The 56992-nt window shown below is 43.2% G+C and carries 59 protein-coding genes and 2 pseudogenes (1 of these 61 cut by a window edge); 44 read left to right on the plus strand and 17 right to left on the minus strand.

Annotation, left to right across the window (positions count from 1 at the left end; genetic code table 11):
• From PN462_RS20875 to PN462_RS20895, 5 genes are all read left to right on the plus strand, one after another.
• Window positions 1-231: hypothetical protein (locus tag PN462_RS20875; protein WP_272130774.1), on the plus strand; the 231-nt coding region annotated here is incomplete at its 5' end.
• 53 nt (window positions 232-284) lie between these two features.
• Window positions 285-932 carry a Uma2 family endonuclease gene (locus tag PN462_RS20880; RefSeq protein ID WP_272130775.1) on the plus strand — a complete coding sequence of 216 codons (648 nt, stop codon included), beginning with the start codon at window positions 285-287 and terminating at the stop codon, window positions 930-932.
• Between the two features lie 62 nt (window positions 933-994).
• Window positions 995-1210, plus strand: a complete 216-nt coding sequence (locus PN462_RS20885; RefSeq protein ID WP_272130776.1) for a hypothetical protein — start codon at window positions 995-997, stop codon at window positions 1208-1210.
• Window positions 1207-1380, plus strand: coding sequence for a hypothetical protein (locus PN462_RS20890; protein WP_272130777.1), 174 nt, complete (start codon window positions 1207-1209; stop codon window positions 1378-1380). Before PN462_RS20885 ends, PN462_RS20890 begins: the two co-directional genes overlap by 4 nt.
• Before the next feature lie 158 nt (window positions 1381-1538).
• Window positions 1539-2900, plus strand: coding sequence for an ABC transporter ATP-binding protein (locus tag PN462_RS20895; protein ID WP_272130778.1), 1362 nt, complete (start codon window positions 1539-1541; stop codon window positions 2898-2900).
• A 92-nt stretch (window positions 2901-2992) separates the two neighbouring features.
• Here the strand turns inward: PN462_RS20895 and PN462_RS20900 are convergent, their stop codons facing one another.
• Together PN462_RS20900 and PN462_RS20905 are read right to left on the minus strand one after the other, a co-directional pair.
• Window positions 2993-4267 carry a sulfotransferase family protein gene (locus PN462_RS20900; RefSeq protein ID WP_272130779.1) on the minus strand — a complete coding sequence of 425 codons (1275 nt, stop codon included), beginning with the start codon at window positions 4265-4267 and terminating at the stop codon, window positions 2993-2995.
• 25 nt (window positions 4268-4292) lie between these two features.
• The gene (locus tag PN462_RS20905; protein ID WP_272130780.1) at window positions 4293-4439 is read right to left on the minus strand and encodes a hypothetical protein; all 147 of its coding nucleotides are present in this window, start codon (window positions 4437-4439) and stop codon (window positions 4293-4295) included.
• A gap of 494 nt (window positions 4440-4933) precedes the next feature.
• On the opposite strand from PN462_RS20905, the gene PN462_RS20910 reads away from it, so the two are divergent.
• The 8 genes and pseudogenes from PN462_RS20910 to PN462_RS20935 all read left to right on the plus strand — a co-directional run bounded on the left by PN462_RS20910 (window position 4934) and on the right by PN462_RS20935 (window position 11367).
• On the plus strand, window positions 4934-7810 hold the full coding sequence (locus PN462_RS20910) for an AMP-binding protein (RefSeq protein WP_272130781.1): 2877 nt from the start codon (window positions 4934-4936) through the stop codon (window positions 7808-7810).
• A 55-nt stretch (window positions 7811-7865) separates the two neighbouring features.
• Window positions 7866-7949 (plus strand): element excision factor XisH family protein, encoded by an 84-nt coding sequence (locus PN462_RS23710; protein WP_443029246.1) that lies wholly within the window; start codon window positions 7866-7868, stop codon window positions 7947-7949.
• 86 nt (window positions 7950-8035) lie between these two features.
• The gene (locus PN462_RS20915) at window positions 8036-9259 is read left to right on the plus strand and encodes an RNA-guided endonuclease InsQ/TnpB family protein (protein WP_272130782.1); all 1224 of its coding nucleotides are present in this window, start codon (window positions 8036-8038) and stop codon (window positions 9257-9259) included.
• Between the two features lie 27 nt (window positions 9260-9286).
• The gene (locus PN462_RS23715; protein WP_443029247.1) at window positions 9287-9619 is read left to right on the plus strand and encodes an element excision factor XisH family protein; all 333 of its coding nucleotides are present in this window, start codon (window positions 9287-9289) and stop codon (window positions 9617-9619) included.
• On the plus strand, window positions 9607-9936 hold the full coding sequence (locus PN462_RS20920) for a XisI protein (protein WP_272130783.1): 330 nt from the start codon (window positions 9607-9609) through the stop codon (window positions 9934-9936). The genes PN462_RS23715 and PN462_RS20920 overlap by 13 nt, the downstream gene beginning before the upstream one ends.
• A gap of 201 nt (window positions 9937-10137) precedes the next feature.
• Window positions 10138-10583, plus strand: a pseudogene (locus PN462_RS20925) (putative toxin-antitoxin system toxin component, PIN family).
• A gap of 4 nt (window positions 10584-10587) precedes the next feature.
• A complete protein-coding gene (locus tag PN462_RS20930; RefSeq protein ID WP_272130785.1) occupies window positions 10588-10806 on the plus strand; it encodes a toxin-antitoxin system HicB family antitoxin in 219 nt (72 codons plus the stop codon).
• 315 nt (window positions 10807-11121) lie between these two features.
• Complete coding sequence (locus PN462_RS20935) at window positions 11122-11367, plus strand: type II toxin-antitoxin system Phd/YefM family antitoxin (protein ID WP_272130786.1); 246 nt, start codon at window positions 11122-11124, stop codon at window positions 11365-11367.
• 86 nt (window positions 11368-11453) lie between these two features.
• Here the strand turns inward: PN462_RS20935 and PN462_RS20940 are convergent, their stop codons facing one another.
• Window positions 11454-12713: a sulfotransferase family protein gene (locus PN462_RS20940; RefSeq protein WP_272130787.1), complete on the minus strand. Its 1260-nt coding sequence runs from the start codon at window positions 12711-12713 to the stop codon at window positions 11454-11456.
• Window positions 12714-12816: 103 nt separating this feature from the next.
• Between PN462_RS20940 and PN462_RS20945 the strand changes: the two genes are divergently transcribed.
• Entirely contained in the window at window positions 12817-13092 is a 276-nt protein-coding gene (locus PN462_RS20945; protein WP_272130788.1) for a hypothetical protein, read from the plus strand.
• Window positions 13079-13525, plus strand: coding sequence for a type II toxin-antitoxin system VapC family toxin (locus PN462_RS20950; protein ID WP_272130789.1), 447 nt, complete (start codon window positions 13079-13081; stop codon window positions 13523-13525). The genes PN462_RS20945 and PN462_RS20950 overlap by 14 nt, the downstream gene beginning before the upstream one ends.
• Before the next feature lie 232 nt (window positions 13526-13757).
• Here the strand turns inward: PN462_RS20950 and PN462_RS20955 are convergent, their stop codons facing one another.
• From PN462_RS20955 to PN462_RS20965, 3 genes are read right to left on the minus strand one after another with little or no spacing between them, the layout of a single operon-like run.
• The gene (locus tag PN462_RS20955; RefSeq protein ID WP_272130790.1) at window positions 13758-13886 is read right to left on the minus strand and encodes a hypothetical protein; all 129 of its coding nucleotides are present in this window, start codon (window positions 13884-13886) and stop codon (window positions 13758-13760) included.
• 43 nt (window positions 13887-13929) lie between these two features.
• Window positions 13930-15231 (minus strand): hypothetical protein, encoded by a 1302-nt coding sequence (locus PN462_RS20960; RefSeq protein WP_272130791.1) that lies wholly within the window; start codon window positions 15229-15231, stop codon window positions 13930-13932.
• Window positions 15232-15257: 26 nt separating this feature from the next.
• A complete protein-coding gene (locus tag PN462_RS20965) occupies window positions 15258-15386 on the minus strand; it encodes a hypothetical protein (RefSeq protein ID WP_272130792.1) in 129 nt (42 codons plus the stop codon).
• A 407-nt stretch (window positions 15387-15793) separates the two neighbouring features.
• On the opposite strand from PN462_RS20965, the gene PN462_RS20970 reads away from it, so the two are divergent.
• The gene (locus PN462_RS20970; RefSeq protein ID WP_272130840.1) at window positions 15794-20116 is read left to right on the plus strand and encodes a phytanoyl-CoA dioxygenase family protein; all 4323 of its coding nucleotides are present in this window, start codon (window positions 15794-15796) and stop codon (window positions 20114-20116) included.
• A gap of 277 nt (window positions 20117-20393) precedes the next feature.
• Window positions 20394-20678, plus strand: a pseudogene (locus PN462_RS23720) (Uma2 family endonuclease); the annotation flags it as partial.
• Here the strand turns inward: PN462_RS23720 and PN462_RS20975 are convergent.
• On the minus strand, window positions 20678-21622 hold the full coding sequence (locus tag PN462_RS20975; RefSeq protein WP_272130793.1) for a glycosyltransferase family 2 protein: 945 nt from the start codon (window positions 21620-21622) through the stop codon (window positions 20678-20680). The pseudogene PN462_RS23720 and the gene PN462_RS20975 overlap by 1 nt on opposite strands.
• A 57-nt stretch (window positions 21623-21679) precedes the next feature.
• On the opposite strand from PN462_RS20975, the gene PN462_RS20980 reads away from it, so the two are divergent.
• From PN462_RS20980 to PN462_RS20995, 4 genes are all read left to right on the plus strand, one after another.
• The gene (locus PN462_RS20980; protein ID WP_272130794.1) at window positions 21680-25891 is read left to right on the plus strand and encodes a glycosyltransferase; all 4212 of its coding nucleotides are present in this window, start codon (window positions 21680-21682) and stop codon (window positions 25889-25891) included.
• A 1-nt stretch (window position 25892) separates the two neighbouring features.
• Window positions 25893-27305, plus strand: a complete 1413-nt coding sequence (locus tag PN462_RS20985) for a tetratricopeptide repeat-containing sulfotransferase family protein (RefSeq protein WP_272130795.1) — start codon at window positions 25893-25895, stop codon at window positions 27303-27305.
• A 161-nt stretch (window positions 27306-27466) separates the two neighbouring features.
• Window positions 27467-27700: a hypothetical protein gene (locus tag PN462_RS20990; protein ID WP_272130796.1), complete on the plus strand. Its 234-nt coding sequence runs from the start codon at window positions 27467-27469 to the stop codon at window positions 27698-27700.
• A gap of 1 nt (window position 27701) precedes the next feature.
• The gene (locus tag PN462_RS20995; protein WP_272130797.1) at window positions 27702-28088 is read left to right on the plus strand and encodes a type II toxin-antitoxin system VapC family toxin; all 387 of its coding nucleotides are present in this window, start codon (window positions 27702-27704) and stop codon (window positions 28086-28088) included.
• A gap of 28 nt (window positions 28089-28116) precedes the next feature.
• Here PN462_RS20995 and PN462_RS21000 read toward each other — a convergent pair whose 3' ends face one another.
• Complete coding sequence (locus tag PN462_RS21000) at window positions 28117-30408, minus strand: glycosyltransferase family 4 protein (RefSeq protein ID WP_272130798.1); 2292 nt, start codon at window positions 30406-30408, stop codon at window positions 28117-28119.
• A gap of 352 nt (window positions 30409-30760) precedes the next feature.
• Between PN462_RS21000 and PN462_RS21005 the strand changes: the two genes are divergently transcribed.
• Both PN462_RS21005 and PN462_RS21010 read left to right on the plus strand, forming a co-directional pair.
• Window positions 30761-31414 (plus strand): nucleotide-binding protein, encoded by a 654-nt coding sequence (locus PN462_RS21005; protein WP_272130799.1) that lies wholly within the window; start codon window positions 30761-30763, stop codon window positions 31412-31414.
• Between the two features lie 91 nt (window positions 31415-31505).
• Window positions 31506-31751 (plus strand): hypothetical protein, encoded by a 246-nt coding sequence (locus PN462_RS21010; RefSeq protein ID WP_272130800.1) that lies wholly within the window; start codon window positions 31506-31508, stop codon window positions 31749-31751.
• Between the two features lie 13 nt (window positions 31752-31764).
• Here the strand turns inward: PN462_RS21010 and PN462_RS21015 are convergent, their stop codons facing one another.
• From PN462_RS21015 to PN462_RS21035, 5 genes are all read right to left on the minus strand, one after another.
• Window positions 31765-31962, minus strand: a complete 198-nt coding sequence (locus PN462_RS21015) for a hypothetical protein (protein WP_272130801.1) — start codon at window positions 31960-31962, stop codon at window positions 31765-31767.
• 103 nt (window positions 31963-32065) lie between these two features.
• A complete protein-coding gene (locus PN462_RS21020) occupies window positions 32066-32287 on the minus strand; it encodes a helix-turn-helix domain-containing protein (RefSeq protein WP_272130802.1) in 222 nt (73 codons plus the stop codon).
• Between the two features lie 74 nt (window positions 32288-32361).
• Window positions 32362-33258, minus strand: a complete 897-nt coding sequence (locus PN462_RS21025; protein ID WP_272130803.1) for a hypothetical protein — start codon at window positions 33256-33258, stop codon at window positions 32362-32364.
• A gap of 401 nt (window positions 33259-33659) precedes the next feature.
• Window positions 33660-34025 (minus strand): DUF4326 domain-containing protein, encoded by a 366-nt coding sequence (locus PN462_RS21030; RefSeq protein ID WP_272130804.1) that lies wholly within the window; start codon window positions 34023-34025, stop codon window positions 33660-33662.
• A gap of 89 nt (window positions 34026-34114) precedes the next feature.
• On the minus strand, window positions 34115-34480 hold the full coding sequence (locus tag PN462_RS21035) for a hypothetical protein (RefSeq protein WP_272130805.1): 366 nt from the start codon (window positions 34478-34480) through the stop codon (window positions 34115-34117).
• A 133-nt stretch (window positions 34481-34613) separates the two neighbouring features.
• Between PN462_RS21035 and PN462_RS21040 the strand changes: the two genes are divergently transcribed.
• Together PN462_RS21040 and PN462_RS21045 are read left to right on the plus strand one after the other, a co-directional pair.
• On the plus strand, window positions 34614-35003 hold the full coding sequence (locus tag PN462_RS21040; RefSeq protein WP_272130806.1) for a DUF6876 family protein: 390 nt from the start codon (window positions 34614-34616) through the stop codon (window positions 35001-35003).
• Window positions 35004-36016: 1013 nt separating this feature from the next.
• Window positions 36017-39091, plus strand: a complete 3075-nt coding sequence (locus PN462_RS21045; protein ID WP_272130807.1) for a plasmid replication protein, CyRepA1 family — start codon at window positions 36017-36019, stop codon at window positions 39089-39091.
• A gap of 156 nt (window positions 39092-39247) precedes the next feature.
• Here the strand turns inward: PN462_RS21045 and PN462_RS21050 are convergent, their stop codons facing one another.
• Window positions 39248-39745, minus strand: a complete 498-nt coding sequence (locus tag PN462_RS21050; RefSeq protein ID WP_272130808.1) for a thermonuclease family protein — start codon at window positions 39743-39745, stop codon at window positions 39248-39250.
• A 137-nt stretch (window positions 39746-39882) separates the two neighbouring features.
• Window positions 39883-41295 carry a hypothetical protein gene (locus PN462_RS21055; protein ID WP_272130809.1) on the minus strand — a complete coding sequence of 471 codons (1413 nt, stop codon included), beginning with the start codon at window positions 41293-41295 and terminating at the stop codon, window positions 39883-39885.
• A 264-nt stretch (window positions 41296-41559) separates the two neighbouring features.
• Between PN462_RS21055 and PN462_RS21060 the strand changes: the two genes are divergently transcribed.
• The 13 genes from PN462_RS21060 to PN462_RS21120 all read left to right on the plus strand — a co-directional run bounded on the left by PN462_RS21060 (window position 41560) and on the right by PN462_RS21120 (window position 48339).
• Window positions 41560-41778 carry a hypothetical protein gene (locus PN462_RS21060; RefSeq protein WP_272130810.1) on the plus strand — a complete coding sequence of 73 codons (219 nt, stop codon included), beginning with the start codon at window positions 41560-41562 and terminating at the stop codon, window positions 41776-41778.
• Window positions 41779-41883: 105 nt separating this feature from the next.
• Window positions 41884-42222: a hypothetical protein gene (locus PN462_RS21065; protein ID WP_272130811.1), complete on the plus strand. Its 339-nt coding sequence runs from the start codon at window positions 41884-41886 to the stop codon at window positions 42220-42222.
• Between the two features lie 106 nt (window positions 42223-42328).
• Complete coding sequence (locus tag PN462_RS21070) at window positions 42329-42793, plus strand: hypothetical protein (RefSeq protein ID WP_272130812.1); 465 nt, start codon at window positions 42329-42331, stop codon at window positions 42791-42793.
• A gap of 258 nt (window positions 42794-43051) precedes the next feature.
• A complete protein-coding gene (locus PN462_RS21075) occupies window positions 43052-43405 on the plus strand; it encodes a hypothetical protein (protein WP_272130813.1) in 354 nt (117 codons plus the stop codon).
• Between the two features lie 187 nt (window positions 43406-43592).
• Complete coding sequence (locus PN462_RS21080) at window positions 43593-43850, plus strand: hypothetical protein (protein ID WP_272130814.1); 258 nt, start codon at window positions 43593-43595, stop codon at window positions 43848-43850.
• Between the two features lie 221 nt (window positions 43851-44071).
• Entirely contained in the window at window positions 44072-44572 is a 501-nt protein-coding gene (locus tag PN462_RS21085; protein WP_272130815.1) for a hypothetical protein, read from the plus strand.
• Window positions 44557-44913: a hypothetical protein gene (locus tag PN462_RS21090; protein WP_272130816.1), complete on the plus strand. Its 357-nt coding sequence runs from the start codon at window positions 44557-44559 to the stop codon at window positions 44911-44913. Before PN462_RS21085 ends, PN462_RS21090 begins: the two co-directional genes overlap by 16 nt.
• An 81-nt stretch (window positions 44914-44994) precedes the next feature.
• Window positions 44995-45372, plus strand: coding sequence for a hypothetical protein (locus PN462_RS21095; RefSeq protein ID WP_272130817.1), 378 nt, complete (start codon window positions 44995-44997; stop codon window positions 45370-45372).
• A gap of 16 nt (window positions 45373-45388) precedes the next feature.
• On the plus strand, window positions 45389-45586 hold the full coding sequence (locus PN462_RS21100) for a hypothetical protein (RefSeq protein WP_272130818.1): 198 nt from the start codon (window positions 45389-45391) through the stop codon (window positions 45584-45586).
• A gap of 57 nt (window positions 45587-45643) precedes the next feature.
• Window positions 45644-46111 carry a hypothetical protein gene (locus tag PN462_RS21105; protein ID WP_272130819.1) on the plus strand — a complete coding sequence of 156 codons (468 nt, stop codon included), beginning with the start codon at window positions 45644-45646 and terminating at the stop codon, window positions 46109-46111.
• A gap of 127 nt (window positions 46112-46238) precedes the next feature.
• A complete protein-coding gene (locus PN462_RS21110) occupies window positions 46239-46691 on the plus strand; it encodes a hypothetical protein (RefSeq protein WP_272130820.1) in 453 nt (150 codons plus the stop codon).
• Between the two features lie 96 nt (window positions 46692-46787).
• Window positions 46788-47180, plus strand: a complete 393-nt coding sequence (locus PN462_RS21115; RefSeq protein WP_272130821.1) for a hypothetical protein — start codon at window positions 46788-46790, stop codon at window positions 47178-47180.
• A gap of 214 nt (window positions 47181-47394) precedes the next feature.
• A complete protein-coding gene (locus PN462_RS21120) occupies window positions 47395-48339 on the plus strand; it encodes a DUF5895 domain-containing protein (protein ID WP_272130822.1) in 945 nt (314 codons plus the stop codon).
• 194 nt (window positions 48340-48533) lie between these two features.
• Here the strand turns inward: PN462_RS21120 and PN462_RS21125 are convergent, their stop codons facing one another.
• Window positions 48534-48839 carry a hypothetical protein gene (locus PN462_RS21125; RefSeq protein ID WP_272130823.1) on the minus strand — a complete coding sequence of 102 codons (306 nt, stop codon included), beginning with the start codon at window positions 48837-48839 and terminating at the stop codon, window positions 48534-48536.
• Between the two features lie 388 nt (window positions 48840-49227).
• Between PN462_RS21125 and PN462_RS21130 the strand changes: the two genes are divergently transcribed.
• The 6 genes from PN462_RS21130 to PN462_RS21155 all read left to right on the plus strand — a co-directional run bounded on the left by PN462_RS21130 (window position 49228) and on the right by PN462_RS21155 (window position 56732).
• Window positions 49228-50142: a DUF5131 family protein gene (locus tag PN462_RS21130; RefSeq protein WP_272130824.1), complete on the plus strand. Its 915-nt coding sequence runs from the start codon at window positions 49228-49230 to the stop codon at window positions 50140-50142.
• A 461-nt stretch (window positions 50143-50603) separates the two neighbouring features.
• Entirely contained in the window at window positions 50604-51209 is a 606-nt protein-coding gene (locus tag PN462_RS21135) for a response regulator (RefSeq protein ID WP_272130825.1), read from the plus strand.
• Window positions 51210-51241: 32 nt separating this feature from the next.
• Entirely contained in the window at window positions 51242-53851 is a 2610-nt protein-coding gene (locus PN462_RS21140; RefSeq protein WP_272130826.1) for a hypothetical protein, read from the plus strand.
• A 392-nt stretch (window positions 53852-54243) separates the two neighbouring features.
• Window positions 54244-54903: an HU family DNA-binding protein gene (locus tag PN462_RS21145; protein WP_272130827.1), complete on the plus strand. Its 660-nt coding sequence runs from the start codon at window positions 54244-54246 to the stop codon at window positions 54901-54903.
• A 93-nt stretch (window positions 54904-54996) separates the two neighbouring features.
• Window positions 54997-55797 (plus strand): Calx-beta domain-containing protein, encoded by an 801-nt coding sequence (locus PN462_RS21150; RefSeq protein WP_272130828.1) that lies wholly within the window; start codon window positions 54997-54999, stop codon window positions 55795-55797.
• 44 nt (window positions 55798-55841) lie between these two features.
• A complete protein-coding gene (locus tag PN462_RS21155; protein WP_272130829.1) occupies window positions 55842-56732 on the plus strand; it encodes a hypothetical protein in 891 nt (296 codons plus the stop codon).
• Between the two features lie 46 nt (window positions 56733-56778).
• Here the strand turns inward: PN462_RS21155 and PN462_RS21160 are convergent, their stop codons facing one another.
• A protein-coding gene (locus tag PN462_RS21160; protein WP_272130830.1) for a hypothetical protein crosses the window boundary here: on the minus strand, window positions 56779-56992 show its 3' portion. The gene runs 128 nt beyond the window's last position; the window shows 214 of its 342 coding nt (coding positions 129-342); its start codon lies beyond the right edge, outside the window — the gene reads right to left on this strand; the stop codon is at window positions 56779-56781.

The following is a 56992-nucleotide window of genomic DNA, read 5'->3' on the forward strand; positions in this document are numbered from 1 at the left end:
AAGATGTTCTCTGATAGCATGAAAAAATTAAGTATTAGGGAGCGTGAAAAAAATAAACTTTGGGGCAGGCGATCGGCTAAAATTGAACGTAAGCATTCAGCTATAAGCCGTCAGCCATCAGCTACACTTCGACGGAAGCTCTCAGTGACCACTTACTTTATGTGTTTAGACGTGACTGAGATTAAACAAATGCTTACCGCTTTTATTCAAAAGCTGAACGCTGAACGCTGACGGCTGAATGCTTATAATTGAACTAGCCAATCTCTAGGATAGGAGCGATCTCAATGATACAAACACCAGCTAAACCGGAAACCGAAACCCTATTACTCGAGTTACCAAGAACCCTTCATCTCTATGTCACCCAAGAACAGTTTGCCGTCCTAGCCGCTAGTAATCGAGAATTACAACTGGAAAGAACCGCACGAGGAGAGTTAATTGTGAATCCACCTACAGGTTGGCAAACTGGAAAACGTAACTTTAGCATCATCGGACAATTACATCGCTGGTATGAAGAAAATGGCGCAATTGGTGAAGCATTTGAGTGTTCGACGGGATTCACTTTACCCAATGGTGCGATTCGTTCTCCCGATGCGGGGTGGATTAGTCAAGAACGTTGGGATGCTCTCAGTGAAGAACAACAGGGAAAGTTTGCCAATATTTGCCCAGATTTTGTGGTAGAATTGCGTTCTGCTTCCGATACTCTGAAATCACTGCAAGAGAAAATGCAAGAGTATATAGACAATGGTGCGAGATTGGGTTGGTTAATCGATCCCCAAAATCGAACTGTGGAAATTTATCGAGTCGGTTTAGAGGTAGAAAGATTGTCAAATCCAACTGAGTTATCTGGAGAAGAAGTCTTGCCAGGCTTTGTCTTGAATTTGCGTCGGGTATGGGGGCACGAATCCATAACTGGAGTTACCAAAAAATCTTAAAATGCGATCGCATATCATAGTATATAATGAAGCTAATGAGATTCTTAATTAAAAAGGAAAAAATGACGACACAACAAAACTTTGCAGAAATTGTGGACTCTGCCGATCGCTTGTCTATTGAAGAGCAAGAAAACTTAATTCAAATATTACAAAATCGTCTTCGAGATCGTCGCAGAGCCGAACGAGTGAGAGATATTCAAGAAGCTCAAAACGAGTTTGCAGAAGGTAAATGTTACCCCGCTACCCCTCAACAACTTATGGAAGAAATTCTTTTATGACATTTACTTTATTGCGTTCCAGTGCTTTTATTAGAGAAGCTCGAAAAAATGTCAAAAAGTATCCCCAAGTTGCAGAAAAGATTGAAAAAACTTTAGAATTATTGCGCGTAGACCCATTTCATCCGCAATTACGAACCCATAAATTGAAAGGGGATATGAAAGAATCATAGGCTTGTCGAGTTGAATACGATCTGCGAATTATTTTCCAGTTTGTTGAATATGAAAATGCCGAAGCAATTCTTTTAGAATCTATCGGAACTCATGATGAGGTTTATTAAGCTCTCTATGAAATAGAAAAAATAAAGAACTTTTGATTGGTTTTAATAAAATGAACGATTGCGTCTTACAAGTTGAAAATCTGGGAAAATGTTTTAAAATCTACCAAAATCCTTGGGATCGAGCTAGGGAGTGGTTAAACTTTAATAAAACTTGCTACCATCAACCGTTTTGGTCATTTCGGAATATTTTCTTTAAAGTAAAGCGCGGTCATTTTTTTGGCATTATCGGTCAAAATGGGGCGGGAAAAAGTACCTTATTAAAAATAATTACGGGAATTCTAACCCCCACTGAAGGGACGTATCAACTCAATGGTAAGGTTTTATCCTTACTAGAATTAGGGACTGATTTTAATTTCGCTTTGACGGGACGAGAAAATGCCATTGCTCGCTCCAAACTTTTAGGGTTTCCCCCAGACTATATTCAAACTCGTTTACCTGAAATTATTGATTTTTCTGAATTGGGTGATTTTTTTGACCGTCCGGTAAAACTTTATTCATCGGGAATGAAAGCCAGATTAGCTTTTTCGTTATTTACTTTTTTAGATTGTGATGTTCTTATTCTCGATGAGGTTTTAGCAGTCGGAGATATTTTCTTTCATCAAAAATGTTATGCGCGTTTGGAAGAATTAATTAAAAAGAAAGTTACTATTATTTTAGTGACTCATAACTTAGCCACAGTTAGGCAGTTTTGTGATGAGATACTGTTATTACATCGCGGTCAGCAAATTTTTCTCGGCGACCCCAAACAAGGTTTAGTCAAGTATCATCAGTTAAGAACCAGTCCTCTCTCTTTGACTTCTCCTTTCCCCACTCAAAGGAAACCTGTTGAACCAAAGGGTGCAAATTCTACTCAAGATTTTTTCTGGCCGACTGATGACAACTTAATAGCTTTTGAATGTTCTACATTTAATTCTGCTCAGTTATTACGCTATGGAATGTGTGATGAAGCGGGTCAACTTTCCACGACTTTTGAGCAAGGAGAAAAGATTTGGTTTTGTTGTGAGTTTTTGGTGAAGGAAACTCTTGCTGTACCGTTAGTTTCAATGAGCATTACCAATAAGTTTAATGTGTTGGTTCATTCTAAATCTTCTTATCAACATCAGGCTAAAGTACCTACTTGTGTGGAAGGGGGAAGTTTGCTGCGTTTTTGTCGTCAAGTGAAGTTAAGTATTGGTGCAGGGGATTATGTTTTAGGGGTGTTTTTGGGGGTGATAGATGAGGATATTTATAAAGCCATTGATGAACTTCCTTCAGTGGAAATCAATCGTCATATTTCCATCCGAGATGCTTATTCTCGTGTGGGTGTTTTTTCGGTGAGGATACCTTATGGCATTACGGAGGAATCTCATTGGGGGATTTGTAATTTAGCGGGGGATTGTCAGGTTCAAGTGGTCAATGTTTCTGAGGATTAAGATTTGATGAATATTAGGACTCTGGTTGTTGATTTCGCAACATAAATAAGTTTAGCTGAGTTCAGAATTTTGTAGGGTAGGCAATGGCCACCCTACTCCCAATTAAACGCTCTGCCTAAATAGTCTTCTAATGCTTGATTATACGGTCGGAAAAAGTCAGCCAGTTGTTGGTATAAACTGGGAGAAATGGGGGGATAAGGGTTACGGTTGGCGTTACGATACTCGGTCAGGGGATGGTCAGGAAGACCAAGGAAATGATAGGCTTGTTTCATGGTTTTTTCCGGGTCAGTAAATAAATCTTCGCTTTTGAGGATTAAGAGTTGCTCTTTTGGGAAAACTTTAAACCATTCGGGGAGATAGTCGATATAGAGACTAGAGGCAATATGAAAGGCGATTTCATGGTTAATATTTGAGTTTTGTTTGCTTTGTTCTGCTAAAAGACTAAGCCACGGCTGATGGAACGATAGTTTCCGTATTTCTTTGATTTCAGTAATTCTCTCTTGTACTAGGTTGAGGTCTAAGTGATGAATGCTGTTAAGGGATTTATTCAAGTATCGATAACTAAATTGATTCCCCCAGTAAAAGCCAGAAATTGCCCGTTTGATAGGTTTTCTGAGTAAGAGGATAAGTTTAATGTTGGGAAACCAATCTTTTATCTGTTGGGCGACGTTGGGAAATGTAAAATAATTTGGGGTGGCTTCCCCGGTGAGATAGTTATTCTTAGATATTGCTGGAAAATGGGAAAGATAATACTCTAAGTCGTTGATAAAATCGCTGGAAAAGTAACGAATTTCTTTGGTGACGGCGGGTAAAATTTGTGGATGTTGGATAAGATAGCTATAAAAAGAGGTTGTGCCACACTTGAATAAGCCAATTACCAGAAAGTCGGGCTGGCGTTGGGTTGAGGAATTCCAATGTTGGATGAGGTGAGGATAGGAACGGTTAATTTGTTTAAAACTAGCTTTTTGATAGCAGTCTTTGGCTTTTTCAATCTCTCCTTGTTGGGCGTAGAGTCGGCCTAACACCACATGAGCAAAGGGAAAATTGGGTTGGTGGATGATATTCTGTTTAAGGAGATGAATACCTTGGGTGAGAATCTGATTTTTGTTCTGTTCGCTCGACCACGATATGAATTGTAGTAGGAAATTCAGGGGATAATAGACTGAAAATAGGTCGGGTTTGAGTTCAATGGCTTTCAGGTAATAAATGGTGGCTGGTTCAAATTCGCGTAAACTTCGGTAAAGATTGCCTATATCTTGATAAACTTTTGCCGAGTTGGGTTTGATGAGAGTGGCTTTTTGATAATGGTTGATGAGGGTTTGGGTCTGTTGTTCGATATTTGTTGGGGTTGGAGTGGAAAGATTCATGGTGGGTTGGGACAAAAATGGGAAATTAGGGTGCGATCGCTTCTAGTTCAGGCATGGGATAGCCCCTTGTGCCTAAAATATCCCAAGCGTAGGCTTTGCGTAACATCAGGCGATCGGCTTGGAGGCGCAAATCCTGTAACTCTAAACGTTCTTGAGGTGCGATCGTCCTCATCCAGTAGGGTGGGCATTGCTATAATATATGATGCGGTGGGCATTGCCCACCCTACAAGTTGATCTGGCGGCAGATAATGGTCATCCTGGGCCCAAGTCACAGGTATTCATTGCGAAATCATTGTGGAACACTTTTAAGAATTCGATTGTTGACATACTCTCTTCGCGCCTAGGCGAGAGATTCTTCGGACCTAACCAAAGTTAGCTGTAAGCATTTTATCCTGACTGCTGCCCACAGCCAGCTTGTATCTTTAAAAATACGTTCTTGGTTCTGGAATACTTTTACGCTGCCACAGATTTCTGGCAACAACCCATGTATTCGTTTTTCAAGGTACAGATATCTGGTGAGCCTTTTAGTCTTCTTCCAGATATAGCTATTCTACAGCGTTAAGTTAAATCTGTTAAGCTCGATTCATCCCTTCACCGGAGATGAGGGTCTTCTCTCGCAAAGAGATAACAATACCTGGGGTAGAAGTGGGAATTGATGGAGTTGATTTGAAACGAGTTCAGTTAGAGGACAACAGCGCCAGCGTTGATCGCGTAGCGTCTCCGGCGGAGAATCGCCATACTTCTCTGGTAGAAATGGTACGCGATCGCGTAGCGTCTCAGAACGAAAATCGCGCCTGTCAATCTCCAGACACCCTCGCCTACACCTTTCTCAAAGACGGTCAGTATCCGGGGGAAAATCTCACCTTGGGGGAACTCGATACTAGGGCAAGAGCGATCGCCGCTTTTCTCCAAGCCCATTGTACGGTGGGCGATCGCGTTTTACTCGTCTATCCCCAAAGTATTGAAGCCATTGTCGCCCTGTTGGGGTGTCTCTATGCGGGTGTGGTCGCGGTTCCAGCCCCCGCACCGGAAACCACGCGGTTGAAACGGGTGTTACCGAGGTTGGAAGCCATTGCTGCTGATGCTGGAGCCAAATTAGTTTTGACCGCGACGCGGGTATTGCAACCCAAGGACGGATGGCAATTTGTCGCCCAAAGCCAAGTGCGTAAGCTCAATGGCAGTCCTTGTTTGTTTTTACATTATCTTCTCACAGCAGGAAGTTTAACCGAGTCAAGTTCTCATCTTGCTGCCCTACCTTGGATTGCGACTGGTGACATCCCCAACAATTTGGCACATCGGTGGCAAACTCCAATATTACGCGGCGATACCCTCGCTTATTTGCAATATACATCCGGGTCAACCTCCACCCCCAAAGGCGTGATGCTCGACCATGACAACCTGATGGGGCATTTAGCAGCATTGCAAAAAGCAGGGGGCTACGACTCCCACAGCATCACCGTTACCTGGATGCCCTATTTCCACGATTACGGCTTAGTGGAGGGGATGCTGTTACCCCTGTATAACGGTACACCCTGTTATTTGATGTCGCCGACGGCATTTATTAAGCGACCGTTACGCTGGCTGGCAGCGATTTCCCGCTATAGAGCCACCCACAGCCAAGCACCGAATTTTGCCTACGCCTATTGTGTGCGGCGCATTGCCCCAGAGGACTGCACTAACCTCGACCTCAGTGGTTGGCAAGCGGCGGGAAATGCAGCAGAACCGATTAATCCGAATGTCATCGATGAGTTTTGTGCGGCGTTTGCAGGCTGTGGCTTTCAACGAGCGGCGTTTGCACCTGCCTATGGGTTGGCAGAGGCGACGTTGTTGGTGACGACCAGCCGCAAGGGAGAGCATCCGGTGTGCGATGAATTGCCGGAGTTGTCTGCGGGACGGCGTTGGGTCAGTTGTGGGCAGGTGTTACCGGGGACGCGAGTGGAAATTGTTAACCCGGAGACGGGGCGACGCTGTGGGGTGAATGAGGTGGGGGAAATTTGGGTGGCCAGTGCAGGGGTGGCGCGGGGCTATTGGCAGCGTCAGGAGGAGACGGCAGCGACGTTTGAGGCGGTGTTAGCGGATAAGGGAGAAGGAGGGTTTTTACGGACGGGGGATTTGGGGGTTTTACGGGCGGGCGAGTTGTTCGTGACCGGGCGGCTAAAGGATTTGATTATCGTTCGGGGTGAGAATTGTTACCCCCAGGATATTGAGTGGGCGGTGGAGCAGTGTCATCCAAGGTTGCGTCCTGATGCGGGGGCGGCGTTTGCGGTGGAAACCGACGGTGAGGAGCGCGTGGTGGTGGTGTGGGAGTGCGAGGCGAAAGCGGTTCGGAATCTGGATACCAAGGCGATTTTGGCGGCGGTGCGATCGACCGTGGCGGAACAGTTCGAGTTACCTGTTCAAGCGGTGGTGTTGTTGAAGCGGGGCAGTATTTTTAAGACTTCGAGCGGTAAGATTCAGCGTCGGGCTTGTCGTCAGGGGTTTTTAGAGGGGCGTTTGGCGGAGTTGGCGCGGTGGGAAATGGGACAAGATGAGTCGGTGGCGGTGGATATAGGGGCGGTTGAGGGGAATCCGTGGCTGGTGCAGGTGATGGAGCTTTGGCGGCAGGTGTTGGGGGTGGCCAGGGTTCGGGAGACGGATAACTTTTTTGAGTTGGGTGGCGATTCCCTCAAGGCGATGACAGTTATTGCTGAGTTAGAACAGTTAGGCATTGCCCTAGAACCGAGTGCTTTTACTGAAGCACCAACCCTAGAAGCCTTCACCCAGTTGATTCATCAAACGCGCTGGGATTTTTCTTCTCCTCGTTCCCTAGTTCCCATTCATCCCCAGGGGACAAAAACGCCGTTGTTTCTGGTGCATCACATTGGCGGTGATGTCTTCTGTCCGTTGTTCACGCAACATCGCGATCGCGATCGCCCCTTGTATGGGCTAAGGGCGATGGGTTTTGACGGTCAACAAGCACCGTTCACTCGCATCGAAGATATGGCCGCACACTACATCCGCGAGATCCAAACGGTGCAGCCTCATGGTTCGTATTTGTTGGCAGGGATGTGTATTGGGGGCAATGTTGCCCTGGAAATAGCACAGCAGCTACAGCGCCAAGGAGAGTCAGTGTCGCTGGTGGTGATGTTCGATAGTCCAAATCCTTGTTTGACCCAGCAGCAGCGAGAACGTCACTGGCAGCGCTGGCTAACGGTGGGCAAACAGAAAAAACGGGAGATATTTTCGGGGTATGGGTTAAGTCCACAGAAGGTGGAGACAATTTTAAAGGTGATGGAAGCAAATCATCAGGTTTGGATTCATCAAGTGCCGCAAATGTACTCCGGGCGCGTTGTTTTCTTTTCTAAGATGGATAATGATTTGGACGGGCGCGAGCATAATTTCGACCCCTTGCGACCAAAAGGCTGGAACGATTGGGTTGAAGGCGGCGTTGAGATGGTCAAGGTTCCCGGACGACATGGCACATACCACAATCTGCCCCATGTTGAAGTGTATGCTCAGAAGCTGAATGCTTGTCTGGAGGTAATTGAATCCCAGCCATTTTAACTAGAGCGCGATCGCCTTATGGTATGAGTAATGGTAAAATAGACTAGATTCGAGTATGCCCGCTAAAGATATATTTCACCATACCGTTAAAACAGCCCTCGAAAAAGATAAATGGACAATTACTGACCAAGGAAATTAGGGTACAAGCCTCGCCCTTTTAGGGCGACTTTGCCTGCTATGGTTTGTGAATCGGTTATAATTTTATACCAACATGGGTAGTGTCAAATGTTTATCTTAGAGTACAAAGTTAAGCCTAAGCCACAACAAATCTTAGCCATCGAAGAAGCCATCAGGACAACTCAGTTTGTCCGAAATAAAGTGCTTCGGTTTTGGATGGACAATCGTGGTGTAGGTAAAACCGAACTCTTTAGACACAATACACAATTAAGAAAAGAGTTTGAATTTGTCAAGGATTTAAACTCCCATGCTTGCCAGACTGCGGTTGAACGGACTTTAAGGGCTATCAATCGTTTTTACGATAATTGCCAAAAGCAGGTTAAAGGAAAGAAAGGATATCCCAGATTTAAGAAGAATACTCGCTCAGTTGAATATAAGGTTAGTGGTTGGAAACTAGACCAACAAACGAAGAAGCATATCACCTTTACCGATAAGAAAAGAATAGGTCGTTTAAAGTTGATTGGCTCCAGGGATATTCAGTATTACCAGCCTGAACAAATCAAACGAGTGAGAATTCTAAGAAGGGCTGATGGCTACTATGTCCAGTTCTCTATTCAATTAGACCCTAGAGATACGGTGAAGCCTTTAACTCCCACTCAAAAAGCCGTGGGAATTGATGTAGGCTTGAAGTATTTTTTGGCTGATAGCCAAGGTAATATAGAGCCTATTCCTCAGTTTTATCGTCAATCCGAAAAACAACTAAACAGGCTTAATCGCAAAAAGTCTAAAAAGTTTAGAAGAGGACAACCTCAATCTCATAATTATCACAAGGCTAGACAGCGATATGCTCGTAAGCATTTGAGAGTAAGTAGGCAACGAGAAGAGTTTGCTAAGAGAGTAGCACTCCGTTTAATCAAGTCTAACGACTTAGTAGCCTATGAAGACTTAAATGTGAAAGGCATGGTTAGAAATCGTCACCTAGCCAAGTCGATAACTGATGCAGGATGGTCTACCTTCCGTCGCTGGTTAGAATATTTCGGGGATAAATATGGGAAGATAACGATTGCTGTTCCTCCCCATAATACCTCCCAGAATTGCTCTAACTGTGGCAAAAAAGTACAGAAAACCCTATCAACTAGAACTCATGTATGCCCTGATTGTCGGTTTGTTGAAGATAGGGATATCAACGCAGCGTTAAACATTCTGAAAATTGCCTTAAGTAGGGTGGGGCGCACCCTAACTCACGCTTCAGGAGAGACTTCCTCTTGGTTGGTTGGAGCAATCCTGCTGGCTAACGAAGACTCGTTGAATGAAGAATCCTCCTGCCTTTAGGCGGAGGAGCGTCAAGAAAATCTATTTATTCAAGTTGAGGATATTGATTTTTACATAGACCTAACAGCAGAGAAAATCTTAGCGGCTGAAAAAACAGGTCGAAAAATAGCTGTAGAGATCAAGTCTTTTTTAGGCCCCTCAGATGTCACTGAATTTCACTTGGCTCTGGGTCAATGTCTCAACTACCGTTCAGCCTTGAGATTGACTGAACCGGATCGAGTTTTATATTTAGCGATTCCAGTAGATGTTTACAATGAGTTTTTTAGTCGCCAGTTTATTCAAAGAATGATTAGCGAATATCAACTCAAGTTATTGATTTTTAATCCAGCGCAAGAGGAGGTGGTTACATGGAGAGACTAAATTATCCAGAAATTGTCCAAAACATTCTAGAACGTCACGCTAAAAATTGCTCTAATCGCCAAACCGAAGTTAAATTGTTATTCGATACGGAGCGCGATCGCTATCAGGTGATGAATATGGGTTGGCAAGAGTTAACGCGAGTGTTTGGTTGTTTGATTTATGTGGAAATTAAAGAGGGTAAAATTTGGATTGAACGGGATGGGACGGAAATCGGAGTGGCCAATGAATTAGTCGAAGCTGGCGTTCCTAAACAGGATATCGTTTTGGCTTTTAAAGCTCCATATAAACGGAAGTTTACTGATTTTGCTGCAAGTTGAGCTTATTGCTTTGAATCCAAGCTATTTTAACCAGAATGCGATCGCGGAGCGTCTCAGGGGGAGAATCGCTATCAGACTTTGGAGGCTGACGAGGGGGAAAAAGGTCATGGGTGGGACAAATGTGAAGAAGAATCAAGAAATTGAGGGAGTGCGATCGCCATGTCCCCTCTCTAATGATGGTGTATCTGCTATCATTGGCTCATGTCTAGCAAACTTGTGATTGACACTAATGTTTTTGTCAGTGCCTTGATTAGTCCCGATGGAGTCAGTCGCGCCGTGCTTCGTGCCTGCTTACAAGGCAAGTATCAACCCCTGATGGGAACGGCTTTGTTTTTGGAGTATGAGTCCATTCTGGCGAGGTCAGAAGTCATGGCACGTTGTCCGCTACCAAGAGTAGATGTTGAAGCATTGCTGGCAGCGTTGATGTCCGTGAGTCAATGGGTTCAGATTTATTACTTATGGCGGCCAAACTTGCGGGATGAAGCGGATAATCATTTGATTGAGTTGGCGATTGCTTCGCACAGCCGGAGGCTATCGCAGGCAATGCAGAGGCAATTGTCACCCAGAATGTAAAAGATTTCCAGAGGGCTGAACTTATCTTTCCCCAGCTTTCTATTCTTTCCCCTGAAGCATTAATTATGGAGTAAGTACATGGCAACTTTAACAATTCGTTTACCCGATGAAAAACATTCTCGTCTGAAAGCACTAGCTCAATCTCGTGGTATTAGTGTTAATAAACTGATGGAAGAACTCTCGACGCTGGCACTGGCTGAGTTTGATACTCAGACACGCTTTCAAACCTTGGTAATGCAGGGTGATGTGGCGCAGGGTTTAGATATTTTGGATCGGTTGGATGCTTTGAATCAGTAGCAATTCCAGTTTTTGAAGAGATTGTTCTCATGGCAATGATATCCAACACCTATCAAATCCCTTTAACGTTTGACCAGATATTAATTTTATTTCAACAACTTCCTAAAGAGAAAAAAATCAAGCTAAAACAGGAAATTCATAAACTAATAAATATTTAGAAAAAAGATATGTAAACCGCTTTTAACTGCCTTAGCAAAAATGCTCAATAAAGAGGATTAACTGAAGAAATTCTACAGGAATTACTCGCGGATGAATCCTGAACTGATTGTTTTGTTATAGAAGAAACTATCGACGCTAATTAAACCTAAACAAGCCATGATTAACCTAACCATAGATGACATTCAACAAAATTTATCAGGATTTATCAAATTAATTCAAGAGGGTAATCGCTTAATCATCACTCAGGCCGATCGCCCGATCGCCGAAATTAACCCAATCTCAACCTGCCTACCCCAAAAAGAACCCCGTCCTATTGGGTTATGTGAGGGAGAATTTGTTGTCCCTGATGATTTTAATGATCCTCTTCCCGAAGAAATGATTAACTTGTTTGAAAATTCATGAAAATTCTCTTAGATACTCATATCTTTCTCTGGTTAATTACAAACGATCGCCGACTCGATGAAAGATAAAGCAGCGCCTAACGCACCCTACCAATTGAATTTACGTCCGAGATAATCTTCAAGTTGTTCATTATAGGGGCGGAAATATTCCGTAAGCTGTTGATGTAACTCTGGGCTAATGGCGTTATAGTTTCGCGGATTAAGATTACGATATTCCGGTAAAGGGTGATGTTCCAGACCTAAAAAGGTGTAAATCTGTTGCAGGGTGGCGGGGGGATTCTGAAATAGGTCTTCGCTGGGAAGGACGAGGATTTGTTCTCTGGGGAAATGCTCGAACCACTGGGGAAGATAGCGGATATACTGGCTAAAGGCAAGGTTACGAGCTAAGTTTAAATTGATGTCAGTTTGAATAATTGTCTGTTGTTTGAGTAAGCATTGCAGCCAGCTAGTCCCTGTTTTTAGGTCGGTATAAAGTTGGTCAGCAATGGCATCGACTTTGGCTAAGTCAATGTGGGTTACGCCGTCAAGGGTTTGGGCAAACGTGGGGTCGCTGGTGCTTTGGCGCATATAAAAATCTGAGATGGTGCGTTTGACGGGGTTTCGCAGCAGGATAATGATTTTTAGGTCTGGAAACCAGTGGCGCAGAGATTTGGCGAGGTGGGGTTGAATGATGTAGCCGGGGGTGGCTTCTCCGGTTTGATAAGTGGGATGTTCGATGGGTGGGAAATAATCGAGATAATCGGTGGGAATTTCCCCTTGTTGCCAATGGGTTTCACCTGTGAAATAGTGCAGTTCTTTGGCAACGGCTGGCAGGATTTGGGGATGTTGACTCAGGTAGTGATACAGGGAAGTTGTGCCGCATTTCCAAACGCCAATGATGAGAAAGTTGGGCGGGCGTTTTCGTTGCGCTGTCCAAGCCTGGGCAATCAATTCGGGATAATTTGGCTCTAGGATGGCACGGTAAGCCTGATGGAGGAGATTTCGGGCAATATCGCCCTTTTCTAAGTAACGATAGGCGGTGGAGAGCAGTAAGGCGGTAAACCCCCAATTGGGATGGTGATGGGGGTTTGGCTCGACAATCTCGATGATGCGATCGCAAAATTCGAGGAGTCTAGGGGATTCGAGACCCGCAAGGCGTTGAAGACCGAAGTACAAACGCCAATGATAACCTTGTGCCTGGGGATTGAGCGCGTGAGCTTGGAGGTAATGTTCCATCGCCTGGGGGATATCCCAGAGCATCCAGTGGAGTCCCGCGATCCGTTCTTGGATTTTCGCGGGTTGGGGACTAAAAGCTAAGGCTTTTTGGTAGTGGTTGAGGACGACTTGGGCGTGAGACTGGGTGGGCATTGGCAATTTGGCTGTCTGGTGGCGATCGCGCTATGGTATTAGCATAGAAGTAAAATCAACGTAGTGTGGGTATGCTGACTTTACTGATATCAAGGAAAGAATCATGATCCCTATCGAACAAATTCAGAAAGACATCAATGAATTGCCCGAAGAAGCACAATCTTTACTCTTGGATTTTATTGATTTATTGAAAAATCGCTATTCAGCACCAGAAGAGCGAACAATTCACTCAAATCACACTCCCAATAATCAACCGAGTACCCTAGATATTCTCAAAGAATCTGAATTAATCGGCTGTATCAGCGCCGAGCCAAATCTTTCTACGAATTACAAATCTGTTCTTCAAGAAGAATTAGATTCTAAATATGATAATTGTTGATACTGGGTTTTGGGTTGCTTTATTAAATGATAAAGACCGCTACCACCAAGGCGCACAAGAGACTCTAACTAAATATTATAATTATGAACCTTTAATCACAACCGGGTGTGTTCTCACAGAAACGTCTCACTTACTTTTAAAGCGTTCCGTAAATACTGATCGAGGGGTTCAAAAACAACTTAGGTTAATCGGTATTTTTCAAAATCATCCTCAAAGGTTTCAATTCTTTGACTTGCGAGAGATTCATCTCAAACGAATTAATTTCTTGATGGAGAAGTATCAAGATTTACCGATGGATTTAGCAGATGCTTCCCTGGTGATTTTGGCCGAAGAATTAGGAGATGGTCGAATTCTGTCAGTGGACGATCGCGATTTTAATACCTATCGATGGAAAAATACAAAGCCTTTTCAAAATTTATTTGATAGGTTTTAAAGAGTCAACACTCCGGACAGTTTTTGATTATCAACGAGAGAATGCGGGTTTCATGCTGATTGTAAGCTTTCTAAGAGGCCGTTTAAAAAGAAATGTAAAAGCCGTTGTACCCCTTTTATTACAAGGGTTCCAGCAATTAGTGTTGCTTTCTTCTTGATTTTTAGAACAACAATCTAAAGCTGATACTATCACTCGACTAGAGAGAAGGTTTACAAAAGTTTTTAAACGGCCTCTAAGAAATATCCCAGAGCATCCAGGGTCGTCCTGCGATCCGTTCTTGGATTTTCGCGGGTTGGGGGCTAAAGGCTAAGGCTTTTAGGTAGTGGTTGAGGACGGCTTGGGCGTGGGACTGGGTGGGCATTAGCCTAGCTGTAACTATGCTTTTCAGGCAATAGGCAATAGTTTTATATTCCGAAGACGTTTTTAATCCGCTTCCAATCTTTTTCATGTACCGTAAGTGCGTCTAAATACATATCTGACACTTTATCTTGCAGATCATAGGGAGTAGGAGACATCGTGAGAACTCCATTTAACCTATTTAATGGCGTTTTCATAGTTGAGTTTATATCGGAGGTATTTGAATTTAATATTTGGCATCCCAGCTTTATATACTCACATATATTTTCACGCCATACTCTTACAAATTCAGCCTGGGGTTGTATTACTTTATCTTCTACAAGGGCACGCGGATTCTGGCGGTATCGCTCTCTGCTTTCTCGACTAAGGATACGGTGGCTCATCTCTGCCGTTTTTAAGTAACCCGCCGCAGGTGGTACCCACGATTCTGAGCGACCCAAGTGCATTGATGTTGGAGGGAACCCTGAAGCTATCATGTATGTTGCACAGGCAAAGCATGAGGCTACTTTTGTCGTTTTAGTACCTGCAATCACTTCAACGGGTACAAACCTCTTAGTTTCACCTAATTTATTGTTGCGTACTTGTGCATGACCAATTGCAATTACCATTCCGTGAAGATATCCGATTCTGTACTTGTCAGACCTCCAATTATATGACTCTGGTACTGGTCCAAATTTGTCTTTCGGATCATCAGGCAGATTCTGATTATTACCATCCTCAAGCTGGAAACCCATAGTCCCCCACCCTGGGCAATCTCCGGTTGGTTTCCATGGTTCTTTGCCGACGTACACTCGATGAGTAGGTTCAACTATTTGGGAATCAACTTCTGATCGATCTGTGGACATTAACATCCCAGTATAAGCACCGCGCTGGTTAATACCTTCGCCGAAGTACTTCTCAGAGGATGTAGCAACCAATTCGCACAATGAAACACCGACTCCAGGTATATTGTATGACCTAGCTCCAGTCTCACGCTGTACGACATAGGTTCGAGCCTGGTTTCTCTCCAATTCAGATAGCCATGATGGCAAGCCGATAATGATGCCGTGAGCTTCAGAATCAGGTGTCCTACCGACACTGACATAGCCTAGCTCACCAAGGATTGTATTTAACCTTGCTATTGCTTGGAAGTATTCTTGCTTTTCTTTATCAATTTGCTTTTCTTTATCAAACCGATTTTTTTCAGTCACTTCCCAGTCTATCTGAACTCTTTCCCCTCGCTTGAGCTGATCCGCGACAAATCCTAAAATTGCGGTGGTTATGATTAAGTCAGCTTCATCTTTGATTTCGCCAACCTCACACTGTAAGGCTTCGTAGCGTGGAAACCGATGAGATATAATACTTTGCATCTATGCTGTGTGTTTTTTTATGAGCTTTACAGCAGAGATAATCGCATAATGTGAAAGAGTACGTCAAGTTGTAGAGAAAAGCCTTGGTTGAAGTTTAAGGCTAACTCCACTTCCTTCATTCCAGTATAAGCAAGTATCTCTTCTTCTGTGTTCACGCATTCTATGTTTACGCAGGGTAAACGCATCTATTTTGTATTTGTCTATACAGAAAAATTATCTGGAGTCCGAAATCAATACTCCAAAGCAACAAATTGTGAGGTAATTCCGTCTCTCTCGCATCACTTGACTAGACAAAGAGCTTGCTTCTTATACTTTCTGCGCCTGCTGGGACGAGCAGAATAGAAGCTCCATATTGACTCAGAGCGCCCTTTCTATGGCCTGGGAACTTTGGGGCGGGATGAGATGGAGTAATATTGTCGATTCATTTAAAATACATGAAGTCCCTAGAAATCACTTATCAATGACCAAAGAACCCAATATTAAAACTTTAGCTTCAAGATTAAGCGATCGCCTAAATCATGCAGAGTCTCGACAACTTGATTCACTTGAGGCAGAAAGAGTAATGCTTAAAGAACAAGGATATAGCGTTATCGATTTCTTGAGCAAAAAAGAAGTTCAAAATCTCTTGGAACTATACGGAAATAATGCACTCCCCGATGATATTAGGTCATCTGCTATATCTGCGACTGTTTCTAGCTCAGAACTATCATATCGTCAAAATATATCACAGCAAATCAGGGAAAACCTAGAAAGAAAACTAACTGAGGTATTTCCAAACCATAAAATAGCACTTTGCACGTTTATTAACAAATATCCTAATGAATCAAACGATGTCGATCTACATCAAGATAGATCGTTTACTGATGAAGAAAAATATCAAGCGGTTAATCTTTGGATTCCACTGACCGATGTTGATGAACAAAAGGGTTGTTTCTATGTCATCGAAAAAAGCCATGCACTGAATTTTCAGCCTAGAGCATTTAATTGCTTTGTCTATGGTGAGGCTGTTCGCTCTTTGATGAAGCAACACTATCTCACCAGTGTTCCCATGAAAGCGGGACAAGTCTTGCTATACAGCAGCAATCTTTTTCATGGCTCTTTTGCCAATAGAAGTAACGGTGAGAGATTGTCGATCGCTTGCATCCTAGTCCCGAAAGACAGTCCTGTTCTCCTCTATCATCAAAGTTATCAGAACCCTAACCAAGTAAGAGTCTTTGAAGTAGAGGATACATTCTATGATACTTATATCAGAGGTTCTGAAAATGCAGAAACTCTAACGAATTCAGAGAAGATGCGCGATCGCGGCATTATAGATTGTTCCCCCAAGCTAATTACACCAGAGCAACTGGTGAAGTTTATGAGTAATGAAAATCCTGCAACTCAGAAAAACAGTGAATCGCTTTTCAACCTACTTCGCGGTCAAGACTGGTGGTTCTACAAAATCCCTCCATTACTCGCCATTGCCTATGCTGAAATTCTAACCCAAGGTATTGCCCCTCACCCGTCATTCACCACCCTCCTCGCGCTAACCGTCTCCATGTTCTTTGTTGCCGCTTACGGTCATGTGGTCAATGACATTTTTGATATTGATGTCGATAAAAAAGCAGGGAAACCGAATCGAATGGCATCCCTTTCCAGGGGACAACAGACGGTATTAACGCTGGGTTTAGCGGCTCTCGGTTTAGTGCCTTGGTGGTGGATTGGGTTTAAGGCAAATTCCGGCATTTTGCTGGCGGCTATTTATCTCTTATTAACCGTTTATCCTGCCCCACCTCTGCGACTCAAAGAACGATTTGTTTTCGGTGCAGTTGCTGATGCTGCTACGGTTCACGCTGTGCCAACGTTGCTGGTAGCGACGGTTTTTGCTAACTTAGCGGTTCCGTCCTCACCCAGTAATAACTTATTGGCAATTATCGCCACATCTTGGGCATTTGCAGTAGGCATTCGCGGGATTTTACTGCATCAAATGTGGGATCGAGATAACGATTTGAAATCGGGTATTCAAACCCTCGCCACCAAGTTTGGAGCGGGAACGCTGCGATTTTGGATTAATTCCATTGTCTTTCCACTAGAGGCAATTTTATCAACCGCACTGGTTCTAGTTATCGCTCAATCTGCGCTTTTATTTCTAGTCCCTTGTGCTACTTACTGTTTGATGCTGCTTTTCATTATGCAGGATGAGTTTAATCCATCTCCTTCTCAGGAATCTTATCAAGGTAAAAATATCATTCTGCATGATTTTTATGAGGTGTGGTTGCCTCTGAGTTTATTAATTCTGCTATCACTACATCAACCCATTTTTCTAATTCTACTTGGGGTGCATATCGCCTTATTTTACCCTGCCATTCAGCAGAGGGTACTGGTCTCTATCCGCCAAATAAAACTGAATTTAGCCAAAATGAATGGTTCTCAATCTCCCAAGACTGTTGATATCACTGAAAATCCATCTCAACCCAAAACCTTCTTATCACAGCCTGCCAAGGATTTAGAACGGAGTCTAGTTCAGGCGATTGAATTTTTGAGAAACAACCAACTAGAAGATGGGGAGTTTCCCACCTATGGTAATGATTCTCTATCTCAGCCAGATAGTTCTCCTTTTGTTACCGCTTTAGTCCTCTATTCTTTAAGTTTTTTAGCTGCGGATGATACCCACAGTAAAGTAAAACCAGTCGTTGAGAAAGGATTAAAGTTCTTAGTTCAAGCAATGGAACCAGGGGGACTATGGCGATACTGGTCTTCTAAAAATGACAGACATACAGAAATCCCGCCAGACTTAGATGATATTTGTTGTATTTCTCATGTACTCAAGCTGAATAACTTGCCTGTCCCAAAAAATCATCCAATCATACTGGGAAATCAAAATAAAGAAGGATTATTCTACACTTGGATTTTACCTCGTTCCATCCCAAGCATAACCCTCAACTACATAACTCTTGGAAAAGCTCTTTCTCATTCAGAGCAGCTTTGGCAGCTAACAGACAAAGATGATATTTGTTGTGTAGTTAACACTAATGTTTTGTTATATCTGGGAGAAAGTACACAAACTGAACAATCCTTAAAATATGTGATTGATACTGTCTTGTCAGGGAAGGAGGAAGAACGCAGTGCATTTTACAATCACAAACTAAGTTTTTACTATATGCTTTCTAGGGCATACTGTAACGGAGTAACCGCACTAGGCACAGTCAAAACTCCTGTTATCGCCAAAGTCTCCAGTTTACAAAAAGCTGATGGTTCTTTTGGAAATGAACTGTTAACCGCTTTAGCCATCTGCACGTTCCTCAATTTTAACCATATCGTTCCTAGTCTAGATAAAGCGATTCAGTTCTTGCTTAACACTCAAAAAGCTGATGGTTCTTGGCCAAGAATTTCCATGTATGGCGGTCAGCTTGACAAGGATTTTTTCGGTTCAGAAGCTCTCACAACCGGATTTTGTGTAGAAGCCTTAGCGCGTTATCGCTTACTCAATCTTCCTGCTACTCAACCAGAAACTTTGACGACCCTCACCCCACAAATGCAAAAAGAACTGGAAGAAAATGGCTATGTCGTTATAGATCTCTTCTTGAGTGAAACCGAACTGCAAGACTTACGGGAGTTCGACTCCACCCACCCCCGACCAGAAGACATTGCCAACGGCACAACCATCAACACCTCTGACCTCTCCTACCGCCAGCAAGTCAATCAAAAACTCACTTCCATCGTCAACCCCAAACTTGCCCCCCTCCTCCCCGGTTATCGAACCGCCTTCTGCACCTGGTATCGCAAATCTCCCAACTCCGCCACCAACGCCACCCCACTCCACCAAGACCCCTCCTTAACCGACGAAACCGAAACCCTATCCTATGGAATTTGGTGTCCTTTAATCGACGTAACCCCGGAAAACGGCTGTCTCTCCGTCGTCAAAGGCAGCCACCCCCTCAACTCAAAACCCCGCCCCTTTTACCCCTTTTCACCTTTTCCGTATGACTCAACCCTTGCCTCCCTCATCCAAGAACACTATCTCACCCCCATCCCCCTCAAAGCCGGACAAGCTATCCTCTATGACAAACGGCTCTTTCATGGGGCATCCCCCAACACCCAAGACCAAGAACGAGTCGCATTCACTTGTTTAATTGCCCCGCAAAATACCCCAACTCACTTCGCCTACCGAGAATTAGCCGAGTCTGAAACCCTCGAACTCTTTGCCGTCGAAGATGACTTTTATAACCGCTATATTTTGGGCGAAAAACCCCAAGGTGACGGCGTAACCCTGATCAAAACCGAACCCTACACCTACGATCGCCTCACCCCCGAACTCATCGCCGAAAAACTCGACCCCCTCCACCCCGAAAAATCAACCCAACCCCAAGCCATAGAACAATACCGCCAAACCCTGCAACACTTCCAAACCCAAGCCAAACAACAGTTTGACCAACTCCAAAACCAACTGTACCAAACCCAAAACGAACTCAACCAACTCAAAACCTATCTCCAACAAACCCAAGGCCAAGAAGGACTATTCAACTACTATCGCCACTGCATCAACCAGCAACCGGACAACCTCGACCTCTACCAAGAAGCCCTTACCCTGCAACCCGACAACCTCGAACTCCGCCTACAACTCGGTCAAACCCTAACCCGACAAAACCGTCCAGAAGAAGCCATTACCACCTATCAAACCGCCCTAGAAAGCCATCCCCACTGGCAACTCTATTTCGCCTTGGGGCAAACCTTAGAACAGGTCAAACGGGACACAGAAGCCATCACCGCTTATGAACAAGCCATACAACTCAACCCCCACCACAGCCCCATTCACGAACGCTTAGGCGACCTTTTAGCCCAACAAAACCAACTCACCGCCGCCAGCCAATACTACCGCCGCGTCTTGGAGTTGCAACAGGGGTAGGGTGGGCAGTGCATCGGCCAGCCCTACTATGGTGTGGCGTAGAGGCAGAAGGGTTTATGGCATAAACCCCTACAATACCGCCTTATATGACATCCGGTTAATCCTTATAAGTTCGTAGTAAGCTCTTTAGGGCTTACAATAAGGCTTACAATAAATTGATTTAATACAAATCAAGCGGATTTCATATTACCCCTTAAAAAAAAGGGCAATGATACAATAATATTGCGGTATTCCAACAATCAACCCATACAAAGATCAACAATATGCAAGTAACTCTTTAAGTATAGATCCACCCCCAGATTTAGCCATTAAAATTGATATTACATACCGGACTCGGTTTAACAATTATGAAGCCTTGGGAGTCGGGGAACTTTGGCGCTTTAACGGTACAAGTTTAGAAATTAACGTGCTGCAAGATGGTGTTTATATTCAATGTGATGAAAGTCCTCATTTTCCCAGACTTTCTTTAACGAAAATTATTCCTGAATATCTAGAACGGAGTAAAGTTGAAGGCAGGAATCAAACCATGAAAGCATTTCGATCTTGGGTTAGGGAGCAAATTCACATATCCTTTCCGACTTTTAACCCCAGTCCCACTTCTAAGCCCACCTTAAACCCACACCAAGACTCCCGCAAATAGCCCAACAACACTCCATTCGATAAACCATGAGTCCACTTGAGACGTAAAATCCTCAACCCACACCGATAAACCAACAACCCCCCCAACCGCAACCAAAACAGCAACACTGGATAGTCGGGTAATCGGTGTTTTAGAGCGAAATACGTGGTATTTTTGGCCAACGCATACCAACAAGTCAAATGAAGTCGGTCATACCGATTATGACTCGGCTGCACATAATGAGTGATGGCCACGTCAATATAAGTAATTTCATATCCTCCTTTCAACAAGCGCAAACCGACATCCGTCTCCTCCAGAAAATACTCAAAAAACTCATCAAACCCCCCTATCTCCAGCAATGCTTTCCGTTGATACGACGCATTTGCCCCCATCACCCCCGGAAACCACTCTGGACGAGAGAGATAACGTTTTTGTAACTGAGGCGATAAAACTGGGTAATTCTCACTCCAACAACTACTCACCCCCCTTGCAAACTGTACGGGTGTAGTCGATCGCTGATAATCTATCACAATTCCCGCTACACAACCATAACGCTTCCCTCCCTGTTGATGGGCTTGGACGTGGTGTTGTATCCAATCTTGAGACGGGATTACATCATCATCTAGATAGAGTACAATCTCTTGAGAAGCCGCCTTTAAGCCTAAATTTCGAGCAATACTGACATTTTTAAATGCTGTGTAAATAATGCGATCGATATACGGTTTATACTTGCAAAGAATAGAATTTGTCCCATCTTGGCAAGGACTGACCACCACAATTAACTCTGAGACGGAAGACCGCAACCATAGTACCTCCTCCATGACATAATGTAAAAAGTTGCCTCGCTCTACCGTACAGAGAATCACTGACACAGGATATTGAACCATTGCCTAGCCTACGATTAGCGCATAAAAATTAAGAAAACCCTGTTCCCTTTGATGAGAATGAACCCAGACACCAACCATCATACTCCCCCCCAACCGACTTTTAAATTACACCCCCAATTCCAAGCCACCCTCGACCCCGCCACCAGTAAAGTCGCAGTCCTCGTCACCAACGAATTTACAGGATTTTCTCAAAACGGTGGCATTGGTACTTACTACACCACACTCAGCCAAAAACTCCGACAAGAACACTGGACTATCATTCTCTTACTCTGTCAAACTCAACAAACGTTTCAGGGTGAAGCCACCTTTGAGAATGTCCATCACACCTTCTCAACCCAAGACATTCCCCAAATTCTGACTTTACAACCCCATCATCAGCAAATTCTAATCCAAACCCAACCAACCTCCCACCCTCACAATTTTGACTATGACAGTTATTGCAGCTTCTTCTTCCTAGAAGCCCTCAGCCAGCATCTAGCCGATGCCGTTATTTACGCAGAATTCCCCGAAATTTGGGGCTTTGGCTACCGCAGCATTCAGGCCCAACAAAGCGGTTTACTCCCCAATTCTTGTTTGCTTGGTGTAACTGCCCACGGTTCATTTGAATGGTTACGGGAAGGGAACAGCCAATATCAAGTCCACTCCCCCCAATGGTCTTGGCAAGTCTATCATTACGAACAATTTTCCCTAGAAAACGCGACTCTCGCCTACACTCCTTCCCACTTCCTTGCCAGTAAATACAAAGAATATGGTTACAAAACAGACCATCTTCAGCATTTACCTTACTTTATCCCCCTCCTTACTCCTACTGGAGAGAACACCCAAGAGAAGAGAGAAGAAGACAATAACCTGACTCCCTCACCTACTGGAGAAAACACCCAAGACAAAGAAGACAATAACCTCACCCCCTCCCCTCCGAGTAGCGAGAAAATTCCCCTCGTCTTTTTTGCCCGTCTAGAAGAACGCAAAGGACTATTAACCTTTGTCGAAGCCCTACGTTCTCTCCCTGCTCACATTACCGCACAACTGCACATTATCTTTCTAGGGAAAGTCGTGCAACTGCAATCTCCCCAACTCTCTCACCTCAATAGCCAACAGTATATCGAACAAGCATTAGAACCCCTCGATTTTCGCATTGAGTCCCATTATTCTAGTCTAGAAGCCCTACACCTCATCCAACAACTAGACCACCCTCTTGTGTGCCTCACCAGCAGCCAAGAAAATTTTCCCAATACGGCCTTAGAAATGGGACAGTTGCCCATTTCTTTAATTGTCGCTGATGCTGAAGGATGGCGAGAAGCCTTAGCTTTAGTTCAGCGTCAGGCGGGAGTTTATTGGTTTCCCCCCAGTCATCCCCAAGCCTTAGCCCAAACCCTTTGCCAAGCCTTGGCCAACCGTCAAACTCCGCCAACGGTTGCCGATACAGCTACTCTGACTCAAACCAATCAATCCTTACTCAATCAACGCTTAGAATTTATGAGTGAAGCCTTTTTAGCTAACGCCCCCAAAACCCCCCAAACGCCTAATGTTGCCCTAGTTTGGTTCTATGGGCAAACGACTCAACCTCTGTTAGACATCCTCCAGCATTTCGCAGAACAAACTTATCAACCGTTACAACGGGTTGTTCTCTATGCTGACTCGAAGGAAATTATGGCCCAAGTGACTGAGGCCCAAACTCAATGGCCGGATACGAAGTTTATCAGGGTGAAGGATCATCTGAGCGTTGGTCAAGCCTATAATCAGGGTATTAGTCAACTTGAGGCGGATTATATTTTACCATTGACCTGCGATTCTCGTTCCGAGACGCTACGCGATCGCACCCTCGACCCCCAAGCCCTAGCCACCCTCGTCACCGCCATCACCCACGCAGAAGCCAGTATCGCCGTCTGTCCCTACACCCAACTCACCCCCACCGGAGAACCGGAAAACATCACCTTCATCGACGGCAACCTCCTCAACCTCCTCGAATTCCCCTTCTCCCATGACCTCACCGCCCTCTTTAAAGCCGAATTTCTCCAACAATTCCCCTACAGTACCGAACCCCACATCCACGCCTTAAACTGGCAACTGTTCGCCGCCGCCTTAGCCACCGACACCCCCATTGCCTACTATCCCTACCCCTTATATTGCATCCATGCAAATACCCCCTGCATCACCCCAGACCTTCAACCCCAAGAACGCTACTACCTACGCCAATACCTCACCCAAATTGAACCCCAACATTGGCACAAACGGCAAATTCACCTCTTGCTGACCGGGTTTGAACAACTCCGGCAAACCCCTTCCAACCCCGAACCCACTAACCTGAACAACCTGGACTTCTCCACCCCTCAAAACCGCGCTTGGCAGCTAACCGCCCAACAACTGTATCAGGAACTCACCCAAACCAAAACTCAGTTGACCGACCTCAAAACTTGGACCAAAGAACTCCAAAAGGGAAAAGACTGGCTGGACAGTCAATGGCAAAGTTGGCTATTACGCTATCAAAAAGCGGAGTGGGAATGGCAACGACAAGAAACTGTCTTAGCAGAGATACAGCGCAGTAAATTTTGGCGACTCCGCAATAAATGGTTTCAGTTCCAGCAAAAACTGGGTCGTATTTCCTCAGACCCCCTCCAACCCTTACCTCAGTCTCATCAAACTCCAGGGGTTCAAGACAGTATCTGCCGTATCGCTGGACAAAAGCTACGATTTTTCCAACCTCAACCCACCAAAACGCCCCTAGTGTCCATTATTTCCACTTGTTTCGACGAATATTATTCCCTAGAAACCACCTATCGCACAGTGGTTAATCAAACCTTACCCCAGTTTGAATGGTTAATTGTCGATGATGGTTCAGTAAGGGAGGAAATGAAGGAATTATTAACTATCCTATCCCAAAGGACAGAGAAAATCCGCATCATCTCCCAACCCCTACACCAAGGGAAAGCCGCCAGTTATAATCGGGCTGTAGCCCAAGCGAAAGGAAAATATCTCTGTTTTCTTGGCATTGGTAGCATTCTCGACCCCACTTATCTTGAAAAAGGAGTTCTTTTCCTTGAAAGTCATCCTGAATATTCCCTAGTGAATAGCTATTCCATCGTATTTCAAGGGGAAGAACATTGGTGGACAGCTTCTTTGCGTGACCCCCAACGCATCCTCTCTCAAGAAGGGATGTGGAGTCACCCCCTCTATCGTCTCAGGGAGTTTACCAAAGTCGGAGGGTTTGATGAGTCCTTACAATGGTTTACGGACTGGGAACGGTGTTTGAAGGCCCTATCCCAACAGCAAAAAGGCGAGACAATTCCCGAATTTCTCGATGGTTATCGTTCCACAGAACAAACGACTCCTACAATTGTTCCCCAACAGTTTGAAGCAGCTAAGGCAGAAATGCAAGCCATTCAGTCTCGCTACTCTGAAACAATCGCTCATTCTCTCTCAGAAACTCCTCCTCTTTGTGAAACGGGAAATGATCGTCCCATTTCCCCACCAGAGCAACTCCCATTTTACTTTAATCTTCCCTTGTCTCCAGACAATCCCGTAGAGGCCGAAAAACGCCTTCTCCTCTTCTGTCCCAATTTAGACAATAACGACCTCACCCATTGGAATTGCGAACTCGTGCAGCAATTGGCAAGACAAGGGTATGAAATTGTCATTGCTACTACGTCTTCTGGAGACCATTCTCTCGCAGAGTTCTTTTATTCGGCGACTCCCGAAATTTTCCATTTTCCCCACTTATTTTCTCCGGTTGATTGGTTGGCTTTAACCCGTTATCTGATTGCGTCTCGCCAAGTTAAAAGTCTTCTTATTTCGGGAGGAGAGATTGTCTATTATTTTTTACCGATTTTGCGATCGCAGTTTCCTCAATTGGCAATTTTAGATTATCAATCTTCCTCCAACAATTCACTTTCTCCCCAACTTTTGCAAAAATTTAGTCAATTTTTAGATTACCAATTGGCTGCTTCCCGCCATCAGGCGGGGGAGTATTGGGATAAAATGAGAAAAGATATCGAGAAAGGAGAAAACATCCCAAAATTCCAAATTTGCGCCAGTCAAGCTGAAGTTATCGCAGCAATTGAAAACACCATTCATTCCCATCAAATTAGTGATTCTTTGAAAATTACCGAGGAAAATAAACAGGAGGCGTTATCGTTACTTGCAGAATACTTACAGCAGCAAAAACCGGAACAAGTCTCTGTAGTGAGTCAGCCGAAAATTCCATCTCCTGACGATCTATCCATCAAAGCGTTACTGAAACTGTTATTAAAAAAAGCGATCAAGCGATCTTAAAATGAGGGAAACTCAAAAACAGCGTTTAATTGACCATTACCGTCAAGTCCTAAAAATAAATCCTAACTCTTATTCTCTTTACGACAAAATTGCCCATTTGTATGATGAAATGGGGGAATTTGAACTCGCTTTACAAGTGTGCAAAATGGCTTTACGACAAAATTTAGAGTGGGAGTTATCTATATTGCAGAGCTTGTTAGAAAAAATGGGACTAATCTATCAAGGATCGCAGATGCTTCAATATACTCTTGGAGTTGAGACAGTAAAAAAAAATTTTGCTTCTGAGTCCGATCAACTAAACTCAATGACTCCGACAAAATACAAGGACACAGAAATATTAGAGCTATTTCGCCAAGGAAAGACTGTAAAAGCAATTCATATTTGTTTCGCTCTGATTGAAAATAATCCTGCTTTAACGTGGCCGCATTCACTGTTAAACTCAAGTCTGAGATTAGATCAAATTGAAATTCCTGATTTAGATAATTTTATTTGTTTCTACGAGCAGATATTGCAGCATCCTTCTGTTTCTCCCGATGCTTATGCAGTAATGGGCAATGTTTTCACCAAACAGGGCAAAATCACTGAAGCGATCGCTGCTTTTAAAACTGGTATGAGTCAGAAGGTTTATTTTAATAAGTACGATCCTCATTATTATCGCGATCGTCCCAAAGTTCCCCGAGTAGATTTTCTCATTATTGGGATAGGAAAAGGGGGGACGAGTGCAGTCTATCGATACTTATCCGAACATCCTAAAATCCTGTGTCCTTTTCAAAAAGAATTACATTTTTTTAATAGCAACTTTGAACTCGGTTTAGAGTGGTATTTAGCACAATTCCCTCCTCTTCCAATTGGTGGTTCTTTCCAAACTGGAGAAGCAACCCCTTGGTATTTAGTGAGTCATGGTGTAGCGGATAAAGTTCATCAAACTTTCCCGAAGATTAAGTTAATTGTCCTACTCCGACATCCCATTGACCGAGCAATTTCTCAGTATTATATGTTGAGTAGAATGGGGCTGGAAAATCGTTCCCTTGAAGTTGCTATTACTTCAGAAATAAATTACCTATCTCAATTAACTGACTCAGATAATCTTTTAACTCAATATTGGCAGACAGAACGAGGATATTTATGGTTTAGCTTATACATTTACTTTATTCAGGAATGGATGGCATTATTTTCATCAGAGCAGTTTTTAATCTTGCGGAGTGAAGATTTGTATCATAATACAGCGCAAACTCTAAGACAAGTTTATGACTTTTTAGAAATTCCCGATTATCCTCTTAATTCTTATCCTAAATATAATGCTAGTTCTTATCCCCAAATTAGCGATGAACTCTATCAAAAACTTGCCGATTTCTTCCGACCGCATAACCGACAATTAGAAGACTACTTAGGCAGAAAATTCTTTTGGGAGTAAGGTTATCAATCGCAGCCCTACTAAAGAATCCCAGCAAAGGGTTGCGAGTTTGTTCAATTCTTGTCTCTGTGTCTTTGTGGTGAAACCCAGCAAATGTGTTATTAACGACGCAATTTGGTAAAATTAGATAGATTGATTAATGATTGCAGGACACCTTAACCATGATTGAAATTGAAACCCTCAAAACTGAAATTCTAAAACTATCTCCAGAATCCCAGCAAAGGGTTGCCGAGTTTGTCCAATTCCTCAAAGCCAAAGCTGAAAAAAATCAAGCCCAACCCGTCCCATTCAACCTAGAAAATCAAAACTTTGTCGGAATGTGGAGTGATCGACCCGAAACTCAAGATAGCGGACAATGGGTGCGAAACCTTCGTCAAAATCAATGGACTCGCTAATATGCAGAAATTACTCATCGATACCGATATTTTAATCGACATTGCCAACAACGACAACACTGCAAAAAAACGCCTTACCCAAGAATCTCAACAATATCAACTCAACATTTCCAGTATTACAGAAATGGAATTAATTGTCGGTTGTCGTAACAAAATAGAATTGCAACACCTCAATCAATTTCTCAGTCAATTGCATCGATTACACCTAAACGAAATAATCTCTAAAACCGCCATCCAACTCATACAAACCTACAATCTTAGCCATAACCTACTCATTCCTGATGCCCTCATTGCTGCAACAGCCATTTCAGAAAATATTGCCCTACTCAGCAAAAACCAGAAAGACTACCGTTTTATTTCTAATCTCAACTTGTTGAATTATCCATAAACTAAATCTCACTACCGAAATTGTTAATTTAACTCAATAAATCAAGGGCATAATACTTTTTAGCAGTTTTTTGCACCTCTACTAACTCCCGCCATTCATTAGACTTTAATTGTGATGTGGCTTTCTTAAATTCTAAACTCGCACGCTCAAATTTTCGAGAGTGAATAAAATACATCACTTTAGCCGCCATAACGTTGGCTTGCATTGACTTTGGTGTAATCTCCAATGAATAATTGAAAGCTGCTTCTACTTCATCTATTGAAAAATCTGCGAGAGACCAATTCGTTGTTAAGAGGCGATCGGGAATTTGTTTGACATAACGAAAACCTCTTGATGAGTACATAAAAGGATGATCGATAGGAACTAAATACTCTCGCAGACGATACATAATTAAATGAATCCAAGAAGTATGAAAATGAGCAAAATCTTGATAGACGACTAGAGAAAGATTGGGGATTAATACTGGAAAGAAATTCTGCTTAATGCTATTAGCTAATTCAAAAGACTTCATGGCATCAATGAATAAAAATTCAATCGGTGCTTGATTCCAACCGAGTTGGGTTAGATCGCCAGGATAAACCTGAATAAGATTTTGCCAAGATGTAATGCGGTTTAAATATTCATCTAAGAAACTATCCCCATCTTTATATTTTTCTTCTAAAGAAGTACCAATTACACTTTGTTCCATATTGGCTAATGAAAACCAAATGAATAGGTCGTAAGCATGAATACGCTGGCTTTTTTGAGTCACTCTAGAATTCGCTTCTAATCCTTGAGCCAAAGAAATACTTGATGAACCCAACCAACACCCCAATTCAACGATTTCTCCTTGACCGGAATAAGTGTTTCGTGCATAATCTTCTAGAAAACACTGTTCTTCCATTGAGGTCATCCCTAATAGCCACTGTCTCGGTTGGCTTTCTTTTTGAGGAGAAACGGATGATAGTTTTATCGGTTGGCTTTCTTTTTGAAGATAAACTGATGATAATTCAAGTTGTCCCAATATTTGTGTCATGTATTTCCGTCTTTTATCTAGTAAGCATTGATTAATATCTTGAAAAAACTTTGGTAGTGGTGTTTCTAATGCCTCTGGATAGGCTGAAATTGCTTGTAATAAGGCTTGTAACAGAGATTTAGAGTCTTTCGGTCTAAACCAATAAATACCTGCGGTTCGTTCAATTAAACTCAAGGTTTCACGAAATCCTCCCGTATCGGAAACCACTAAACTGATTGGCAATTGTCCCATTTCTAAAGCGGTATTGGGAAAGTTTTCTTGATGACTGGTGAGACATATAATAGGATGAGATAAACAACGAATAAAGTTGATAGCTTCTTGACGAAATAAGTCGGTTACAATACTATAGTTATAGTTTTTTTCTAACCTTTTTTTGATATACTGTTTACTGTCTAAATTTTGGAAATCTTGGATTTGAAAAGGGACATTTTTACCTAAAAATATAATATAAATTCGCTCAATAATACTAGAATCAAGACTTTCAATAGCTTCTAAAAATGTTAAGAGTCCTTTTCTTTCTTCTAAGCGTCCAAAAAAGACGAGGGGAATTTTATTATTTTGGATAAGCTCTTGCAAGTCTGTTCTTTCTACTGGGTTCGGCGGTGACGAGTGAAGGACAGAAAAGCAAAGGGGAAGATGTAAAGCATGATCCGTTTTCCAGCCATACTGTTCGACTTTTTCTTTGAGGAAATAGGATAAAAAGAAGGCTAAATCGGCATTTTTAAAACAATATTGTTCATAATGACTGGTGGATAAAAACCAATGGGGGACAGCGGAAACATACTGGCCATGGGCTTCAATCATCCATTCTTGACCACTGTGTAAGGTGACAGCAATGATACAATTTTTGTTTAAAAGTCCAGTTTGTTTTGCTTGCAGGGTACGATAACCTAACCCCAACATTTCAGGAAACTCAATGTACAGATAGGCATTTGGGAAAGTTGCAGCAATGGACTGAATAAAAAATAATGCCCAGTAATTTTGGCGATCAACCCATTGTTCAGGTTTTAACTGGGAGAGGAGTTGCTGTTGCTGAGGGGATAAGTTCAACACCTCTGGACATTCGGTAAGAGAAAAAACTTGGTTGAGTCCAGTTTGACTGGATTTTCCTTGAAATCGCTCTGAGGTCTGGGCTAACAGTAAGATAATATAAAATCCGGCAGCCGTGAACTGTTCACTGAGGGTGCGATAATACGTCCCAATTCCCCCATTGTGGGTAATGCCTTCATACTCTGAGGTGACGAAGACGGCCACTTGCTGGGGGGGGTGGGATAGGTTGGGAGAAAAGGAGGGTTGGAAAGTCATGCGGGTTTGGGATTTATGAGAGAGGATGCTTACTGGGAATGACTGAAACAGGATTAGAGTCTCTCTCTGTCATGCTTACTGCCTAGTTTACGCTTTAACGTTACTCAATCCCCTTCTATACTGACCAATTCAAAATCTATGGCTATGATGCAACGAACGCGCAGATTGCTGCAATAGAGAATATTATTGCCTAATCCATCATATTCCTCTCTTCATGGCAAAACTTCTCTGATGGCACTTTCCCCTCTCTGATTCTATTTTGATATCAAAATGATATCAAAGTAAAACTATTTTTATATTAAAACAGTATGATTTTGGTATTATAGTGATAATACTTTGATACAAAAATAGTATGATTTTAACATTGGGTGGGATCAAAGGAGGGGCTGGCAAAAGTACCCTAGCCACTAATCTCGTAATTATGCGATCGCAAGCGGGCAAAGATGTTTTGTTGGTAGATGCAGATGTTCAAGGGTCTTCTTCAGATTTTTCTCTCCTTCGCAATGAAAACCCAGAGTTAACCAGCTACACTGCCATTAAACTGCATGGAGCATCAGTACGCTCAGAAATCCTCAAACTTCAATCCAAACATGATGATATTTTGATTGATGTAGGTGGCCGGGATACCGCAGGACAACGCGCCGCCCTTTCTATTTCTGATCTAGTCATCATTCCCTTTTTGCCCAGTTCCTTTGATGTCTGGACCTTAGATTCCGTATCAGAACTCCTCGATGAAGCTCGTGCTTTTAATGAAAAACTCCGCGCCATCTGCATTTTGAATCGTGCTGATCCCAAACACACGAGCCGAGACAATACCGAAGCCATTGCCGTCGCCCAAGATTACCCTCAATTAGAGTATATACCTACTGCGATTGTTAATCGCAAAGCCTTTCGTCGAGCTACCGATCAAGGTCTCAGTGTTGTGGAATTAACAGGCCGCGATCGCAATCTCAAAGCCAACCGCGAAATTCAAGCTCTCTATGATATCATATTTAGCTCAAACTAATATTATTTTAATACTATTCTAGTTTCACAATAATATTAAAATGATATCATTCTAATACTAAATTGATTGACTGGTCAGACTACTAAGACAGATGCCTCAAAAACGCCCAAAACAAAAAGACGTTAATGATTTCATTAAGAAAGGGAGTACAGAACCCACAGAAACAGAAAACCGTTCAACTGAAAATTCAACGACCAATGTTTCTCTACGAATCCCGACCGATCTCCTTCAGTCTATTGATGCTCTTGTTGCTGCCCGCCGTCCTTCTCCTAGTCGTCACCAGTGGCTTCTTGAAGCACTCTGGGAAAAAGTCGAACGGGAGAAAGACTCTGAGTAAGGAAATCTATACACTAGCTCAAAGAAACACTATTCCATTTCTTCACCCGGTTGCTCCTTGACCGGGAAGTGAGTTGAAGTGAGTTTCTGGCCATATGCCCTTCACTCAAGCCCGACGATTGGCCATCGTTATCGGCAGTTAAAAAGTGATTCCCTAGGGGACGCTGCGCGATCGCCTCCGACTGTGCTTGCGTGATCGCAATCGCGCTCAATCAAGTTCGTGATACTCGCCGCTACACTCGCCTAGCAGACCGCATCCATTAATATTTCCCTTACGAAAAAATAGAAAAGGACTGGGACGGTGGCAGACCCTCCCTATGAAAAATAGGTCAACAAATCGCTACCTCGTTCGCCCATCGCTTCCACTCGGTCTTGCAAAACTTTTAAAGCTAACCGAGACGGTTTGGCCAGACCGCGCTCCCAACGGCTAACGGTCTGAAAAGAAACGCCTAACTGTTGAGCCAAGCTCTCTTGAGACAACTGTAAGCGTTCCCGTAATTCTTTAATCAAACTGGAATAAGACTGGATTGACTGCATAGGCTACATTTATCTTCACAATACAGGAGAGAATAACAACTATTATCTTCTATTCTCTCCTGTCTGGATAGACTTTAGCACTTACAAATCAAAGCCGAAGGACAGTGCTTCAGGATTAAACCACAGACGATACGCCACTCGCCTCCTCCGAAACCACATCCCATCCGATAAGGAATGAAGGGCTTGAGGTTCAACTGTTTCCCTTGATGTTCGAGTTCCACTAAACCCGTTTGTACAGCATCATAATCGGTATGAGACCCGAAAGCCTGAGTTCGGAATAGACTGTATTTCTCTTGACCCGCTAAATTAGCCACATAAAAGTCTTGATGGATTTTCACCAATTGTACTGTACCCAACGTCATTTTATCCTTGTGATACCAGTCTAGATAGGCTTCATACACTGCGGGATATTTCTCACGAATGCGTTGGCCGAGTTTCGATTGCATCTTTCCTTCACAGTCCACCTGATGAACGATAATTCCCTTTTGCACGGTCAAAATATCTTGCTGAATAAAGTGAGAACATAAATTCAGAAAATCACTACACAAGGGTTTTAAACTTTCAATTCCTTCTTGAACAGCTTGTCGAATCACATCAGCTTGACTAAAAGGGAACTGTCCTTTAAAAATATCTTCAAATTCGTCAAACTGACTCGCATATTCAATCAACTGAGGATGTAACCGCAGATATTTATACCATAAAGCAATATAAAATTGAACGGCTAAATCTTGCACCTCGTAAGTGTCGGGAGGTAAATATAAACCATTCGGTAATTGAAATCCTAATCGCTCAAACCCGGCTTTTTGATAATCTTTGGCTTCTTTCCAACTTTTAGGAATTGGAGCAAATTTAAAACGTTTTGCACATTGATAATGAGTCTCAATGCTTCTCTTAACTCCTGCAAAACTGACTTGACAAAAGAAGGGAGAAAAGCGTAAATCTCCTTTACTATGACATTGTAAAACTTTCATGACTTCTTTTCCAAAACACTATACTCAAATGCGATAGCTCAACTGTTCTCTTGATATAACTATCTCAAACACATCCCACCCAACGAGTGAGTAAAAATCATATCCAATTCTTACTCACTCGTTGGCTAGAGTAAAACAATACAGTGATACAGTTTTTTGCAAAAACTAGGTATCAATCTCACAAATTCGCGCAGTTGGACAATGTTTCAAAATCAAACGGCTTACGGTTTCCCAATCTCCTCCAGCTTCATCACAGCCTAAACGATTGGGTAAATAAATGGGAAGTTGTTGAGATTGAGCAAATTGGTTTAACTTTCTTAATGCGAGTTTTAATGCTCGATACTCTGTACTTTGTTGATTTATTTACAATTTTTTACTGGGAAATGAAGTTCCTCTACCTATTATGAGGTAAAATCTTGTTGCATCATCCAGTGAACACAACGAATTAAAACTTCTCCATGACACGCCTTGGGAGAACACCAACAGGTGAAAATGAGAGATTGACCTTGTGAAAGGCGTTCACAAATATTTAATAATTCTTCGATAACTGGATTTAATTCCCTTGTCTTCTGCCAATGTTGAATATTGTGCCATAACCAAAGTCGATATTTAGCAATAATTTCAGTCCGGTTGCCATCTCTCCCAATAACATAAGGATTGGCTAAAGGACTGGGAGCAAGTTGATATCGACGATTTTCTCGACCAATATAGATTTTATTTTTTCCCACAAATCCGGTAACTTTTCCATTCATTAATTGTAAATTCATTGATGTTGATTCAACTCATTTTTATCTCTCCGCGATAGCGACAGTTTGAAACAAAAAAGCCCTAACTATTGGAAGTTAGGGCAATCAATTTATGCTAAAATTACTCTAGTTTTAGGAACGCGCTCAATATTCACTTTTGTTCCTTTTGAACGACCATCCCAAATCGCTAGAGCATAATCCGCCATCTGACACATTTGTTTATCCCGTTCTTGATAATTACCCAGAATGCCAATGGCCGGATAATCCATCGTATGTCTCGGTTTTCCATGACCTAAGAATAACGCATAATACACAGTGACATTAGGGTATTTATGAAAACTCAAATAGCGTTGAACCAGACAATCAACTCCAGAAGCATCGCCTACAATGACATGAAATTTCTTTTGCATTATTCGATTCATGGCTTGTAGTGCCGGGAGGGGAAGTTTTTGAATCGTTCGACTGCCAGAAATCATAACAACTAAAGTCATAAATTTACAAAAATTAACTTCACCCTCTTGAAACGATAGTGCATAATTGTTCGGTTTTAACGTCCAAATCAAGGGATAAGCTATCGCCTTTAGATTCAGATGTTTTCAAAGTAAGGTTATGTTAACTGAAGCGAACCTCAAACAATTTACTGGAACAACTCAATATTATCGACATTGGTTAAATTTCTGCTATACCGATGGAGTACAATTCTTAGCAAAAGAAGGACAAGCCTACTGGTTACTAGATGCCATTGGGTCATATCAACCTCAACTCCGCAACCTTCCAAAATATCAGGCATTTCAACTGTGGTTTTTGGTGGTCGGACACGAGCATCCGGTCATCCAGCCTCAAGCCAACTATCAAGCGGTTTTAACTTGTTGGGAAGATACTCCCATGGTCGGAGTTGAACCTGCGATTCGTCAGGATATTCACTATACTGACTTCCCCTTAGCTCAAGTCCATCTCTATTGGCAGCAGGGGGTTTTGATGTTGCCAAGCGAATACTAATTGATTTTCCACCCCATAGAAGATAATCCAGCTACCCTCCTCTCTCTTGGTGGGAGGGGAGGTTAAATCGGTTTTCGGGGGGTGGCCTTCTTTTAAGCATTCACCCCAACGTGAATTGCCTGTGCCTATACTTGGGTGATGGCCTCCGTTGGTGCGAAGCAATAGCAGCCCTGTCAAGGTGACAAATTTGGCAACGAGAAACCGTTTTTTAGACACTAATGATAGAAACTTGCTCCCCCTCTCCCACCCTTGGGAAAGGGGGTTGGGGGGGGAAGGGCGACTCCAAACCGATATATCCCGTTACCCACCTTGACAGGGCTGGCGAAGCAATGGCCCCCGGTGGTACTTGTGGGATGGCCCCCGGCGATACGAACTAATGGCCTCCGATGGTGCTTGTGGGATGGCCCCCGGTGGTGCGAAACAATCGCCTTTGGCTAGGTTTGTGTGGCCACCGGAGGCTATGCTTGCGTGATGCCCCTTGGTGGTACTTATGTGATGGCCTCCGACTGTGCGAATCCGGCTGTCTATGAGACGCGCTCTATAAGGGGTTCGTTAACGGGTAGAATTTTTCCCTTACAACCTCCGACAACTATGACTTCTAAGAAATGACAGGGCAAAGAAACCCAGCTAAATTCCCCTCGATGAAAGCTTCATGGTTTGTTGTTGCCCGTTCTTGCATTGGGCGCAATCATCAAAAGATGAAGGTTTGCAAAAAAAACGGGAAATCAAAGGCGTAAGAGACAGATAGACCCGTATAATGGGAGGGACATTCAAACATTCATCCAAAAATGGAGGATTGCCTACTGCCCACAAGATTTTTTCCCTTTAACGGGTTACGTTGTCCTATGACCGTACCCCAAACTCTTTTGGCCGATATAGAGATTAGAAAATTCCTTACTTCCCAAAAGAGGAGAACCTACTAGGAGGCAACCTAGTAGGTTCAGAGTAAAAGAAACAGAACGTCATAGCTTGAAGGCCATGCCGTTCAACAAACAAAATATTCTTTGCTTCCCATGTTACCTAAAAAAATCCAACTTGGCTACAATCTTACGCCAAATTTCAGTCATTCCTTAGTTGAAGAATCATCTCACGGTGAGAAAACCCCGATTGTAATCAAGCCTCACGATTACCGGGAATTCAAGGCCAGTGCCATTTCAGACGACCTCATTGCCTTAAATTTCCGCAGTTTAGAAGGAGAGGCCGTCTACGAAAATCTTTGTTACGCCCTCCCCCACAGCGAACGGACGAATCCCGGCCAATTGCGAACTCGTTGGTTGAAACGGTATGAGAACGCTTCACACGGCGGCTGGTGGTGTAGTGGATACGATCCTTTATCAGACCAAGCCATGGAATGGGGATGCTTCAAGCCCGACCGTCCCATTTTTTCTCAAACTAGCCGCAAACTCATCAAATATGAACATCCTAGTAAAACGCCCACTCGTGCTTTTTTCTTAGGATTTCCTCAACGCTGGCGAGCGTTGGCCGCCCAAACTGAGCCTACCCCCATCATCCTTACAGAAGGGGCAAAAAAGGCCGCGGCTTTAATTTCAGTCGGGTATGATGCGATCGCTCTCCCTGGAATTTACAATGGCTATCGTGCCAAAGACCAACAAGGCAATGAAATCCCCAAAACCCTCATTCCTGAACTGAAAGCCTTTTGTCAACCGGGACGAGAATTTATCCTCGCCTTCGACCAAGACCAAAAACCCAAAACGCGACACAATGTTGAAAAAGCCCTTCTCATCACAGGAAAATTACTCGAACAAGCCCAATGTCGAGTTTCTGTCTTAGCGTGGCCTTATCCCGAAAAAGGCATAGATGATTTACTGGTGAACCGAGGAACAGACACCTTAGAAGACTTGTATCAACAGCGAAGTCCTCTAGCCACTTGGGAACTGGATAAACAAGCGGATTTATCTTCCCTCGTCACTGTTCGCATCACCGAACAATATTTACCCACCACCTTAACCCCTCCCCGTAACGCTCAATTAATTGGGTTAAAATCTTCCAAAGGCACAGGCAAAACCGAATGGTTAGCCCACCAAATTCAACCTCAGACTCGCACCGGAGGCAAAATCCTTCTCGTCACTCACCGGACTCAACTGGGGATTGAACTCTGCGATCGCTTAGGTTTAGATTATGTGGATTTCCTCAAAGATAGCCCCACCCAAGGAATTTTAGGCATTGGCTTATGTATTGACAGTTTTTACGCCCAGTCGAAAAAATCCAGTTTCAATCCTGCTGATTACGAAGGAGCATGGTTAATTCTCGATGAAATCGAACAAGTGCTTTGGCATTTACTCAATTCGGCTACCTGTGCCAAAGCACGAACGCGCATTCTCGAAACCTTACAAGAAACCATCCGCATTATTTTAGCCACCGGCGGCAAACTGTTGGTGTCGGATGCAGATTTATCTCGCTTATCTCTCGATTTTCTGCAACGATTAGCCGGAATTTCCCTCAATCAGTGGATTGTAGAAAATGAATATCGTCCTGGTCTCAACCGAACCGCTTATACCTATTCTGACCCTTTTGAATTAGAAAGTGGCTTATTCAACGCCATCGCCGCAGGAGAACGTTGTTTAGTTCACTGTTCGGGCCAGAAAGCGCAATCCACCCACGGCACTCAAAATCTGGAAAAAGTTATCGCTCAACAGTTCCCAGAAAAAACCATTTTACGTATTGATGCCGAAACCATCTCTGATCCTGACCATCCGGCTTATCGTTGCACGTTCAAAGGACTCAATACTCTAGTCCCTCAATATGATGTCGTGTTATGCTCTCCAACTGTTGAAACGGGCATCTCAATCACCGTTCCTCATTTTCATTCTGTTTGGGTTCTGGCCACCGGGACACAAACGGTTGAAGGTGTTTTACAGGGGATGGAACGATATCGACTTAATGCCCCTCGACATATTTATGTGGCTCAAAAGGCGGGATTTTCTTATCTGGCCGGCGGGGTGACTTCTGTGAAACAACTGTTGAGAACCACCCATCGCACCGCGGCCTTTCATCTGAGACAATTAGCCAACGGACTGAAAAACTGGGACGAACCCGATACAGAAAACCAAGCGGCTTTAATGGCCTATGCTCAATATGCTTGTCGCCATAACCAAGGATTTAAACATTACCGAGACACCATTTATCACCGGTTAAAAGAACAAGGATATACCTTAATCAACCAAGATGGTATTCAAGCCGACCAGAAAAGCCAAGTGGCCTATCATCTCAAGAATAGTAAAATCCGCAGTCAACAAGAACGACACCAGGCGATCGCCCACGCTAATTGTTCTAATATTAACCTAACCGATGAACCGATGGAAATGACTCAAAGCCAACGGTATGCTCACGAAAAAGCCCAACTTATCAATCGTTATGGACTCTCTGAAGACGACATTACCCCAGAATTTGTGGCACTCGATGCCGAGGGAATGTATGCCAAACTACGAAGGGATTATTACCTCCGAATCAACCGCAAAGCTGTCCATCAGCAAGATTTACAGAAAATTCGGGAACTGATGGGAGAAGAATCCCCCAGTAAACTGTTCAAACCCGATATTGTCAAGTCTCTGCAATCGGGGGAAATGACCATCTATGACCTCTTTGAGATTCCTCAACTGATCGAACGGGGACTCAACGGCGCGACCTTTACCAAACTCGATTTTTCTGAGCAATGGGTGGCTTGGGCCAATGCCAATTTGTCGGAAATCAAAGCCGTTTTGGGATTTCTGCCTTATCGAGATGAACCCATCCGCATTTTCAAACAATTCTTACAGACCCTTGGCTTTAGTCTAGAATGCTTAGGCCAAGAAACTCGCAATGGAAAACGAGTGCGGGTGTACCAATTAATCGACACTTTTCATCTAGACCCCCCAGAACAATCTGAAGAGTCTTTCCAAAATTCGGGATTTAACCCATCAGACCCACATTCGGAGACTGGGGAAGGAAACTCGTCACAGACTTCAGAATCGGACTCGTCTTACTCCACTACGAGACACCTGGCGGGTTCGACCAGTCGCGGGTTACGCAGCCAAATTTTCGCGGCGTGGAATCGTCAGCAAACTGGGAATCCAGACCTGCACGCATAAGCCCTATAACTTATATGATTTTTCCTCTGTGCATAGGAAAAGTCTCGTGGGAGAAATCACTGTTCACATCACTCGCATACTAAAAATTCTGTTCTTCGAGACTCTTGGTGAATACACTCTGCACGCATAGTTTTAGTCTGAAAAAAAAAGTTCAGTTCATGGATTGCGGTCTTTTTTCCATTGGTAAGGCAAGGTAAAATTCTCATCAGTCCAGAATCCGGTGGGACGACGGTAGGCTGTCACCCCGGCTTTAAGTAAAGCAGTGTATAAATTCACCTCCCAATCGCTCAACATATACAGTTTTTTGTAAGGTAAAAACGTGGTGGCTAATCCAGCTTTGACCAATTGTACTTGCACCGATGACGAGACACTTAAACAGGGACGAGTGAGCCAATCGGCTAGGATTCTGTCGTAGCGATCGCGCCCTTGTCTAACAATCCACAAGGTTGAGACTTTCCCTTGTACCCACGCTTTGGCTTTTTTTCCCCAACGCCATTGGGCTAAGTCGATAGGATCAGAACTGGATGCCCCTTTTTGAATTTCTGGAGTATCGATCCACCGCGCTCGACAGGTCAAGGTTTCCCCTTGCTCATTGTCACAAAGGAGAGTATCTCCATCATAAATCGTTTTAATGGTCACAGATTCAATAATCATTTCTATTGCTTTTGTTGCTCAAAGGTGAAAAAAATGTATTGCTCATGGGATTGAAATGCCACCAGAAGCCTCACACTGTATGCGTCGCAAGACGCGCTAAGCGCAGGTGACTTCATGCCTTGAGAGACTGCGGTGGTTTAAAACGGTGGAGTGGGGTCCCGATTAATGGGGAGATCAGGAGGAGGTGGATTAGGATTGGGAGTGACTGGCATTGGTGGCAGTTGTTGGGTTTCCCCCCAATCCAATTGAGTTCGCGGTTCTAATTGTTCAAATAACTGGTGTCCTTCCGATTGAGGCAAACTGACGGGAGTAGTCAGATTGGTTAAATCCAGAGCTAATCCCACTTCTTCTGTTCCATTTTTCTTATCTGTAATAAAGCCTAACAGTCTGGGATAAGAGCGTCCGGTATAGTCTAAGAGTTCTCCGGCCAAATCGAGTAATTTTCGCCGCAGACTCAATTCAGATTCTTGAACCACTTGACTGATACTAAAATCTGGCTGTTCGGTTTCATCAGATTTGATGCCAAACACATACAGCCATTCTCCTAACTGAGTTTCTCGATTTTGTCGAATTGCCATAACGATTAAGATAGCGGCCATTAAAATCACGGGAGCAAACGTAATTAAAACATTCCATGCCGTTGTCCCAGTTCCAGTACGACCCAAAATCCGAGGTAATGCCTGTTGGGTTGCCCGAAGAAAATGCGCTCCCAAATAGCGAGCCAGTTCTGCTCCATCACTCTGAAAGAATTTAGCGGCAATGGACGCGGCGCAATGAGACAATCCTTGCAATAAGGTTGCATTCATTCCTCCCGTCCAGACGGTAATAAACCAACTGGCGATTTGAGATAATACCTCGGTGGTGACTTGAATACTAGCCCGGTGGCCTACGGGGACGGGAGCAAAATTCAGTTCTCCTCCACTGGGTAAAGATTGCGTCGGAGACTCCATTTCTTCTAAGGCTTTCCTCGCCCGATAGGTTTTGCCATAGAGTCTGCGTCTTGCTTTTCCGGCTAGGGTTTTCAGTTTTTTCAATTGGCTGCTTAACCAACTGAGGAGTGAACTTTTTTCTTGGTCATAGCGCGATCGCAAACGTTGTAGATAAACTGATGTTGGTTTCCCCCCGTCCATTGGAGGAATTTGTTCGGCTAAAACGGGTAAATTCAAGACTTCGTTATACACATTCAGCGTGCGCCGATAAAATGAAGTTTCTGATTCATTAATCTCGGTGGTCTTGAGTTTCTGGTAAGCGGCATTCTGAAGATTAGAATATTTCTCAGAATTGTAAGCTGAGTTAATACTGTAACAAGATTCGAGAAATAATAAACTACAGGCTTTAATTAAATCTGTGAGTTCATCTTCACCCTTCAGTAAATCCTGAAAAGGGGTTTCCGAAAAGTTTTGTAAATACTGAATTTCCGTTTGCTGAGTGAACCAAACTTGACCACTGCCAAAAGCGGAGGAAAATGTCTCACCAATCGGTAACATTTCTTTACCTAACCATGAGCTATTTTCAATTTTGTTCTGTAAGTCACTATATTGTTTTAACATCCTCTCTTTTCCTTTAACTTGAGTTCGACTTTCACTCCTAAGTCAAAAAGTCTTTTCTTATCCTAAACCAAAAGGTAATAAGCTATTTTTAGTAAGTTTACAAATTTTTACAACTGTTGAAAAGATGCGATTGTCCTTTGTATTCCCGGTGCGATTTTCCTTTAGAGATGCTGCAAGATAGCCTTCGGCTGCACAAAGTAATCACATTTAACGGTACAAAGTAATCGCGAAACTGAGAGAGAGAAGGGCTATCGCCCAAAGAGTATGGTGTTTTTTGGAGTTCAATCCATGCAATTAATTGAACAAAAGTTTCAACAGTTTCAACGGGAATTAATGCTCAATGATTTAGAGTTAGTACGGTATTCTCTAGAGCGTATTGAAAAATGGTCAGAAAAGATTCAAGATGATGAAGATTTAGCAGCAATTATGGGTGCTGTTATGACCCTCGAAGAAGTGTTGGACAAGTATCAAGGTCAGTCGTAGTCAGTCGAGGAAACCAAAATTTATTAAAGTCTCTTTTACGGAAAGTAAAGGAGACTTTTTTAGCTATCGCTTCAAGATTTTGATGTTTTTGGAGTTCAAAAATTCATGAGTAACTTAACTTTTGCAGGTTTATCGGGAGAGATTATTCAAACTTCTCCGAATGGCAGTTTTACCGTTGTTCGATTGAGCGATCGCGTTTATATTTGCGGTAGTGCTAACAACAAGTATAAGTGGGAAGAAAACCCTGATGAAGATTCCGGGTTTCAGGCTTTTATTACCTATGTTGGCATTCAAAATGAATCTGAATTGAACCAGTTTAAAGAGTTAGCATATCGCCAAGATGCGACTTCGGTGACTTGTCGAAGTGGTAAGCGGACGGGTTGGTCACAGGAACTACGAATTGATGGTTTACCCGCCGAAGCTGTAGCCCATTTCATCGACTAATTAGCGTGATTTTTGTCCCGACTCCAATTGAGTTGGGACTTTTTTTTATGCGTGTGGGGATGGCACGGCTATCGCCGAAAGAGAATGATGTAAGTAGGTATCCGCCATGATTGAATTAGAAGCCTTTGATCTCAAGAAATATACCTTAGAAAAGTGTTGCTTTAACATGACTGAAACCGTCTTTCATGTGGGTCATGAATATGGCGCAGATGAAGATGTGATGGGAAAAAGTTACTTATGGCTTCGTCGTAATGAATCTTTACAAGAAATGCGTCGTGATTTGTGGACAGACATTCAGCGATTTCTTCCATTCATCCAATCACAGCAGACGTTCTATGTGTATGAGTCTGACGAGAAACGAGAAGTTATGAAGAAGGATAAGAAGTTAGCCCGATCCTATGACCGATTACGGTATAAAAGCGTTCGCTTGACGCATTTGCTAATTCTCTTACTCCATTTGCGTCGGCATGGAAAAGTGAAATTGTTGTATAGCGATCGCGCCCATGCTGAGATGCTCAAGCGGTGTCTGGAATGGTTGAATCAGCAATTGGCTGACGTAACACTTTGTTAAGTTGAAGTTAAGCACATTTCCTACGGGAAGTGTGCTTTTTTTTATCCCTACAATCCATACTGACAGGCAGATGAAAGGCTGTAAGTCAGTATAAATTGTGTCACTTTCCATCAAGGTTTTCGCCCGTCGAATAGACCGAAACTGGGCTGTTGTTGGACTGTTCCCGCAGAGACAAGAGCGAGAACGTTATCTGTGAGAAGTTGAACTGAGGAAAGGCTATCGCCAAAAGAGAGTGATGTTTTTTGGAGAAATCCAACCATGATTAATATTCCCAGTAAATCTGATAAAGAACGTTCTGTTATTCTCGATGCTTTCCGAATCTTAGCTTGGCAACAGTATAAGCAGGATACTGGAGTTTCAGGATTAGAAGGCTATGAAACCTTTTCTCAAGAATGGAATGCTCATGAAGTTCATGATAAAACTTTTACTGAATTGAAAGATATGGCTTCTGAATTGGGGTATTCTTTGGCAGATTTGAAGAAGATTCGGACTGATTATTACCAAAGTAAAAATAATGGTATTTCCGATGACTCTGACTCGACTAACAGTATCTCTAATGGTGCATCTCAAAGTTATACTGAGAACGAAAATCTTGATGATATTCCCTTTTAGTTGACTGACGAATAACCCAGAAATCTCTAGTCTCTAGACTAGGGATTTTTTTTATACGATAATTCGACAACTGAAATTTTGCCTAATGACTAAAGCTCCATACTGCATCAGGGTATAGTTGTGATTTCTCCAACTTAGTAAAGGCTATCGCCAAAAGAAAATGATGTTTTTTTGGAGAAATCCAATTATGATTACAATTCCTAGCAAATCTGATAAAGAACGCTCTGTTATTCTGGATGCGTTTCGGATTCTCGCTTGGCAACAATATAAGCAAGAAAATGAGGTGTCAGGATTAGAAGGTTATGAACTGTTTGAAAGTGAATGGAAACAACATGAAGTTCACGGCTCAGATTTGACTCAGTTAACCCAGTTAGCAACTCAGTTAGGATATTCCTTACAAAACTTAAAGCAAATTCGTCAAGATTATTACGCTAAAAATCGTTAATTCCAAAATCTCTAGTGTCTTGAGCTTCATCGGCTTGAGACGCTAGGGATTTTTTTTATAGCCGACTGTTCCCGTTTTCGCCCATTGGGAACTCTTTTCACTGGTCTTGTTTTCAATTTCAGGGTTTTCTGGCTATCGCCAATCGAGAATAGGAGCAAAAAAAGACCTAGTTAAAAACTAGGTACTTTAGAACTTAGTGTGATGTTTTTTGGAGCAATAGCATGAAATTAACTGAAACTTTAGTCGCAGCAGTTATAGTTACTATTTTAGCATCTTTTGGCTATAATAGCCTAATTCGATTTGTGAATAAAACTCAATTAAAAGGGAGTTTAGTCACCATTAGTCAAACGGCTCGAATGAGTCGTTATAATGCCGTAGAAACTACCCCTAAAACTTTATGTTTTCGTCAAAGACAACAGGTTGAATTTACAACAATTTCGGGGAATGATTGTGAAACCGCAATAGGATGGCGATCGCTCGCTGAAGATATCAAAATTGATACAGAACATACTACCTTACGCACTGTTCGGGGAGTTGCAGGGTATGGAGGTAGTGACATTTATCGAATGAGTTGGGCGAAGACGAAGGCTGGTTTGGGTGCAAGTTGGGGCCAATTGGGAAAGATTGTCTTGCGGTCTGGACAACAACGAGGCTGTTTTGTTCTCAGTTCAATTCAAGGTGATACTGACATTCGCTTTGGAAAACAATGTCATCGGTCTTAATTTTATATGAGAGTTCACAAACGGCAATTTTATTCCCTAAAACACCACAATCTCAAAGGACAGTTGAAGGAAATTTTCAAACTGAAAAGGTAAGTCAACTTGGGGGCTATCGCCCAAAGATTGTGGTGTTTTTTGGAAAATTGACTATGACGTATGTCAAGCAATGGGTTGAAGTGGGGGGAGTCCCTTATCCCGAATACGGATGTCTTGAAGTTCACCTTCCTGAAGATGAAACCCCAGATGAACCGAATGATTTACTCGATAAATCTTTTGATGAATTAACGCCAGAAGAGTTACAAACTTTACGGAATAGTTACTTGAATCAAGATGATGAATTTTAATCAATGACTTCTATTCCTCCAATAATAGGAAGTTGACCCAAAGAAAGACCTCCTCATGGGGGTCTTTTTTTTGAGGTCGTTATGGATTCCAAAGTTTCGACAGGCTCAAAATGGCAAGCTAAAACGAATTTTCCCACCGCCGATTTTTGGTTAACCAATAAAGGCAGTTTAGACACGCTGGGAACTCCTTTGAAAACGTTTGAACCTTATTATATTGGCATTTTGTGTCCCCAATTCATTGTTCCAGACTATGGATTTTATCTTTTTGTCTATTTGCGATCGCAAGGTATTTGGAAACAATTAGCTGTAGGGACAACCGCTTACAAATCTTTACGAATTCGGGAGGTTCGTCGAGTGTTAGCGGATTTGTCTTTGTGGGTTGAACTGTCGGTGTGGTTCAAAACAGAAGGTCAACAAGACAAGGATGAAACTGGGCTATCGCCTCAAGAGTATAGATGATTTTGAGGATTTGAATATGCCCACTGAACAATTAGAACAATTGCTCCAATCTCTGAGTTCTGTGTATTGGAATATGGACTACTATGAATTTCTTCAACGAACGGGATTTCGGGATGATCCTTATGCGTTAGAAAAGTTTAAAACCTTTCAACAAATGTATCAGTTGATGACCCAATTTGATTCCGAAACGTTGCAGAAATTGTTATCTGCTTAATTTCTGAAGGGAGGTTAATCCTCCCTTTTTTGTGAATAGATTGTTTTGGAGAGAGAAATGGAATATTTACAACAACTAATTCAACTGCGTCAACAAATTCGCCAACTGGAAGACAAAATGAAAGCTGTTCAAGAGTTAGCGGTTATGGAAGCCTTAGATTTGTTACAACAACAGCAGACTTCAACACAGGGGAAACCCAATAAAATGGCTTTGGATAATTCCGAAGCACGGGTAATTGTGGCGTTTAAAACTCGGTTTGTTCCTGACCGAGACGATACCCAGTTATCTCGGTTAGCCGATGATTTGAACTTGAAGCGATCGCAATTAATGGAGAAAAAGCGATCGCAATTACAATCCATTACCCTAGAAGAACAGAAACTCCAAGAACAACTCAATCAACTTAACGCCAAGCGCGATAAATTACTCAATCCGAAGTCTCTTAAATTGCTCAAAATTCGTTATGAACAACGTCGTCAAGAACTCAGTTATCAAGAACCTCAATTACGCATTCAGTTGAAAGAATAATCATGAGCTATCGCTGATTGAGTGTAATGGCTTATCTTCATTTCACCCTAAGTCCCCTGACCATTCAGGGGACTTTTTTTTAGGGCTATCGCCAACTGAGTCCAGTTGTTTTAAGAAAGCTAGTCCAATGGAACAAAGAAGATATCGGTTTAATCGCAAATTCGGAAAAGTGTATTTAGAAACTCCATCGGGATTACAAGACCTTGGCAGTGAATTTTCCATGATTATTTTAGCGGCCACTGACCCGAAACCAGCCAAACTATTTGAACATTTAGCGTATCAAGAGTGGGTGCAATTATGCTTTCTGGATTCCCAAGGAAATTGGGGATATGCACTTTTAGGAAGTGGCCTCACCAATGCGTTATTCTCTTGGTTACAATATCGCCGTTTTCTAGAACAGCAACAGATTGAATTATCCAGTGTGATTACCACTCTCAGCTTCGTTCAAATTGGAGGACTTCATCAGTGGTATGATTTTGAGTTTACGGCACAACAAGGGAAACCTGGATTAGCTAAACGAATGACAAGATTAATTAATAATCCTCCTTTTCCCTTTACTGATCCTACTTTGAGTTTATAATTTTTTCAACTCCAAATAATTAAAGATTCAATCGTGAGATTGGGTCTTTTTTTATTGGCTATCGCCTCTAAGATTTTGCTGATTTTAAAGAATACTATGAATAAAGTGGAGAAAAAAATTAATCGAATTATACAGCAACAAAATAAAACTTTGGTTCAAATTTTAAACTTTCAGGAAACTGACCGGGGTGATGAATATGAAATTGTTTATCTTGATGGCGATAAGACGACTAAAGTGGGAATATTAATTCAACATTTTGGAGGCAGAACCGGAGTGAATTGGATATGGGAAGAAGATTTTGAAGAATTTTTGCAAGAATGTCAAGAGATCAGACTCACCATTCAAAAATTTAAAGAGCAATTGCAGCGTTTAAAAGACCCATCTATTGCTGTTGACGACAAAGAATTGTCTGCAATTCTTGCGTCTATGTGTATTTATCATTCCGAAAAACTGGTGATTAAGATATTAAAACATGAATTTATGCCTTAATAAAATTGGCATTGTGCAGATTTTGTCATCCCGCAGAAAATTATTTTTTTGCGGGATATTTTTAAAAACTTATTAAAATTTTAGAGTAATATAATTTTAATAAATTAAACAAATTTTGTATAATAGTTTAGAATTTTTTGATATTAAACTCAAAATTTAAAGATAAAAAGAGGGGCTATCGCCTAGAGAGTTTGGTTTTTGTAACAAGGATATTATGACACAAAATAACCGTAAAACCAACACCAAAACGAATCAATCTAAACAGGAGAATTCCACGATGAATGGAACGAATTTTGCCGAAGAATTCCAACTTGATCCAGAATTATTAAGTTCAGAGTTGAATGTGCCGCGCCAACGTCGGTTGCCCTATGGTATTGTCGTGAATGATAATCCTGCGGGGTTATTTATTCCCGAAAAGAATTTGATTAAAGCAGGTTGGGAAACCCTGCCCGAATTGTCTGAAGTAGATTTGCCGGGTGGCACAGAACAAGGGGTTCTCTTGACCAACGTGCGAATGTTGATTTTGGGGAGTGTTCCCGTTTACATTCGTTATAAAAATGAAGAAGAATTAGGTAAATTCAGTCGTGCGATTATCGGATTGTACGATGAATGCAAACATGAACTGGATAAGAAAACAATGGATGTGGTGAGCGAACACGCGGTTTTATTTCTGGATGAAATGAATCAACCGTTGCATTTTCGTCCGTTCAGTATTCGGTTTAAAAATGTGGCTTTGTGGAGTTTGAAAGAGGCTCTGGAAGAATTTTATCAAGCCTGTGAATTCATCTTTAGTAAGCTAACCCAAACGAAAGCCGCGAGTAAAAGTGATTCTTGGCGAGCGTTATGTGTCTTTCATGGTCAATTCAAACCGATCAAAGAAGGAGAAGGAAACAATAAATCTTGGTGTTGTAAAGTTCACGATTATCAAAAGCCAACATTCCAAAACTTCTCTGACCTCTTTTTGGGCAAAGTGGAACAGAAAACCCAAATTTGGGAAGTGCGGGATTTGTATGGCATTGAGCAATTAAGCAACCAATCGTTGTTGACTCCAGCCAAAACAGTTGAACAACCTGAACCCGCAGAACCCGCAGAAGAACAACCTGAACAAACCTCGGAGTCTTCGCCGCGTCCGCGTATCGTGATTCCTAAAGCTCAATAATGTGTTGACCGCGCACCACATCAAGTAGTCTTGAAGTCCTATTCATCAACCGTTTCCCCGACTGGCCTGCTAACAGGTTGTCGGGGATGGCGATGAATGGGGCTTTTTTTTATCGGGTCAGTTCCATAGAAGCTGGTGGCATCGGACTATCCTATGCTCGTTGTTATGTAGGAGCTTTGCACCACTGAAGGCATTTATCCCACGCGCAACATCCCCAGAGAATGAAAGGTAATCCCGCAAGCACCGTTGGAGGCGATTTTCGCACCGCAAACCAGCGATCGCTTCGTACCCTCAGAGGCGATTGCTTCGCACAGCCGGAGGCGATCGCTTCGCACAGCCGGAGGCGATCGCTTCCCACAGCCGGAGGCGATTACGTAGCGTCTCCATCGGAGAATCGTTTTTATCCTAGTCACCAGAAGGGAATCGCCCCACCGCCTCCTCATGCCGCTTTCTCCCGGTTCTTTCACTCGCCCTTGAAGCTGTCGGCCATTGGAGGCCACATTGCCAGTTATTTTTCGTAAGGGAAATATTCTGCACCTACTCTCCCGGTTGTTTCAGCCATTGGGAGGTCAGAAAGTCACATTCATTGCAAGGATTGGGGTTTGTCAGGAAAATATTGTTCACTCTCGGTTGTCTCAGTCTTGGGGCCACACCGCAAGCGAGTATTTTTGGTAAGGGAAATATTCTGTATTTACTCTCCCGGTTGTCTCAGGTATTAGGAGGCCGAGATTTTATTCATTCCCTGTTTGGGGTAATAGCCGGAAATATGTTTCCCGTTCTGAGTGGAGGGAGGAGACGGAGATTGAGTGTAACGCTTTGCTGGTCGAGACTTGCAACAAGCGGGAGTCAGCTATCGCCGGGGGAGTACGATGTTATCTGTGAGAAACCATGAGTTCAATTGAATGGACCGATACAACATGGAATATCGTGACCGGCTGTACTAAAGTGAGTCCGGGATGTGCCAATTGTTATGCAGAAGCGATCGCCCATCGTTTTTGGGGACATCGTGCTTTTGAAGAAGTCGAAGTGCATCCCCACCGTTTGTTCCAACCACTCCATTGGCGGAAACCGCGCAAAGTGTTTGTTAATTCGATGAGTGATTTATTTCACGAAAAGGTCTCTGATGCTTACTTAGACAAAGTTTTCGCCATCATGGCCATTGCCCATCATCATACCTTCCAAATCCTCACCAAACGGCCTCAACGGATGAAGGCTTATTTGAGTGATCCCGAACGCGGTGAAGTCATCCGCCAAGCGGCCAGCCAATTGGGGTATCCGTTGCACTTTCCCTATCCGCTTAAAAATGTTTGGATGGGAGTCAGTGTTGAATCTCAACCTCAAACCCAACGGATTCCCGACCTCCTAGAAGCTCCAGTTCACCATCGCTTTGTCAGTTGTGAACCTTTATTGAGTGAACTGGATTTGACTCCATACTTGCGACCAATTTACAACTGTGGGCAAGTGGTCGAGGACGGGACTTGTGGCCATGGGGACAATTTGACCCCGGAGTGTCATGATCAAGCGTGTCCTTTACGGTGGGATTGGACTCGTGAGGGATTAGATTGGATCATTATTGGGGGAGAATCGGGGCCAAAAGCACGCCCCTGCAACCTCGATTGGATTCGGGCTTTGATTGAACAGGGGGAAGCCTTTGGTGTTCCCGTCTTTGTTAAACAATTGGGTCGTCGTGCGGTTTCTTCCTCCTCTATGTTGGTCAACATGGCCAACGGGAAAGGCAATGTGATGAGTGATTGGCCGGAAGACCTGCAAGTCAGAGAGTTTCCTTCTCCTGAGTCGAAGTGATAGACCACTAGGTTCGTTCACCTAGCGTTCCGTAGGGAAAGGGATGTCGATGAAACCGTTTCCTTTCCCATCGTTTTCTTTTCTGGTCATGTTTGGGGGTTTGGCCGCGGTGGACAAGTCGGGCCAGACCCTAGAAGCGTGCCAGAGGGAGGGAATACTGAGAGGAAAGGCAAAAAGATTCTCCCACGGGGACACCGCTTTCTTCTATTATTAAGGGTTTTGTTTTCAGATTTGTATAGACTGGGGATTTTCAGATTTGGGCGATTGTTATTCAATCATTTTTGGAAAATTAAGCTACAATATAGTTTTTCCGAACGTCTCGGCTACGCTCGACGTTGATACTGAGCGAAGCCGAAGTGTCAACTAATTGAATCAGATTAAGCCCATGTTATAACGTTTGTGAATCAGAGTTTATTTCTGAGGGACTTGATTGCTTTTGTCCATAATTTTATTCAGTTTCAATGGAAATTATTTTAGCAGAAGACGAACCCTTACACGCCCAATTGACTTGTGGTTTATTAGAAGAATTGTGTCCCCATGGGTCGATTCAATTAGTCAATGATGGATTCGAGATTATTCATCATTGTCGCCAACGGGCTATTAACCTACTCATTGCCGATGTCACCTTAAATGGACTGCGGGGAGATAGAGCGATCGCTCATATCCGGCAAATTCGTCATATTCATCAACCCAGTTGTGTCATTTTATCGACCAGTGCCAACCAAGGGGATATTAATGCGGCCTTTGAAGCAGGATGTGATGCCTATTTAAAAAAATCTCCCGATGTCTTAGAAAGTCGTCGTCAAATTGAGGCGATTTTACACTGTTGGAATAGTAGTGATATTGAACTTTGCTTAATGGAAGCCGGGGTTCAAGTCCATCGACAATGTTTAAGTTTAGCGGAGCAGCAATTGGTTGAAGAGGTGGAAACCGTCAATTCTTGGCAGGGTTTTCTCAATCTGTTCAAACAACTCAATAGTCAACAACTCACTTTTTTAGGAACGGTGATGATTTTTGCTTACACCGCTTATCGAATTTTTGAACGGTATTTAGAGCAAATTCGTTAAGTCTGGATTCTCATGTATGATTGAATAAAATTATGACAACAACATTTAAAAATAATATCTGGGTTGAAGACAAATCAATGGGCAGTATTTCCACTTTAACCGAGTGGAAAGTCTGGGATTGTTATGAAAAACAATGGTCTTTAGCACCGCCTGTGGTGTTACGCAATGTGATGTTAGCCGCCAACCATCCCAAGCGATTGTTTTGTATTGGTCAAATCAGTCCAGAGGAAACCAATCCAGATCATCTTAAACCTTTTAAACCCAAGGACGGAGAACGACCCTTTTTTCTCGATTTAGCGAGTAACAGTCGCAATGATGGACGATTCACTTTTGCTGAAGATAGTACCATTGGTAAATTGTATTATGGGGAATCCGATGAAGACCAATGGAAACGCATTATTTATGGGTCAATTCTTCACACCGGATGCAAACAGTTAATTTATAACACCATTAATTATGCCATTGTAGATGATGAACGAGTCAATCCTGATACGGGGGCATTAGAAGATGACCCCACCAATCACTATCATTGGGATACTGGGGACTCACACGGGAAAGTGAGTCGAATTTTAGCCGAAATGCTCCGTCTTCCCACCACCGAAGAAGATAAACCTTCCCCCAATAATCCCGTTCAATTTCGAGCCTCCCTTCATCAAGAATGGGTCGCTAAAGGCACAGTGGCATGGAATCCTGATCTCGACAACCATGACTTAGATATGGTGATTCCTTTATCCTGTTTGAAAGGGAATAAACCGGCCTTGGGGAATTACACCGGGAAGTTATTAATTGGAACAGTCCATGAAGCGCAGGAACGGCGCACTAAACCCGGCTGGCAATTTTTCATGTGGTTTAAGTGGGAAACCCTCGAACAAGACAAAATTATCAGCCGACTGGAAAAACGCTGTCAGAAACTCCGAGACGCATGGAATGATATTCGTGCTTTGGCCAATATCCTCCGCATCGACCAAGAAGAAGCCGAACAGGAGTTAAGCGATAATCCCGATAAACTACAATCGGTGGCCGAATACGAAAACCTGATGGTGCGGATTATTCGAGCCGATAAAAATGGCCTGTTATTATTGCATCCTTATGTAGTACGACGAGTACAAGAACGACTCGCTAGTGTTTGGCTCAATTTAGCTAAAGCGGCTGGCGTGCGCTTTTACTCACTTATGGCCATGCCCGATGAATATTTTGCCGAGTGGTGGGAACAAGGGGCAAGATTCTTTTGTGCGCCAGACCTCCCCGAAGGCGAATATATTGTGTTTACCAGCCCCATGCGCCATTGGGGAGATGTCCAACTCTGGTGGAATAAGCACGTGGGTTTATTTAGACACGCCAACGCCACTGGAGTCATTGTCTCTTGTCGGGATCAGCTTTTAGATTTAGGACGAGATACCGATGGGGATTTTTTGCAACTGATTCGCAGTCAAACTTATCCGGCTTTGGCTGAGGCCATTAAAACCTTTGATGACCCGCCCCAAGTGGAAAAACTCCCGAAAATCCCCCGGACGGGTTCATTGGCTCAAGTTGCTGTTAACTCCATGCGAGATATAACGGGAATTGTGGCCAGTTTGGCCGGGAAAGCCAAAGCCATTGGTGCAGAGGAGGTGGTTTTAGAAATTCCCCCCGGTGGGAAACAAACCGAACCCAAGGAAATGCGGATTATTGACTTTCTTTCTCAAGAACTACAAATTGCGGTAGATAGTCTCAAATCGGCATATCCGAATAATCATAATGGCTTGAATGCCGTCCGAGATTTTCTGAACCAACAAGGGGCGGATATTCCTTGGTTAGCTGATTTTAAACATCCCGACTGTTATCGCACTCGACCTTGTAAAGTCGTCCCCGATGCCCAAGATACGGTGTCTCGGATTGTGAAATTAGTCAATAGTTATTGGCGATCGCCTGATCTCAAAGTCGATTCTTCCCCCAAAAGTTACGAAAACGTCCTCTTTATTCAACCGCACCACCACTTTGACCGCTTTCAGGAACAGTACGCGCTCACCACCCGCGACGAATACCGAGCCGCCATGCAAAAAGCCATTCAGCATAAAGAAGCCAACCAAGGAGATACCCGTCAAATTCGACAAGTGGCAGAACGGTATAAAACCCTTAAAATTAGTATATATGAACTAACGTCTCCCGATACCGGCCAACGATATACCGCCGATAGTTGGGTGGCGGCCTTTTGGGCAGTGTCTCACCGGGCTAAAACCGGAGATGCAGGATTAGTGTTTATGATGTTCGGAGACGAAATTGTGGAAGAATTGAGTCGTTATGAACCCCCGAAAAAACAAGTGATTACCATTTATGCCGTTCAACATGGCAAATGGTCAACGCCTGAAACTCATCCGTGGCGCGGTCAAACTGTACAAGTGCGAGGTTACATGATGGAGTACAAAAATAAACAATATTTAGCTCTTGAAATGAAATGGCCCAACGCCAAACGACAATTCGGGTGGCATCATTTAGGATTAGTGGGTCAACAATCTCAAGCGGCCTTAATTCCTGGCATGACCAAAACCATGCTCATTTATGCCACTCGCTTTAAAAAAGGTAAAACCACAGAAGTCAAATTATTTGATACTGACATGACCGACCAAGACATTATGCCCCATCTTCCCTTAATGATAGTTTAACGGGCTGAACCCTCGCTTGCTTTGACTTCTCCCCGTTTTTTAAAACGGGGATTCTAAATCGTTGGTTTTTTAACCCCAAATCTCAAGAAATCCAAAATTCTTGTAGTGTAATCCTCTTTCGCAAGCGTGCAAACTGAATAAGGGGAAACCAAGCCATCACAAAATTCAGGGTTCACCATTTTTTCAAGATTAGTTTAAATTTTATCGAATGAATGATTAGAAGTTATAACATACTATTAAACTCAAGATTAAAAGGTAAATTTATCAAATTATCAACCTTAAAAAAGGATAGACAATTTTTAAATTTAGGGTTTATAATGACAAGACATTACTAAGAGAAAACTCATCAAATCTTAGAATGGGTTGAGCAAGTAGGGAGTACAAAGCAAACTATGGATTCAGAATTTATTCTGCAATTAGCCACAGCAACGGGGTACAAACAAGAAACGGTTCGAGAAATTTTGGAAAGTTTCAGAAATCAACTCGCTCAATGGATTCGTCAAGATAAAGAATTACGGTGGTTAGGCTTTGGAGAATTTAGTTTAAAATTCTTACCTCCCCGGCCAGGACGAAATCCCAGAACCGGGGAAACCATTCAAGTGGCTGCTAAATTTAAACCCAAATTCAAATTTTTCCCCACTTTTGTCCAAGATTGTCAACCTTCCGACTTAAACCCCGAAACTCAAACAAAAGCTTCTTCTTCGTCGTCGGCAGAATCGGATCAAGCGAACAACCGGAATGGCGACTCCCCCAACCCCCAAAAACACGGGAGTCAATCTCAAGATGTTCCTCCCACCCCAACCTCGGAGTCTGCTACTTCTCTGGCCACTCCGGCGACTCCTCCTCCTGTTCCGGCGGAATTAATGGCCCAAAAACCCGAAACCGTTTGGTATATGGCAGGGAACGCTCCGACCGAATTTCATCCAATTAAAGAAAGTGAGTTAGCGGGGAAAATTAATCCCGAAACGCCGTTGTGGAGTGAAACCACTGGTTGGAAGTTAGCGAAAGATATTCCTCAATTACATTATCTTTTTGTGCCAGTGCAAGGTTAAATATTCAGTTATCAGCTATCAGCCATCAGCTAAAACGAACACTTACCGCCTTCAAAAGCTGAGTGCTGAATGCTGAATGCTGAACTGAAACGAATGCTGACTGATTACTTAGTTATGACCATTCAATTTGAACAAAGCAGTTATCGAATTCAAGAAGGACAAACACCTGCCATTCGGGTCACTCGAACCGGGGACTTAAACCAAGAAGCCTTTGTACAAGTCAGAGCCGATTATTTTGGTTCAGCCTCAGAATCAGATGTGATTTATGAAACCCAAACCTTAGAATGGGGCATTGGAGACGGAACACCTAAAGAGGTTCGGGTTGAAACCTTAGTCGATGAACTCCCGGAAGCCGATGAAATGTTGGCCTTAAAATTATGGGGCGTGAAAGGAGATGACTACGGCAGTCCCAAAGAAACCACCATCTTAATCGCTCAAAGGTATCAACATCTAGACCCCCCAGAATTTCAGTTCTCGTTACATGATGCTCCCGTTGACCCCCAAGGGATTGCAGAGATTCAAATGGGGCAACAACAACTGTATGGTCTGAATTTGGGAAGTTTGCGATATTTTTGGGGAGAACTCCAAGGCAGTTTGGCCGTTCAGTCCGGGTCCCAAGGGTACGCTCTCAAAGTGAAATTGCCTTTTGAGAATCCCCTGCCATTGGCTTGCCCCTTATGGGGCGGTCGTAGTGAAGTGCGCGGTCATCAAGGCACAACCCTGACTGACCAGACGGCCATCAATAATACCCTTCGTTTAGTCATGGAAGCAAAGAGTCCTTATATTCGATTGGAGTATGTGCCAGAGTCTCCCGTCTATCCCGTTCCCTTGGTGGTGAATGAAAATAACTATCTTGTTTATCTCCATTTTGCCGGGTGTCTCCCTCGACGGTGATGACCTGATTAATGACTGACAACTGATTACTGACAACTGTAAAGATGCCATTATTTGAAGTTGAGACGGTGGGGGAATTATTGAGCGCGATCGCCTCAGCCCATGAAACCCCAGACATTGAAAGTGAAATCCACTTGATGCGCCGAGTTTACACGCTGGAGCAGCCCCAATCGTTTCAACCCCTTTATGGACATTCGGGATTGTTCATCGCTTGTTCCCTCAAAATCGTGGGACAACAGCCCAATAGTATCATTCAACGAGTGCCAACCGCCCCTCCCTTCCGACTGTTCTTCGTGGCAGGAGAAGGAGCAGGAGGTCAAGGACATCTCACTCTCGAAAATGTGACCTTGCGGGGAGGACAAGCTAAAGATGGGGGCGGTTTAATGAATGTGGGGGGAATCGTACAGACTTATCATTCCATCATAGAGTGGAATCAAGCCCAAGACGATGGCGGGGGACTGCTCAATGTTGGCACAATGCAGAAAGAAGCTGCAATGGAGATTAGACAAAGTACCCTGCGAAACAATGAAGCCATCGGAGAAGCCATCGGAGAAAATACTGAAGATGGGGGGGGTGGCATAGACAACGACGGCAATAAAGAATATGGGGGAATTGGGGCCACCTTACAAATTAGAGAGAGCCTCCTCTCACAAAATCGGAGTCGTCGGGGGGCTGGAGGTGGCCTTCGTAATCATAATGGGGGAACGGCCAAGATAAAACAGAGTCAAATTATCCACAATACCGCATCATTTGGGGCAGGAGTGGCCAATCATGCTGACTTAGGACTTCCTCCTGAACCCGTGACTCGTTTGGAATTGAACGATTGTTGGATACAGAACAATCACGGCATCGACCTTCAAGATTCCGCCCCTCAAGGTGCAGCAACTCAAGTTCTTTTAGGCGACGGGACTCAAATTGGAACAAGTAATGTTTAAACGAAACTCGCGGTAGTCTCCTTCGACAAGCTCAGGAACACCACCCTCAGCGTCTATCTTGAGCAATGCGAATGGAGATAGCCTTGAGGAGTTCTTCGATGATTTCTGGGGGACAGTCCTTGAGTTGCTGGGCGAGATCATCGGTTTCCCGCCCTCCCAGTTGAATGGCAAAAGAAGAATTGACCACATTATTGTTCCCGAAGGCAACGGTTAACCCCGATTGCCCTAAGAGTCTTTGAGCGACTTGTTTTTTCTGGTCT

This window comes from Spirulina sp. CS-785/01 (genome assembly GCF_028330525.1).
GTDB lineage: Bacteria > Cyanobacteriota > Cyanobacteriia > Cyanobacteriales > Spirulinaceae > JAQMSD01.

Excerpts from the sequence above, each read along its gene's own strand:
- PN462_RS20880 (WP_272130775.1), top strand. The coding sequence starts at position 285 with ATGATACAAACACCAGCTAAACCGGAAACCGAAACCCTATTACTCGAG.
- PN462_RS20885 (WP_272130776.1), top strand. The coding sequence starts at position 995 with ATGACGACACAACAAAACTTTGCAGAAATTGTGGACTCTGCCGATCGC.
- PN462_RS20890 (WP_272130777.1), top strand. The coding sequence starts at position 1,207 with ATGACATTTACTTTATTGCGTTCCAGTGCTTTTATTAGAGAAGCTCGA.
- PN462_RS20895 (WP_272130778.1), top strand. The coding sequence starts at position 1,539 with ATGAACGATTGCGTCTTACAAGTTGAAAATCTGGGAAAATGTTTTAAA.
- PN462_RS20900 (WP_272130779.1), bottom strand. The coding sequence starts at position 4,267 with ATGAATCTTTCCACTCCAACCCCAACAAATATCGAACAACAGACCCAA.
- PN462_RS20905 (WP_272130780.1), bottom strand. The coding sequence starts at position 4,439 with ATGAGGACGATCGCACCTCAAGAACGTTTAGAGTTACAGGATTTGCGC.
- PN462_RS23710 (WP_443029246.1), top strand. The coding sequence starts at position 7,866 with ATGCCCGCTAAAGATATATTTCACCATACCGTTAAAACAGCCCTCGAA.
- PN462_RS20915 (WP_272130782.1), top strand. The coding sequence starts at position 8,036 with ATGTTTATCTTAGAGTACAAAGTTAAGCCTAAGCCACAACAAATCTTA.
- PN462_RS20920 (WP_272130783.1), top strand. The coding sequence starts at position 9,607 with ATGGAGAGACTAAATTATCCAGAAATTGTCCAAAACATTCTAGAACGT.
- PN462_RS20930 (WP_272130785.1), top strand. The coding sequence starts at position 10,588 with ATGGCAACTTTAACAATTCGTTTACCCGATGAAAAACATTCTCGTCTG.
- PN462_RS20935 (WP_272130786.1), top strand. The coding sequence starts at position 11,122 with ATGATTAACCTAACCATAGATGACATTCAACAAAATTTATCAGGATTT.
- PN462_RS20940 (WP_272130787.1), bottom strand. The coding sequence starts at position 12,713 with ATGCCCACCCAGTCTCACGCCCAAGTCGTCCTCAACCACTACCAAAAA.
- PN462_RS20945 (WP_272130788.1), top strand. The coding sequence starts at position 12,817 with ATGATCCCTATCGAACAAATTCAGAAAGACATCAATGAATTGCCCGAA.
- PN462_RS20950 (WP_272130789.1), top strand. The coding sequence starts at position 13,079 with ATGATAATTGTTGATACTGGGTTTTGGGTTGCTTTATTAAATGATAAA.
- PN462_RS20955 (WP_272130790.1), bottom strand. The coding sequence starts at position 13,886 with ATGCCCACCCAGTCCCACGCCCAAGCCGTCCTCAACCACTACCTAAAA.
- PN462_RS20960 (WP_272130791.1), bottom strand. The coding sequence starts at position 15,231 with ATGCAAAGTATTATATCTCATCGGTTTCCACGCTACGAAGCCTTACAG.
- PN462_RS20970 (WP_272130840.1), top strand. The coding sequence starts at position 15,794 with ATGCTTAAAGAACAAGGATATAGCGTTATCGATTTCTTGAGCAAAAAA.
- PN462_RS20975 (WP_272130793.1), bottom strand. The coding sequence starts at position 21,622 with ATGGTTCAATATCCTGTGTCAGTGATTCTCTGTACGGTAGAGCGAGGC.
- PN462_RS20980 (WP_272130794.1), top strand. The coding sequence starts at position 21,680 with ATGAACCCAGACACCAACCATCATACTCCCCCCCAACCGACTTTTAAA.
- PN462_RS20985 (WP_272130795.1), top strand. The coding sequence starts at position 25,893 with ATGAGGGAAACTCAAAAACAGCGTTTAATTGACCATTACCGTCAAGTC.
- PN462_RS20990 (WP_272130796.1), top strand. The coding sequence starts at position 27,467 with ATGATTGAAATTGAAACCCTCAAAACTGAAATTCTAAAACTATCTCCA.
- PN462_RS20995 (WP_272130797.1), top strand. The coding sequence starts at position 27,702 with ATGCAGAAATTACTCATCGATACCGATATTTTAATCGACATTGCCAAC.
- PN462_RS21000 (WP_272130798.1), bottom strand. The coding sequence starts at position 30,408 with ATGACTTTCCAACCCTCCTTTTCTCCCAACCTATCCCACCCCCCCCAG.
- PN462_RS21005 (WP_272130799.1), top strand. The coding sequence starts at position 30,761 with ATGATTTTAACATTGGGTGGGATCAAAGGAGGGGCTGGCAAAAGTACC.
- PN462_RS21010 (WP_272130800.1), top strand. The coding sequence starts at position 31,506 with ATGCCTCAAAAACGCCCAAAACAAAAAGACGTTAATGATTTCATTAAG.
- PN462_RS21020 (WP_272130802.1), bottom strand. The coding sequence starts at position 32,287 with ATGCAGTCAATCCAGTCTTATTCCAGTTTGATTAAAGAATTACGGGAA.
- PN462_RS21025 (WP_272130803.1), bottom strand. The coding sequence starts at position 33,258 with ATGAAAGTTTTACAATGTCATAGTAAAGGAGATTTACGCTTTTCTCCC.
- PN462_RS21030 (WP_272130804.1), bottom strand. The coding sequence starts at position 34,025 with ATGAATTTACAATTAATGAATGGAAAAGTTACCGGATTTGTGGGAAAA.
- PN462_RS21035 (WP_272130805.1), bottom strand. The coding sequence starts at position 34,480 with ATGATTTCTGGCAGTCGAACGATTCAAAAACTTCCCCTCCCGGCACTA.
- PN462_RS21040 (WP_272130806.1), top strand. The coding sequence starts at position 34,614 with ATGTTAACTGAAGCGAACCTCAAACAATTTACTGGAACAACTCAATAT.
- PN462_RS21045 (WP_272130807.1), top strand. The coding sequence starts at position 36,017 with ATGTTACCTAAAAAAATCCAACTTGGCTACAATCTTACGCCAAATTTC.
- PN462_RS21050 (WP_272130808.1), bottom strand. The coding sequence starts at position 39,745 with ATGATTATTGAATCTGTGACCATTAAAACGATTTATGATGGAGATACT.
- PN462_RS21055 (WP_272130809.1), bottom strand. The coding sequence starts at position 41,295 with ATGTTAAAACAATATAGTGACTTACAGAACAAAATTGAAAATAGCTCA.
- PN462_RS21060 (WP_272130810.1), top strand. The coding sequence starts at position 41,560 with ATGGTGTTTTTTGGAGTTCAATCCATGCAATTAATTGAACAAAAGTTT.
- PN462_RS21065 (WP_272130811.1), top strand. The coding sequence starts at position 41,884 with ATGAGTAACTTAACTTTTGCAGGTTTATCGGGAGAGATTATTCAAACT.
- PN462_RS21070 (WP_272130812.1), top strand. The coding sequence starts at position 42,329 with ATGATTGAATTAGAAGCCTTTGATCTCAAGAAATATACCTTAGAAAAG.
- PN462_RS21075 (WP_272130813.1), top strand. The coding sequence starts at position 43,052 with ATGATTAATATTCCCAGTAAATCTGATAAAGAACGTTCTGTTATTCTC.
- PN462_RS21080 (WP_272130814.1), top strand. The coding sequence starts at position 43,593 with ATGATTACAATTCCTAGCAAATCTGATAAAGAACGCTCTGTTATTCTG.
- PN462_RS21085 (WP_272130815.1), top strand. The coding sequence starts at position 44,072 with ATGAAATTAACTGAAACTTTAGTCGCAGCAGTTATAGTTACTATTTTA.
- PN462_RS21090 (WP_272130816.1), top strand. The coding sequence starts at position 44,557 with ATGTCATCGGTCTTAATTTTATATGAGAGTTCACAAACGGCAATTTTA.
- PN462_RS21095 (WP_272130817.1), top strand. The coding sequence starts at position 44,995 with ATGGATTCCAAAGTTTCGACAGGCTCAAAATGGCAAGCTAAAACGAAT.
- PN462_RS21100 (WP_272130818.1), top strand. The coding sequence starts at position 45,389 with ATGCCCACTGAACAATTAGAACAATTGCTCCAATCTCTGAGTTCTGTG.
- PN462_RS21105 (WP_272130819.1), top strand. The coding sequence starts at position 45,644 with ATGGAATATTTACAACAACTAATTCAACTGCGTCAACAAATTCGCCAA.
- PN462_RS21110 (WP_272130820.1), top strand. The coding sequence starts at position 46,239 with ATGGAACAAAGAAGATATCGGTTTAATCGCAAATTCGGAAAAGTGTAT.
- PN462_RS21115 (WP_272130821.1), top strand. The coding sequence starts at position 46,788 with ATGAATAAAGTGGAGAAAAAAATTAATCGAATTATACAGCAACAAAAT.
- PN462_RS21120 (WP_272130822.1), top strand. The coding sequence starts at position 47,395 with ATGACACAAAATAACCGTAAAACCAACACCAAAACGAATCAATCTAAA.
- PN462_RS21130 (WP_272130824.1), top strand. The coding sequence starts at position 49,228 with ATGAGTTCAATTGAATGGACCGATACAACATGGAATATCGTGACCGGC.
- PN462_RS21135 (WP_272130825.1), top strand. The coding sequence starts at position 50,604 with ATGGAAATTATTTTAGCAGAAGACGAACCCTTACACGCCCAATTGACT.
- PN462_RS21140 (WP_272130826.1), top strand. The coding sequence starts at position 51,242 with ATGACAACAACATTTAAAAATAATATCTGGGTTGAAGACAAATCAATG.
- PN462_RS21145 (WP_272130827.1), top strand. The coding sequence starts at position 54,244 with ATGGATTCAGAATTTATTCTGCAATTAGCCACAGCAACGGGGTACAAA.
- PN462_RS21150 (WP_272130828.1), top strand. The coding sequence starts at position 54,997 with ATGCTGACTGATTACTTAGTTATGACCATTCAATTTGAACAAAGCAGT.
- PN462_RS21155 (WP_272130829.1), top strand. The coding sequence starts at position 55,842 with ATGCCATTATTTGAAGTTGAGACGGTGGGGGAATTATTGAGCGCGATC.